Below are 56868 nucleotides of genomic sequence, written 5' to 3'. Positions count from 1 at the left end.
GCTGCTGGCACCAAGCTCGGGAACCAAGCCCAAGCGGCTTAACGCCGTCGCAGCCCAACTGCCCGGCGAAGTGTCCGTAGCCACGTTCGACCCCGCTACCGACGCGGTGCACCAGTTGCGGGGCCGCACCTGGGTGCAGGAAACAGCGGCCGGCCATGACTACCGGGTGACCGGCGCCGGGTTCTGGCAGATCCACCGCGACGCGCCCGGGGCGCTTGTGGGGGGCGTCACAAAATTCCTCCAGGACGGCGGCTTCCTGCACCCCGGCGCGGTGGTGGCCGACCTCTATGCGGGCGCCGGACTGTTTACTGCCGTCCTGGCCGACGCCGTGGGGGAGACGGGGTCTGTCCTGTCCGTGGAGGGGGCCCCCGGAACCAGCCGGGACGCCCGCAAGAACCTGCACGCAGCGCCGCAGGTGGAGATCGTCCAGGGCCGGGTGGAGCGGGTCCTCCGCCAGAAACCGCGGAACTTTGACGCCCTGGTCCTTGATCCGCCGCGGGCAGGCGCGGGAAAGGCCGTGGTGGAGCAGCTGCTTGAGGCGCAGCCCCGCGCCATTGCCTACGTATCCTGCGATCCGGCGTCGTTCGCCCGGGACGTAGGGTACTTCCGCCAGGCCGGGTGGGACCTGTCAGGCCTCCGGGCCTTCGACCTGTACCCGCATACCCACCACCTGGAGACAGTGGCCCTCTTGACGCCGCGCGCCTGAGGAACGGTCCATGATGCCACCGCTGTTTTCGACTACGATGGCCGTAGTAGTCCCACGTCGCGCTCCGTAATCACGGCCGGCCGTGTGCAATTTTCGGGCCCGGATCTAATTAGGGCTTCCTAACTAGCAGGCGGTCAACCGCGCGACAAAGATGAAACTGTTGCGAGAGGAGTCCTGCGATGAGCACTGTGGACAGCTTCGGTTCAAAAGGCAAACTTAATGTAGCCGGAACCGAATACGAAATTTTCCGGTTGAACTCCGTTGAAGGTGCAGAAAACCTTCCGTTCAGCCTCAAGGTATTGCTTGAAAACCTGTTGAGGACCGAGGACGGCGCGAACATCACTGCCGATCACGTCCGCGCCCTGGCAGGCTGGGATCCCAATGCCCAGCCCGATACAGAAATCCAGTTCACGCCTGCACGCGTGATCATGCAGGACTTCACCGGCGTGCCCTGCGTGGTTGACCTGGCGACGATGCGTGAAGCGGTCAAGGAACTGGGCGGCGACCCCAAGCGGGTCAACCCGCTGGCGCCTGCCGAGATGGTCATTGACCACTCGGTCCAGATCGACGCCTTCGGTAACTCCGGCGCACTGGAGCGCAACATGGAGATCGAATACCAGCGCAATGGGGAGCGTTACCAGTTCCTGCGCTGGGGCCAGACCGCGTTCGACGACTTCAAGGTTGTCCCGCCGGGAACCGGCATCGTGCACCAGGTCAACATTGAATACCTGGCCCGCACGGTCATGACCCGCGAAGTTGACGGCGCGCTCCGTGCGTATCCGGACACCTGCGTCGGTACCGACTCCCACACCACCATGGTTAACGGCATGGGTGTTCTCGGATGGGGCGTCGGCGGCATCGAAGCCGAGGCTGCCATGCTGGGCCAGCCCGTTTCCATGCTGATCCCGCGTGTTGTGGGCTTCAAGCTGACCGGCTCCATCCCGGCCGGCGCCACCGCCACCGACGTGGTGCTCACCATCACCGAGCAGCTCCGCAAGCACGGTGTTGTGGGCAAGTTCGTGGAGTTCTACGGCGAAGGCGTTGCCGCTGTGCCGCTGGCCAACCGCGCCACCATCGGCAACATGAGCCCGGAATTCGGTTCCACGGCTGCCATGTTCCCCATCGACGACGTCACCCTGGACTACCTGCGCCTCACCGGCCGTTCAGACCAGAACGTGGCACTCGTGGAGGCTTACGCCAAGGAACAGGGCCTCTGGCACGATCCTTCCCGCGAGATCAAGTTCTCCGAGTACCTGGAACTGGACCTGTCCACGGTTGTTCCGTCCATCGCTGGCCCCAAGCGCCCGCAGGACCGCATTGAACTGACCGAGGCCAAGGACGAATTCCGCCACGACCTGAAGAACTACGTCGCCCACGATGCCGACGCCGGCACCCTGGACGAGTCGCTCGAGGAGTCCTTCCCGGCCTCCGACGCGCCTTCCTTCACGGCGGGATCGACCCACATCTCCGACACCGACCGCGAACCACCGAAGTACTCGGCAGGCCACGGCGGAGCGGGACGCATCTCCCAGCCGGTTCCGGTCAAAATGGCCGATGGTCGCGAGTTCGAGCTGGACCACGGTGCGGTCACCATCGCCTCCATCACCTCCTGCACCAACACGTCCAACCCCTCGGTCATGCTGGCCGCGGCGGTCCTGGCACGCAACGCCGTGGACAAGGGCCTGACGTCCAAGCCGTGGGTCAAGACCTCTGTTGCACCCGGCTCGAAGGTTGTCACCGACTACTACGAGAAGTCCGGCCTGACCCCCTACCTGGAGAAGCTTGGCTTCTACATCGTGGGCTATGGCTGCGCCACCTGCATCGGCAACTCCGGCCCCCTGGAAGCCGAAGTTTCCGAAGCTATCCAGGCCAACGACCTCGCCGTTGCGGCAGTCCTCTCGGGCAACCGCAACTTCGAAGGCCGCATCAACCCGGACGTCAAGATGAACTACCTGGCCTCCCCGCCGCTGGTCATCGCCTACGCCCTGGCCGGTTCCATGGACTTCGACTTCGAGACCGACGCCCTCGGCCAGGACAAGGACGGGAACGACGTCTTCCTGAAGGACATCTGGCCCAACCCGGTTGAGGTCCAGCAGGTCATCGATTCCTCGATCGACAAGGAAATGTTCGCCAAGGGCTACGAAGGCGTCTTCGAGGGTGACGACCGCTGGAAGGCGCTCGACACTCCTGCCGGCGACACCTTCGCCTGGGATCCGAACTCCACCTACGTCCGTAAGCCCCCGTACTTCGAGGGCATGCAGGCCAAGCCGGAGCCGGTCAAGGACATCACGGGCGCCCGCGTGCTCCTGAAACTGGGCGATTCGGTTACCACCGACCACATCTCCCCGGCCGGTTCGTTCAAGTCCGACACCCCTGCCGGCCAGTACCTCCTGGCCAACGGCGTGGAGCGCAAGGACTTCAACTCCTACGGATCCCGCCGCGGCAACCACGAGGTGATGATCCGCGGAACGTTCGCGAACATCCGCATCAAGAACCAGATCCTGGACGGCGTCGAGGGTGGCTTCACCCGCGACTTCACCCAGGACGGTGGCCCGCAGGCCTACGTTTACGACGCGGCGCAGAACTACCAGGCAGCCGGCACCCCGCTGGTGGTCCTGGCCGGCAAGGAGTACGGTTCCGGTTCCTCCCGTGACTGGGCTGCCAAGGGTACCGCCCTGCTGGGCGTCAAGGCCGTTATCGCCGAGAGCTACGAGCGCATCCACCGCTCCAACCTCATCGGCATGGGCGTCCTGCCGCTGCAGTACCCGGCCGGAGAGTCCGCAGCCACCCTGGGCCTGTCCGGCACGGAGACGTTCTCGGTGGAGGGCGTCACCGCCCTGAACGAGGGCACCACGCCCAAGACCCTCAAGGTCACCGCTACTGCCGAGGACGGCAGCTCGACGACGTTCGACGCCGTCCTGCGCATCGACACCCCCGGTGAAGCGGATTACTACCGCAACGGCGGAATCCTGCAGTACGTCCTGCGCCAGATCTCCGCTAACTAGCGGTTCCTGGCAGCAGGCACCACCTCCCGAAGCCCCGGCCGGTCACCGACCAGCCGGGGCTTCGGCTGTGCAGGTGAGCCTTGTCCCGCGGGCCAAGGCGTTAGAGTTAAACGGCACGTCTACCACCTGAAGGAGGGGTCAGTGGGAATCTTGGAGACCATCCGGAATCCGCAGGACCTGAACGAGTTGTCCGAAGACCAGCTGAAGCAGCTGGCTTCGGAGGTCAGGGACTTCCTGATCACGAACGTCTCCCAGACGGGCGGGCACCTCGGACCAAACCTTGGCGTGGTGGAACTGACCCTTGCCGTGCACCGCATCTTCGACTCGCCCCGTGACAGCATCGTCTTCGACACCGGGCACCAGTCCTACGTCCACAAGTTGCTGACCGGTCGCCAGGACTTCAGCACGCTGCGCCAGGAGGGCGGAATCTCCGGATACCCTTCCCGGGCCGAATCCGAGCACGACATCGTCGAGAGCTCGCACGCTTCCTCCTCCCTGTCGTGGGCGGACGGCATCTCCCGCGCCCGCCAGCTCACCGGTGAAGGCGACCGGTACGTCGTGGCCGTGGTGGGGGACGGTGCGTTGACCGGAGGCATGGCCTGGGAGGCCATCAACAACATCGCCGCGGACAAGAAACGCCGCGTGGTGATAGTGGTCAATGACAACGGCAGGTCCTACGCCCCCACCGTCGGCGGCTTCGCGGCCTACCTCGCGTCCCTGCGCCCCACGATTGACTCTTTCCGGACGGCACCGGCCTACGAGGTGGCGCTGGAGTGGTGGAAGAAGAAACTCCAAAACGGGGGACCGGCGGGCCAGTTCACCTACAAGAGCCTGCACGCCATGAAAAAGGGCATCAAGGACTGGTGGGCCCCGCAAGGCATGTTCGAGGACCTCGGCATGAAGTACATCGGCCCCGTGGACGGCCACAACCTCCAGGCCATGGAGCATGCTCTGTCCACAGCCAGGCATTACGGCGGGCCGGTCATTGTGCATGCGATGACCGAAAAAGGCCACGGCTACGCACCCGCCCGCGCCCACGAGGCGGACCAGTTCCATGCCGTCGGCATCATCGACCCCGAAACCGGTGAGCCCACAGGCGCCGCCGGCGCCCAGTCCTGGACCTCGGTCTTCGCCGACGAAATAGCGGCCATCGCGGATGAGCGGAAGGACGTCGTCGGCATCACCGGAGCCATGCTCATTCCCGTGGGCCTGCACAAATTCGCGGCCCGGCACCCTGACCGCGTGATCGACGTCGGAATTGCCGAACAGCATGCCCTCACCTCCGCCGCCGGCATGGCCTTCGGCGGCCTGCACCCGGTGGTTGCCGTCTACGCCACCTTCCTGAACCGGGCCTTCGACCAGCTCCTGATGGACGTGGCCCTGCACAAGGCCGGCGTCACCATCGTCCTGGACCGCGCAGGCGTCACCGGGCCGGACGGCGCCAGCCACCACGGCATGTGGGACATGTCCATGGTCCAGATCGTCCCCGGACTCCACTTGGCAGCACCCCGCGACGCCAGCAGGCTGCGCGAGGAGCTCCGCGAAGCCGTGGCAATCGGCGACGCACCCACCGTGGTCCGCTTCTCGAAGGGATCCGTCGGGGCAGAAGTGGAAGCCCTTGAACGCCTCAGCGACGGCGTGGACGTGCTGGCCCGGCGGCCCAGCGGTTCCACAGAGAACGACGTCCTGATCGTCAGCGTGGGCGCCATGTCCGAACTGGCGCTGGACGTGTCCAACCGCCTTGGCGCGCAGGGCATCAGCACCACCGTGGTGGACCCGCGCTGGGTCCTGCCCGTCCCGCGTTCCATCATCGCGCTGGCATCGCACCACCGCCTGGTGATCTGCATCGAGGACGGTGTCCGTGCCGGCGGCGTCGGTTCGCGGATTCGCCAGGAAATGCGGGCGGCCGGCGTGGATACGGCCTTGAACGAGGTAGGCCTGCCGGTCGAATTCCTGGACCACGGCACCCGCGCCCAGATCCTGGACCGCGTCGGCCTGACCGCCCAGCAGATCACGCACGACGTCGTTGCGCAGGTCCTCGGCACAAAGGTCCCCTTTGCGCGTCCCCTGCCCGGCCAGCAGCACCCCACCACCGGCAGCCTTCCGATCCTGTGAGGGGAGAGGCTGAGCTGAAATACCCCGGCGTCCTGGGGGATCCCGCAGGGGAAAGCCAACCGGGATCAACGCGGGTACCGGAGAACCTGAAGCCCGGCCAGCTGGTGGTGGCACGGAACCGTAAATGGAACGGCAAAGCCCACTGGGTGGTACCCGGACGCTACCTCGGCGAGGACCGGCATGGCTGGTGGATCTTCCAGGGCACCAATGAATTCTGTTCCCGCCCGGGCGCGGCGTTTTACACCAAATCGGACGCCGTGCTCCTGGTGCCGCGCGAAGGCGACTGGGTGGCCACTTTCTACGATGACGCCCATCCGGGCGGCATGCGGGTCTACATCGACCTTGCGGTGGCCCACGAGTGGAGCTCCATCCGCCCCGCAGTCACCGAATTCCACGTCATCGACATGGACCTGGACGTCGTCCATACGGCCAGCAGGGGCGTGTTCATTGACGACGAGGACGAATTCGCGGAACACCGCGTTGCCATGGATTACCCCGCAGTCCTGGTGGAATCCCTCCAGGCATCGGCGGACCAGCTCTACCAGGCCGTGAAGGCGCAGCACGCACCGTTCGACGGCACGGACGCCGAGTGGTTTACGAAGGGACGGTCATGAGCGGAATTGTCAGGGTTTACAAGCGCGACGAAGAGGGCACCCTCCATTTCCGGGAGGCCTGGTACGACGAGGACTACGGCCAGTTCGTCATGAACTACGGCGTCGTGGGGCACCAGAGCAAAACCGAGGAAACGGATGTCGCCACGCCCGAGGCGGCGGAGAGCCTCCTGGACGCCTTCGCAGCCCAGTGCGCCGAGGACGGCTACGCCGAAATTCCGGAGCAGGAGCAATCCTGGGTGGTGGCCCAGTTCGCGCTGAAGACCCGGGAGGGCACCGACAGGGACCGCTACCTGGAGGAAAAGGCCACCGACGCCCTCATCAGCCACCTGGCCTGGCGCGGGCTGGGGACGGTGGAACGCTCCGAATTCACGGACTACAAGCTCAACATCTTCTGCCTGTGCCCGGACGTGAACAAGGCCGTCAACGCCGTCAAGGTCTGCATCCGCGGCGAGGACCTGGACTTCACCAAGCTGAGCATCGGTGCCGCCCCCTTCACCGAGCCCACCAACTTCAAGCTCAAGCACTCCGCCAAGCCCGCTGCCGGCTTCAGCCTCTAGGAGCACAATGCCCACGTACCGCCGCCTCGGCAAGTCAGGCCTGACCGTGTCCACGGTCGGCCTGGGCTGCAACAATCTCGGCCGCGCCAATACCGCCACCGAATCCCAGGAGGCTACGGACGGCGTGGTCCACGCAGCGATCGACGCCGGGATCACCCTGTTCGACGTCGCCGACACGTACGGGCGGGAACCAGGGCTCAGCGAGGCGATGCTCGGGAAGGCACTCGGCACCAGGCGTGGGGACATCGTCCTGGCCACGAAGTTCGGCATGGACATGAAGGGTGCCAGCGGCCCGGACTTCGGTGCCCGCGGCTCACGCCGCTACATCATCCAGGCCGTGGAGGCCTCGCTGCGGCGGCTGGGCACCGACTGGATCGACCTCTACCAGTTCCACACGCCGGACCCCTTGACCCCCATCGACGAGACCCTGTCCGCATTGGACACCCTCGTCAGCTGCGGCAAAGTCCGCTACATCGGGCACTCCAACCGTTCCGGCTGGCAAATCGCCCAGGCGGAGTACGTTGCGCGGGAACTGGGGTGCGCCCGCTTCATCTCCACGCAAAACCACTACAACCTCCTTGACCGGCGCGCCGAACTTGAGGTGACACCGGCAGCAGAGGAGTTCGGGCTGGGCGTCCTGCCCTACTTCCCGCTCGCCAACGGACTGCTGACCGGCAAGTACTCGCCCGGCCACGCCCCGGACGGATCGCGCCTCAGCCACACCCGCCAGCACCTGGTCCACGACGCCGACTGGGACCAACTGGGCAGGTTCAGCACTTTCGCGCGGGAACGCGGCCTGACCGAAATCCAGGTTGCGTTCTCCTGGCTGGCAGCCCAGCCCTCGGTTGGCAGCGTCATCGCAGGCGCCACCGGGCCAGAGCAGGTCCGCCAGAACGCTGAATCAGCCGGCTGGGTGCCCTCGGAGAAAGACCTCGCGGAGCTGGACAGCATCTTCCCTGCCGCTCCCAGGGTTGCCCTGTTCTAGGACCGGGATGACCGCCTTCCTGCTGGACGTGGACACGGGCATCGACGACGCCCTGGCCCTGGCCTACCTTTCCGCCCTGCCCGATACGGAATTCGTTTCCGTCACCGCAACCCCTGGGAACGTGGATGCGGACCAGGTGGCGCGCAACACCCTGGCCTTGCTCGAACTGTGCGGCAGGCCCGGAGTGGAAGTGGCCATTGGCGCACGCGAACCGCTGGCCATACCGCTGCTCACCACTCCCGAGACCCACGGACCTCAGGGAATTGGCTACGCGGTCCTGCCCCGGCCGGCCGGGGCCGTATCGGAGCGGAACGCCGTCGACCTCTGGGTTGAACACGCCCGCAACCGGCCCGGGGAGCTCACCGCCCTCATCACCGCGCCGCTGACCAACTTTGCGTTGGCCCTGCGGCAGGAACCGGAACTTCCCGAACTGCTCGCCAGGGTGGTGATCATGGGCGGCAGCTTCTACCACCAGGGCAACACCACGCCCACCGCGGAGTGGAACACCCACGTGGACCCGCACGCCGCCAAGGAAGTGTACGCCGCTTTCCGGGGCCGGTCACCGGAGAAACTTCCCATTGTCTGTTCCCTGGACACCACCGAGCGGATGGAAATGCACCCCCACCACGTGCGCCGGCTGGCGGAAGCGGCCGGTGCCCGCATCCCGGAACTGGTGCTGCCCGGACAACCGGAGGGACGCCGCAGCACCTCGGACAACACCCTCATCCGGCACCTGTCCGACGCCCTGCGCTTCTACTTCGAGTTCCACCGGCACTACGACCAGGGATACCTGGCCCACGTCCACGACTTCTTCGCCGCCGGCGTCGCAGCGGGCACTCTGGAGTTTGAGGCCCGTCCAGCCACAGTGGACGTCGAGACCGGGTCGCCGCTCCTGGTGGGCACCACGGTGGCAGACTTCCGCGGTCTGTGGGGCGCACCGCCGAACGCCCGCGTGGTCTCCGCCAACTATCCCGCAGCGGCCTTCACCGAGCTGGTCTCAGCTGTCGGCGGCCTTGCCGCCCGGCTTGCCTAAGGACCGCTTTCGACGGCGGAACTACAGCGGGGCGTCCTCCGGCAGGTCGACGTCCAGTGCCAGGAGGGCATTTTCCACCACCTCGGTCAGCGCCGGGTGGATCCAGTACGGGCCACGGGCCAGCTCATGGACGGGCACCGACCCGGCCATGGCCTGGACCAGGGGCTGGAGGAGGATAGACGCTTCATGGCCCAGGATGTGGGCGCCCAGCAGCCTGCCCGAGGCCCGTTCGGCCACAAGCTTCACCACCCCTTCCCCGTCCTCCATGGCCCAGCCGAAGGCGGTGGTGCCGTAGTCCTGGACCGCCGTCACCACGTCGGTTCCCGGGGCTGCCTGTGAGCGGGCCCCTGCTTCGGTGAGGCCAACCGATGCCACCTGCGGGTTGGAGAAGACTGCGGAGGGCACTGCGGTGTAGTCGATGCGGCGCAACCGGTCCGGGTGCTCCAGGTTGTGGGCCACCACGCGGGCTTCCCGGTTGGCCACGTGCTTGAGCTGGTACGGGTTGGCGACGTCGCCCAGGGCGTACACGCCGTCCAGGGGCGTGCCGTCGGAGAGGATCCGCAGGTTGGCATCGTGGGCGAGGGTGCCGTCGTCGTCCACGTCGAACCCGGCGGCCTCCACGCCCAGCCGGTCCGTGTTGGGAACCCTGCCGGTGGCCAGGAGCACAACATCCGCAGGGACGCGCAGGGGCCGGCCGTCGACATCGGCGAAGTTCACCATAACGGTGCCGTTGCCGTTGTCCTGGATGGACTGGAGCGAGAAGCCCAGTTCCAGCCTCCAGCGGCTTGCTGCCGCCTCGGCAAACCGCTCGGAGATGTCGGCGTCGTGCCCGCGCAAGAGGCGGCTCGTCCTGTTGACCTGGGTCACGCTGGAACCGAAACCGTGGAAGATCCCCGCGAACTCAGCAGCGATGTATCCGCCGCCAACCACCACAACCCTTTCCGGCAGCCCGTCGATCCGCATCACAGTGTCCGAGGTGTGCACCTGCGGCAAGTCGATTCCCGGCACGTGGGGCAGGACGGCCCTGGACCCGGCGGCAACCACAACCTGCTCAGCCGTGATATCCACACCGGATTCGGTCCGCAGCGCCCGCGGGCCGGTGAAGCTCACATGGTCCTGATAGAGGTCAACGTGGTTCAGCTCCGTTGCCCGGTAGTCCCGCCCGGCCGAGGAGATGGAATCGATCCGGCCAAAAATCCGGTCCCGGATGTCGTTCCAGTGCACTTTGTCCAGGCTGAGGTCCACCCCGAGCCGGGCTGCCTCATGGTGCGCCGCGGCCAGGCCGGCCGGATACACGAACATCTTGGTGGGAATGCACCCCACATTAAGGCAGGTGCCGCCGAACACGCCGCCGTCGATGAGGGCCACCCGCTTGTTGTCCCAGTACGGCGTGATCAGCGAATTGCCGGAGCCGGATCCGATGATGGCAAGGTCATAGTGGGGCATGGCAGGTCTTTCCACGGGCAACGGCAGGCGGATTTTGCCTGTCCGGGCAGTCTAGGGCAGTCCGGGACTGGATGCCCCGGCAGCGGTGCGCCGCCAGTAGAATAATCGCGGACGGAACAGGCGCAGCAGCCTGCCGCCAGCTGCCGAGGTGACATACGCAGCGTTCCACCGGCCCGGACTCCCGGGCCCCCACGAGCACCCTGAAGGAACTCCATGTCGCCCTCCCTGACGCTGCCCGCCCCGGCACCGGCCGCCGCCCGTAAACGCCGCCTGCTGGAAATCCTTGGCGCAGCGGCCATCGCCGCCACCTACATCTACCTTGTACTCAACCAGCCGGCCGATATCACCGGCGGGCCCGGCAGCGCATCCGCCCTCATTGCCCTTTCCGGCTTCCTGGTGGGTGCCATCCTGCTGGTCGTGGCCGTCCTCCCGACATTGCCGGCCTCCACCGTGGTGCTGATCCCCGTGGCACTGGTGCTGAACATCGTCCTCGGTCAGTTCGTGGGCAGCACCCTGGTCCCGTTCTACCTCGACGCGATCGGCACGGTTCTTATCGCCGTGCTGGCAGGACCGGCCGCAGGTGCAGCAACCGGAGCGCTCAGCAGCATTGTCTGGTCCTTCTTCAACCCCACGGTGCTGCCCTTCGCAGCCGGCGCCGCACTGATCGGCTGCCTGGCGGGACTCGCCGCGCGCCACGGCATGTTCCGCCGCTTCTACCTCGCCCCCGTTGCCGGTTTCGTCACCGGGATCATCACCGGCGTGGTGTCCGCGCCGGTGGCGGCCTTCGTCTTCGGCGGCACGTCCGGCGTGGCCACCGGAGCCATCGTCAGCGCCTTCCGGTCCATGGGGGACACCCTGCTGGCTGCCATCACCAAGCAGGCGCTCATCTCCGATCCCATGGACAAGGCGATCGTCTTCACCGTGGTGGCCATCCTGGCCTACGCCCTTCCACGCCGCACGCGCCTGCAGTTCCCGTTTGTCCGCCGGCACCGCGTGCTGGCCGGAACGACACCCGAACAGGGCTCCTGACCATACTGCCCATGCGCCTCCACCCGCTGACCTCCCTGGCCGCCGCCGGCAGCACGGCTGTGATCACGACGGCGGCAGCCAGCCTGCCGCTGTCCCTCGCCGTCATGGGCGCGGCCGTGGTCCTCTCGGCCAGGGGCGGCACGGCACGGAGGCTGCTGCCCGCGGCAGCTGCAGTGCTGCTCCCGCTGGGCTTGTCGCTGCTGGTCATGCACGGGCTGTTCTTCCCCGAGGGGCGGACAGTCCTGGCCCAGTGGGGAGTGGCCCGCGTTACCGCGGAGGGGCTTGCCTTCGCCATGGAACGGGCAGCGCAGCTGGGGGCGGTGGTCCTTGCGCTCCTGGTGTTCTCCTTCAGCGTCAGCGTGCCGGACCTGGTGGCGGTGCTGTCCTCCCGCGGTGTCCACGGACGGTTCGCGTTCGTGCTGGCCTCCACCCTGACCCTGCTGCCGGCCATCACTTCCCGCGTGGAACGTATCCGGCAGGCGCAGGAATCCCGTGGACTGGTGGTCCGCCGCGGACTGCTGCACCGCGCGGCCGCGTTCCGGCTCCAGGCGGTGCCGCTGGTCCTGTCGCTGATCGAGGACGCCGGCACCCGGACGGCGGCCCTCGAAGCGCGGGGCTTCAGCAATCCCGGGCCCCGGACCAGCTACCGGGACGTTCCGGATCCGCGGGGCCAGCGCATGCTCCGGGCCGCCCTGCTGGCGGCCGCCGCAGCCGCTGTCGCGGCGCGGCTGTTGCTGACACAGGCAGGAAGCTGAGCTATGTCCGCCGCGCACCACTCAACAGAAACCAAGCCGATACTCTCAGCCGGCATCCGGAGCTTCACGTACCACGGGGATGGGGTTCCCGTCCTGGAAGGAATTGATCTCGACCTCGCTCCCGGAACCTTGACTGCCGTCCTCGGAGCCTCAGGAAGCGGCAAGTCCACCCTGGGCCGGCTGCTGTCCGGATGGCTTCCGCCCGGAACCGGAGGCACCCTCCGCGGCTTCCTTGAACTCGCGGGCACGCGCCTGGACTTCGACGCTGGCGACGACCCGCGGATCAACCCCGCGGAATGGGGCCGCCACGTGGGCTTCGTTCCCCAGGACCCCGCCGCCACCCTGTCCACGGTGCGGGCAACCGTGGCGGAAGAACTCGCGTTCGGGCTGGAAAACGCGGCCATGGGGCGGCAGGCCATGAAAGCCGCGGTGGAGCACACTGCAGCCCTCCTCGGGCTGACGGAGCTCCTGGAACAGAACCCGGGCTCGCTTTCGGGCGGCCAGCTGCGCCGCCTCGCCATCGGCTGCGCCATCATCGCCGGGCCGCGGGTGCTGATCATGGATGAGCCCTTCGCATCGCTGGACAGTGCCGGAACTGCCGGACTTGCACGCCTGCTGCAGGACATCGGGAAGCTCGGCACCGCCGTCGTGGTTCTCAGCCAGGTGGTCGACGTGCCGCTCCTGGACGCCGGAACCTGGATTGTCCTGGACAACGGCAGGGTCACGGGGAGCGGCACCCCGGCCGGGCTGCAGGCCGGAGCCGCACTGCTGCCGCCCGGAATCCGGGCCTCCGGCGGCGCGCTTGCGCCAGCCCGGGAGCATATCGGGGCGGTGCACGCGGACACAATGCTGCCGCGCGGCGGGGCCGGTGTTCCTGCGCTGGAACTCCGCGGGGTCTGCTTCGGCTACGTCGGTGGGGGCAGGGCAGCAGAAGGCAGGACAATGCGACGACGGGCCCGGGGTGGGGCAGCCGACGCCTCCGCGCGGGTACTCAAGGACATCAACCTGAGCATCCAGCCCGGGGAGGTCGTGGCAGTGACCGGTCCCAACGGGGCAGGAAAATCAACGCTGCTGCGCCATCTCAACGGGCTCCTGCGGCCAACCGCCGGCCGCGTCCTGGTCCACGGCAGGGACATTGCGGCGGAACCGCCAGGCGAGGCGGCACGCTCCGTGGGCCTGCTGTTCCAGCAGCCCCGGGACCAGCTGTTCGAGCGGACCGCCCTCCGCGAGGTGCGCTTCGGCCTGGACTGCCTGTTCCACCAGGGCGAGGCCGCCGTCCGTGCCCTGGAGGCGCTGTCCGCCGTCGGCCTTTCGGGTGCAGCCGGCGCGCACCCCGCCGAACTTCCCGCATCCGGCCAGCGCCTCCTCGCCCTGGCGACGGTCCTTGCCCGCAAACCGTCAGTCCTGGCCCTGGACGAACCCACCGTGGCGCTGGACGGCGGCGGCCTCGCCCTGCTGGACGCTGCGGTGCGTTCCGCGGCAGGGGAGGGCGCCGCCGTCGTGCTGGTCACGCATGACCTTGACTACGCCAGGGCAGCGGCGCACCGCGTGGTGATGCTCGACGGCGGCCGGCTCGACGGCTGATCAGGCTGGGCGCGATGCCACTCCCGGCGGCAGGAAACGCTGTCCGTTGACGCGCTCGGAGGCACCCACCCTGTCGAGGTAGGGCGTGATGCCGCCCAGGAACATGGGCCAGCCCGCGCCCAGGATCATGCAGAGGTCGATGTCCTCGGGAGCGGCAACCACGCCCTCGGCGAGCATGAGGCCGATTTCCTCCGCCAGGGCATCCTGTGTGCGCCGCAGCACCTGCTCTGACGTTGAAGGCGTGGTGCCGAAGGACATCTGCGCCAGCGTGGACTCCGGGATTTCCTGCGAACCGTCCGGTCCGGTTGCCCACAGGCTCTTCACGCCGTTGTCGATGAGCTTCTGCAGGTTGGCAGACACGGCGAAGCGTTCGCCGAAGGCCGCGTGCAGCGACTCCTGGACGTGCTGGGCCACGGGGAGCCCCACCATGGCGCCGAGGGTGAAAGGCGTCATGGGCAGGCCCATGGGCCGCAGGGCGTTGTCCGCCACCTCAGCGGGGGTGCCCTCGTCAAAGGCTGCCGTCACCTCTCCCATCAGCCGGAGCAGGATGCGGTTGACCACGAACGCGGCGGCGTCCTTGACCAGCACAGCCGTCTTTTTCAGTCCCTTGGCCAACTCGAAGGCGGTTGCGAGCACGGCGTCGTCAGTCTTTGGGGCCCGGACGATTTCCAGCAGCGGCATCACGGCCACCGGGTTGAAGAAATGGAAGCCCACAACGCGGCCGGGGTGCTGCAGGTCCTCCGCCATGGCAGTGACGGACAGTGAAGAGGTGTTCGTGGCAAGGATGCAGTCCGGTGTGACGATTGCCTCGAGTTCCGCAAAGACCTGCTTCTTGACGTTCAGCTCTTCGAAGACGGCTTCAATCACAAAGTCGGCGTCGGCGAAAACGTCCTTGGACACCGACCCGGTCACCAGCGCCTTGGTCCGGTTGGCGGCGTCCTGGCTGATGCGCTTCTTGCCCAGCAGCTTGTCCACCTCGGCATGGACATAGCCCACGCCCTTGTCCACCCGGGCCTGGTCGATGTCCGTCATCACTACGGGGACCTTGAGCTGGCGGGCAAAGAGGAGTGCCAGCTGGCTGGCCATCAGCCCTGCGCCAACAACGCCCACCTTCGTGACAGGACGGGCGAGCTTGCGGTCCGGGGCGCCGGCAGGGCGCTTGGAGCGCTTCTGGACGAGGTCCAGGAACGCGTAGACGGTGGCACGGAACTCGTCGGTTTGCATGAGGTCGGCGAGGGTTTCGCATTCCAGGGCAGCGGATTCCCCCTGGGTCATGGTGCGGTTTGCCTCGAGGATGTCCAGGACCTTCCCCGGTGCCGGCGCCGCATTGGACGTCTTCGCCTCCACGATGGCCCGGCCGGCCTTGACGGCGGCATCCCACCGTTTAGCGGTTGCGGCGTCGGCGGGATCGACGGCGTTGGCCCGTCCCGGAACCACGTCGCCGGAAATGACCCCGGCCGTCCACGCAAGGGACTGCTCCAGGAAATCCGCAGGCTCGAACAGGGCGTCCGCGATGCCGAGGCCGAACGCCTGGGCCCCGGTCAGGGTCCGGTTGTTGCTGAGCGGGTTTTCAATCATCACCTTCACGGCGTTTTCGGGGCCGATGAGACGCGGCAGGATATACACGCCGCCCCAGCCCGGGACCAGGCCCAGGGCGGCCTCCGGCAGCGCAAGTGCGCCCGCACCGGTGGAGACCGTGCGGTAGGTGGACTGGAGGGCAATCTCCAGCCCTCCACCCAGTGCCGCGCCGTTGATGAAGGCGAAGCTGGGGACGCCCAGGCCGGCCAGCGTGCTGTACACGTCGTGGCCCAGCTGCGCCATCCACAGCCCGTGCTCGCGCTTGTCCAGGTTCTTGACGGCGGAAAGGTCGGCGCCCGCCACAAGGTAGTAGGGCTTGCCGGTTACTCCGACGCCGACGATCTCACCCCGGTCAGCGCGTTCCCGCAGGCCCTCCAGGACCTTGCCGAGCTCCACCAGCGTGTTGGGCCCCAGTGTTGTGGGCTTGGAATGGTCCAGGCCGTTGTCGAGGGTGATCAGGGCGAACGTGCCCGGGCTTGGCTTCCCGGCCGGTGCGGGCAGTTCGATGTCCTGAACGTAGGAATGCGTCACTGTTTCGTTGGGGAACAGGTCGGCAAGTCGGGTGAAATCTTCGGCGCTCATGCGGCTCCTTCGGAAACGGTGTGGGTGGCGGAGTTTGCCGTCCGGGCTCCGCTGTAGTCGGCGTGGTGGGGATTTTCCCAGACCATCGTGGCGCCCATGCCAAGGCCAACACACATGGTGGTGATGCCGTACCGGACGGAAGGGTCCTCCTCGAACTGCCGGGCCAGCTGGGTCATCAGCCGCACGCCGGAGGAGGCCAACGGGTGGCCCACTGCGATGGCGCCACCGTAGCGGTTGACCCGGGGGTCGTCGTCGGCAATGCCAAAGTGCTCCAGGAAGCTCAGTACCTGGACGGCGAAGGCTTCGTTGATCTCAAAGAGGCCGATGTCCCCGATGGCCAGACCCGCGTTCTTCAGGGCCTTCTCGGTGGCCGGCACCGGGCCGATGCCCATGACTTCCGGTTCAACGCCCGCGTAGGCGTAGCTGACCAGGCGCATCCTGACCGGCAGTCCAAGCTCCGCTGCGGCGTCGGAGGATGCCAGGACGGCGGCGGTTGCGCCGTCGTTCAGGCCAGCGGCGTTACCCGCAGTGACCCGCCCGTGCGCCCGGAACGGAGTGCGGAGGCCGGCAAGGTCAGCCAGGGTGGTCCCGGGCCGCGGCGGCTCGTCCACGGTGTGCAGCGTCCAGCCTTGGCCGGGCTTCATGGCTGCCACCGGCACCAGGTCCGGCTGGATGCGGCCGCTGCGGCGGGCGGCCTCATATTTGTCCTGGGACGCTAAGGCATACGCGTCCGTGCGGTCCTTGGTGATCGACGGGAAGCGGTCGTGCAGGTTCTCTGCGGTGTTCCCCATGTTGAGGGCGGCGGGGTCCACCAGCCGTTCGGACATGAAGCGCGGATTCGGATCGGCGCCTGAACCCATGGGGTGGTTGCCCATATGCTCGACGCCCCCTGCCACCGCCACGTCATAGGCTCCGAAACTGATTCCGCCGGCCACAGCCGTCACCGCAGTCATGGCCCCTGCGCACATCCGGTCGATGGCGAAGCCGGGGACCGTCCTGGGCAGGCCGGCCAGCAGCGCGGCGGTCCGGCCCAGGGTAAGGCCCTGGTCTCCGGTCTGGGTGGTGGCAGCGATCGCCACCTCATCAATCCGTTCCGGCGGCAACGAGGGGTTGCGGCGCAGCAGTTCGCGGATGCATTTCACCATCAGGTCATCAGCCCGGGTGCCCGCGTAGATGCCCTTTTCCCCGGCCCTGCCGAACGGTGTGCGGAGGCCGTCCACAAAGACGACGTCCCGGACAGTGCGCATGGATGCGCCGCTTTCCTGGTGGCTCACGTATAACTCCTCATCGAGACGTAGGCGCCGGTTGCATGCCGGGATGCGGCAGCCAGCCTGGCGGCAATACCTTCGATGTTACTCGTGAGTAACTTAGCCCGCAAGGCCCCCCGAATTGATGGGACGCTCTCTCACTTAATGAGCACTATTGACAAACGCTCTCTCACTTTGAACTTCAACTAAAGCGAGAGAGCGCCGCCAAAAGTCGCATGGAGTGAGAGAGCGTTGGGGTTGGACCGACATCGAGTGAGAGAGCGATTGGGTTGGGCCGGCATCGAGTGAGAGAGCGATTGGGTTGGGCCGACATCGAGTGAGAGAGCGTTGGGGGAGTTGTTGGCTGCGGCTAATGGCCGGCCGGGGCTGCGTCCGCTTTGGGTTCCTTGGCGGGCAGCGGCTGGGGGTGCAGGAACGCGTCGGAGATAAGGGGGGCCGCCAGTTCCACCTGCCAGTCCCGTGCACCCAGCGAGCGCAGTTCTGCGGCAATCGCGTCCTCGCTGACATCCGCCGGTGGCCGCCAGGCCACCCGCCGCAGGTAGTCGGGAGTCAGCAGGTTCTCCAGTGGCAGGTTCAACTCCTCGGCCCGTGCCTGCAGCAGCGGCCGGGCGGTGGAGAGCCGGGCAGCCGCTGCCGGATCGCGGTCGGCCCACACGCGCGGCGGGGGTGGTGCGTTGGTAGGCAGGTGCAGCGGCGGGAGCTCATTCAGGTCCCGGGCTGCCGCGATGCACCGCAGCCAGCGGGGAGCCTCCCGCTGGGCAGCCCGGCCGTGGAAGCCCTTGGTCCCCAGCAGCTGGGGCACCGTGGACGGCATCGCCTTGGCCGCTGCCACTAGGGCAGAGTCCGGGATTAGCCTGCCGGGCGCAACGTCCCGCTTTTGCGCCAGGGAGTCCCGTTCCAGCCACAGCTCCCGCACGGCAGCAAGCTGCCGGCGGTCCCGGATCTGGTGGAGCCCTGAGGTCTTCCGCCATGGATCGACGCGGGCCGGCGGCAGTCCTGCGGCCAGGATCGCCGCGAACTCCTGCTCGGCGTACTCCAGCTTGCCGTCGGCCTCCAGGAGTTCGATCAGCTCCTCCCGCAGTTCCGTCAGGACCTCAACGTCCAGTGCGGCGTACCGCAGCCAGGGTTCGGGCAGGGGACGGGTGGACCAGTCGGCGGCGGAATGCTCCTTGGCGAGCCCGAAGCCCAGAAGTTGTTCGATGACGGCGGCGAGTCCCACGCGGGGGAGCCCGGCGAGCCGTGCCGCGAGTTCGGTATCAAAGAGCTTGTCCGGCCACATGCCCAGTTCGGAGAGGCAGGGCAGGTCCTGGCTGGCGGCGTGCAGGATCCACTCGACGCCGCGCAGGGCGTCATTGATGATGTCCAGATTCCCGAAGGGTTCGGGGTCGATCAACCAGGTCCCGGCGCCTTCACGCCGGATCTGGACCAGGAAAGCGCGCTGCCCGTACCGGAAGCCGGAAGCACGCTCAGCGTCAACCCCAGCCGGCCCCGTTCCTGCCGCTATGGCCGCAGCGCAGCGCTCCAGGCCGGACTGCGTTTCGATCACCAGGGGAACGCCGTCCCGCGGTGCTGCAAGTTCGACGATTTCGGGGACGGGGCTGTCAAAGCCTTCCACCGTGATGTGGGGTGCGGTATCAGCAGCCGGGACGCCGGCCGTGGTGTTATCCGGAATGTTTGGGGTCATGATGCCTTCAGTTTACCGGCCGGCCGGTCCGCGCCTGCGTGCGGGCCATCGTGCGGGCCTGCGAAGTGCTGCTTTCCGTCCCGGCCGCCGTCTGTGCGCCACCGGCAAGGGACCTCAGTTCCGCCGCCGGTGCGTCAGCGGCGTGACGCCGTCGGGCAGGGGCGGGAGGCCGGCGAACGTGCAGACCATGTCTGACCACGCCTCGAGGTGGGCCCTGACATCGGATGTGGCAGGGGTCCAGGAGGCACGGAGTTCAATATCAATGGAGCCAGGACGCTCCGAGAGGGTGCCGAAGCTTTCGGAGAGGACGCGCGTGGCGGTACCGCCCGCTGCCCGGTACGGTGCCTTGTGGTTCTCCAGTGCCTCCACGAGCCAGGTCCAGGCGACTGTTCCGAGCATCTCATCGTTGCCCATCTCGGGCTCCAGTTCCGCGCGGATATAGGTGACGATGCGGAACTCCCCGCCCCAGACCTCCGACCCGTCCGGGTCATGCAGGAGGATGAAGCGGCCCGTTGCCAGTTCCGTGCCGCCGTCGTCTTCCGTTCCCGACGCGGCGGCCAGTGCCATGGCAGCCGGGCCGTGGAGCGGCGTTCCGGCCGTGCTGGCGCCGGGAGCATAAACCTCGGCACCGAGGGCCACGGCAAATGGCGCCAGGCGGGCAGGCGCCGGAATCTCCGCCAGGCGGAGCTCCCGGCGGCACTGGGCTTTCCTGAGGGTTCCCAAGGCGTGGAGAAACTCCGGGGGAACCTGGTCAAGTGCGTTCACCTTCGCAGGTTACGCAACGGGGCGGGGCAGGGCGGGTAGGCTCGCCGCCCGCCCCCTGCCCTGCTGCGGGAAGCGTCAGCCCTTACGCTGCTGGAGTTCCCGGCGGATGGCGGCGGCAAAGGTATCGACGTCCTCCTCGGTGGTGTCAAAGGAACACATCCAGCGGACCTCCCTGGCGGCCTCATTCCAGTCGTAAAAGCGGAAGGACGTGCGCAGCCTGTCAGCCACGCCTTCGGGGAGGATGGCGAACACACCGTTGGACTCGGTCTTCTGGGTGGGCTGGACGCCGTCGATGGTGTCGACGGCGGCGCGGAGCCGGGCGGCCATGGCGTTGGCGTGGGAGGCGGAGCGCAGCCACAGGTCGCCCTCCAGAAGTGCGATGAACTGCGCGGACATGAAGCGCATCTTGGACGCCAGCTGCATGTTCATCTTCCGCAGGTACACGAGCCCGTGCGCGGCTTCCGGGTTCAGCGCCACCACCACTTCGCCGAAGAGCAGGCCGTTCTTGGTTCCGCCGAAGGACAGGATGTCCACGCCGGCGTCGCGGGTGAAGGCACGCAATGGAACCTGGAGATGGGCTGCGGCGTTGGCCAGCCTGGCACCGTCCATGTGGAGCTTCATGCCCCTGGCGTGGACGTGGTCGGCGATGGCGCGGACTTCCTCCGGCGTGTAGCAGGTGCCAAGTTCGGTTGTCTGGGTGATGGAGACGGCGAGCGGCTGGGCACGGTGTTCGTCGCCCCAGCCCCAGGCCTCCCGGTCAATGAGTTCGGGCGTGAGCTTGCCGTCGGGCGTCGGAACGTGCAGCAGCTTGATGCCGCCGACGCGCTCGGGGGCGCCGTTTTCGTCCATGTTGATGTGGGCCGTGGAGGCACAGACCACCGCCCCCCAGCGGGGGAGCAGCGACTGCAGCGAGAGGACGTTCGCGCCGGTGCCATTGAAGACCGGAAAGCACTCAATCCCGGGCCCGAAGTGCTCCTCCATCAGTTCCTGCAGCCTGGCTGTGTAGTCGTCCTCGCCGTAGGAGACCTGGTGGCCGTCGTTCGCGGCAGCCAGCGCCGCGAGGACTTCCGGGTGGACCCCGGAATAGTTGTCCGAGGCGAAGCCCCGCACGTTCGGATCGTGGAGGCGGATCCCGGCGGCGGTTTCAGCAGTTGTTGTCATGGGTTTGCTCACGCTTTCAGTCTAGGTAGGTCAGGGCGCCAGCAGCATCCGGCTGCCGTTCAGTTCGGCGGCGGGGGCGTGGAAGAGGCCGACGACGGCGGGCGCCAGGTCCCCGACGTCCGTCGCCCCCGGGAATGAACGCTCCGGGTGGCTGCGGCGCAGCCCCTCATCCACCAGGGACTTGACCACCAGGACGACGGCGGCTGCCGCGGCGCCGTCGACCTTCCCGGAGTCCCGGCGGAAACCGTCCGCCACGGCCATGGTCCATGCCTCCGCGGCTGCCTTCGCTGCGGCATAGCTGGCCGCCGCCGCCGAGGGCTTGGCGACGGCGGTGGAGGACACCATGGCGAAGCGGCCGTCGGGGGAGGCGGCGACGTCGTCGTAAAAAACCCGCGAGACGTTGCGGAGCGTCGTGATGGCTCCCCGCTCCAGGAAGTCCCAGTCCTCGTCCGTCTGGTCCGTGATGCCGCGCGCGCCCCGCCAGCCGCCCACCAGGTGGATCACCGCATCCATCGGCCCGGCAGCAGCGGAGACCTCGGCCCGCAGCTGGCGCACCTCCTCCATCCGTGCGAGGTCGCACACGAAGGGGGCAACGCCGTCGCCCGCCTGTTCGGCCGCGGCACTGATCCTGGCCTGGTCCGACCCCACGGTGAAGACGCGGTGGCCCGCTTCCCGGAGGGCGCGGGCCACCGCAATGCCGGACGCTCCGCTGCCGCCGGTGACCAGTACGTTCAGCCGCCGTTGTGTCACAGGGCAGAGGCTCCGGTGATGCCGGCCGTGGACTCGATGACGGGGCGCATCTTCTTCTCCAGCGCTTCGTAGAACATGGACAGCGGGAATTCGTCGTCCAGCACCTGGTCGGTGAGGCCGCGGGGCGGGCCGGCCAGCGGCAGGGCCTCCGGGCCCTTCGCCCAGACGGACGCCGGGTGGGGCGTGACGGTCGCGGATATCAGCTGGTACGCGGCCAGCCAGTGGGCAGTCTTGGGCCGGTCGATGGAGCGCCAGTACAGCTCGTCGATGCTCGCGCCGAGGGCGATGACGGCGTTGGCCACTTCGTCCCAGTCGATGGTGAGCCGTGTGTCCGTCCAGTGCAGGACCCGCTGCTGGTGCAGCCAGGCGAACAGGAGCTGGCCGCCCAGGCCGTCGTAGTTCCGGACCCGGCTGCCGGTGATCGCGAACCGGAAGATGCGGTCAAAGAGGATGGCGTACTGCACCAGCTTGGCGTGGCGCCGGGCCTCGGGATCGGCGTCCTCGTCTTTTTCTATCCGTACGGATTCGCGGAACGCCGTCAGGTCGCAGCGCAGTTCTTCGAGTGAGTACAGGAAGAAGGGCATCCGCTGCTTGATCATGAACGGATCGAACGGCAGGTCCCCACGCATGTGCGTCCGGTCGTGGATCAGGTCCCACATGACGAAGGTGGCCTCGGTCAGGTCCTGGTCGGCGAGCATCTCCGTTGCGCCTTCGGGCAGTTCAAGGCAGGTGGTCTCGGCTGCGGCTTTGAGCACGCGGCGGAACCTGGCCGCTTCCCGGTCCGCGAAGATGGCCCCCCAGGTGAAGGTGGGGGTCTTGCTGACCGCAACGGTTTCCGGGAACAGCACAGCGGAATTGGTGTCATAGCCGGCGGTGAAGTCCACGAAGCGGATGGGAACGAACAGCTTGTTCGAGTAGTCTCCCGCCTCGAGGCCGGCAATGAACTCCGGCCAGATCACCTCGACCAGGACTGCCTCCACCAGGCGGCTGCTGCTGCCGTTCTGCGTGTACATGGGGAAGACGACCAGGTGCTGGAGGCCGTTCCGGCGCTGCTCCTGCGGCTGGAAGGCAAGGAGGGAGGACAGGAAGTCCGGTGTGGCAAACCCACTGCCGGCCCAGCCGGAGAAATCCGCGCACACAGCGTCCAGGTAGGCGGCGTCGTGCGGGAAGGCGGGAGCCAGGGCGCGGACGGCGCTGACGATGTCCTCCACCCGGGAGGCGGCGTCGGAGTGGTGCGCGGCGTCCGGGATGGAGCCGTCCTGGACCTGGAGGGCCTGCAGGGCAGTGGCGGCGGCCTTGAGCCGCTTCCAGTCCTGGTTCTCTGCGGAAATCCCGGTGACGGCGGTGGTCAGGGTTTCGGTCATCGTCGGCTGCCTTTCTGGTTGCTTGCTACCTGATGCCGAGCGTAGCAAGCAACCAGCAGGGCTAATGCCGAATGGGCTTGAGCCTAAGAAAGCGTTGGGCTTAGATGCCCAATCTGCCACGGGAGGAGGCCAGCAGCTGAGGGATCAGTTCTCCGGCTCCGTTCCGTTGACCTGCGCATCTTCCTGCGGGACCAGCCGGATGGAGATGGAGTTGATGCAGTAGCGCTGGTCCGTAGGGGTTCCGAAACCCTCGCCTTCGAACACATGGCCCAAATGGGAATCACACGATGCGCAGCGGACCTCCACCCGCTCCATCCCCAGGGTGCGGTCGTGGATGTAGCGGACGTTCCCCTCAGCAAGCGGGGCCCAGAAGGACGGCCAGCCGCAGTGGGAATCGAACTTTTCCTTGCTGGTGAAAAGCTCTGTTCCGCACGCGCGGCACTGGTAGACGCCGGCTGTGTGGGTGTCCCAGTATTCACCGGTGTACGGACGCTCGGTCCCCGCCTGGCGGAGCACATGGTATTCCTCCGGCGTGAGTTCCTCACGCCATTGGGCATCGGTCTTTTCAACGCCCTTGCCGCCCACGGCGGATGCCGCTCCCGGAGCTGTGTCTGGGGCCTTGTGTCCGAAGATGCTGTTTCCGAAGATGCTCATAGCCTTGTCAACGCTCACGAGTCGCCAATAAATCCCGAGCCCGCGTACAGATGGAGCACGGGAAGCCCCAGCTGGTCCTGTGCCTTATTGGCCCAGTCCGTGTGGAACGTGTCCGCCACGGCATGCGGCCGCGTAATCACCACTGCCTGCGCAGCGCCGGTCTCCCGTACCTTGGTGACCAGTCCACTGACGGCCCCGCCGTCCACGACTTCCCCCGTGACGCCTGAGCCCAGTCCTTCCAGGGCAGCCAGGGACACGGACAGGGTCTCCGCCGCCTGGGCTCGTTCCTGGGAGGGATCCGGTGCGTGGGAGGTCAGCTCCCGGAAGGCCTTGGCGATGTCCAGCAGCGAAAGGTTTTCGAGGAAGTCCACCAGCAGGTGCCGCTCGGTGTTTGCCGGCACCAGGACAACCAGGCGGGTATCCGCGCCGGCCACGAGGCGTTCGATGTTCAGGCGGTCGTCCGCCCCCAGGGGTTCTTCGGTCAGGATGACGATGGGTTCACTCATGGCCCTAGCCTAGCCCTGCAGCGCTGCCCTGCGCAGGGGCAGCCGCGCCGTCTGTTGGTGCCGGAAGGCGATGACCGCACGCGGCGGAATGCGGGCATCGGTCCCGGGCCGGTAAGAATAGTTTCATGGCATCTTTCCAGCGAACCCGCCCCGCCCCCGTCCAGAGCAGCCCCGATTCCGGGGGGATGTCGCTGCGGGCCAAATGGGCAATCGGCGGAGCGATCGGCGGAGGCGGCCTGGCAGGACTCCTGGCCACAGGGTCATCGGCCCTCGCCGTGTACTTCGCGCGGCGGGTCATCACACCGGCACGGCAGCGCGCAGCAGACCAGGAAATGCTCGCGCTCATCAGGGACGGCCAGCGGCAGCAGGCGATCTTCGCCGCCACGGACGACACCACGGTGGACGGTGTCTACGGATTCTTCTTCGACGGCGGCAAAGGGCACGCGCGGATCGGCCGCATCGTCTCCTATTCGCCCGCCGAGCGGACCGTCCTGCGGGACGTTGAAGCGGTGTACGCCGGGGACCTCTCCACGGCCCGCCGCGGCTGGTGGAGCGGGGCTGTCCATCCGGACCCCGCCGCCGTCGGACTTCCGTATGAGGAGGTCATGATCGACGTCGACCGGGGGCAGGCCCCGGCGTGGCTTGTCCGCGCCGGCGGTACGGCCCGGACCTGGGCGGTCATGGTGCACGGACGCGGAGCCACACGCCAGGAGGCGCTGCGCGCCGTAGGCCCCGCTTTGGAGCTGGGGCTGACCAGCCTCCTGGTGTCCTACCGCAACGACGGCCTTGCCCCCTCCGCAGACGACGGCCGGTACGGCCTGGGTTCCACGGAATGGCGCGACGTCGAGGCGGCGATCGAGTACGCGCTGGCCAACGGCGCAGAAGAAATAGTGCTGTTCGGGTGGTCGATGGGCGGCGCCATCTGCCTGCAGGCGGCCGACCTGTCCCGCTGCCGGCACCTGATCCGGGCGATGGTGCTTGATGCGCCCGTCACTGACTGGGTGAACGTCCTGGCCCACCATGCACAGCTGAACAGGATTCCCTCCCTGGTGGGCCGGTATGGCCAACTCATGCTGGGGCATCCCCTGGGGAGGCGCCTCACGGGATTGTCCGCCCCGGTGGACCTGAAGGCGATGGACTGGGTGTCGCGTGCAGTCGAACTCCGCACGCCCACGCTGGTGCTGCACAGCGTCGACGACGAATACGTGCCGTACGGGCCCTCGGCCCTGCTGGCCGAGCGAAACCCGGAGATGGTGACCTTCGAGCCCTTCCACCAGGCACGGCACACCAAGGAATGGAACGTCGATCCGGAGCGGTGGGAAAGCCTGGTCAAGGCGTGGCTGCGGCAGCAGCTGGCGCCCAGGCTGAATCCGGGCGCGCTGGCCCCGGCCAGTTCCTGAGCCGGGTCAGGCGGCCGGCGTACCGATCGGCGCCGTGACTGCCTGGGTGAGGCGGACCAGGTCAGCCGGTGCCAGTTCGATGTCCAGGCCGCGCTTTCCGCCGGAGACCAGCAGGGTCTCCAGGGCCAGGGCACTTGAGTCCAGGACGGTGGGGGAGGGCTGCCGCTGGCCGAGCGGGGAGATGCCTCCCAGTACGTAGCCCGTGCGCCGCTGGGCTGCCGCCGGATCTGCCATCGCCGCTTTCTTGGCTCCGAGGGCGGTGGCCAGCGCCTTGAGGTCCAGGGTTCCGCTGACGGGGACGATGCCTACCGCCAGCCGGCCCTCCACCTCAACCATCAGTGTCTTGAAAACCCGTGAGGGATCAATGCCGAGGGCCTCGGAAGCCTCCGCCCCATAGCTGGCGGCTGAGGGATCATGCGTGTAGGGGTGCAGCACGAAGGGAACCCCGGCCGCGGTCAGTGCCGCTGTTGCCGGGGTCCCCTGTGATGCGTTCCTGCGGGCCATGATGCTGGTCCGGGCTGCGGCTAGGAGCGAACGCCGGACGCAGCAGCGACCTTGCGCTTGATCCTTCCCAGCATGGCGGTCATGCCGCGCATGCGGAGCGGCGTGATGGCCCGGGTGAGTCCGAGAAGTTCCGGCATGTCGTCCGGGACCGAGAGGATCTCTTCAGCGGACAACCCGTCCAGCCCCTCGTGCAGCACACCGGCAAACCCCCGGGTTGTGGGGGCCTCTGCCGGAGCCTTGAAGAACAACCGCACGGCGCCGGCCGGGCCGCCGTCGTTCTCCGTCTCAATGGTGAGGAAGAGCGGCGACTGGCACTCCACCACCTGCTCCAGCAGCTCAGGGTGGTCCCTGAGCCGGTCCGGAAGTTCCGGCAGGCCCTCCGAGAATTCCAGCAGCAGCTGCAGCCGCTCGGGTTCGGACATGGCCTGGAAATCGTCCACGATGGCCGCGAGGGCGGAAGGCAGGGCTTGAGTAGTCATCGGTTCAAGTCTACGCAATTGCTGCGGCACAGGCTGCGTCAGGATCCTACTGCAACAGGAACAGAACCGCGTTCTGCACCCTTGGCGATCGGCACCCGCACGGCGTTGCCCCATTCGGTCCAGGAACCGTCGTAGTTGCGGACGGAATCGAAGCCCAGGAGGTACTTGAGGGCGAACCAGGTGTGGCTGGAACGCTCGCCGATGCGGCAGTACGCCACAACGTCGTCGCCTTCGGCCAGCCCGGCTTCGCCGAGGTAGAGGGCCTCAAGTTCCGCACGGCTGCGGTAGGTGCCGTCCTCTGCTGCGGCGCGGGCCCAGGGGATGGAGGCAGCCGTGGGAATGTGGCCGCCGCGGAGGGCGCCCTCCTCCGGGTACGCCGGCATGTGCGTGCGCTGGCCCGTGTATTCCTCGGGGGAGCGGACGTCGATGAGCGGCTTGCCAAGGTGGGCAAGGACGTCTTCCTTGAAGGCGCGGATGGGGGCGTCGTTGCGCTCGACGACCGGGTAATCACCCCTGGCCGGGGCCGGCTTCTCCCTGGTGACTTCCCGTCCTTCGGCAATCCACTTGTCCCGGCCGCCGTCCAGCAGGCGCACGTCCTGGTGGCCAAAAAGCGTGAAAACCCAGAGGGCGTAGGCAGCCCACCAGTTGGACTTGTCCCCGTAGATGACCACGGTGCTGTCACGGGAGATGCCCTTCGACGCCGCCAGCTCGGCGAACGCGGCTCCGTCCACGTAGTCGCGGGTGACGTCGTCATTCAGGTCGGTGTGCCAGTCGATCTTCACGGCGCCGGGGATGTGTCCGGTTTCGTAGAGCAACACGTCCTCATCGGATTCCACCACCACCAGCTCGCCGTTGGCGACGGCGCCGCGTTCGATGGCGGCAGCGAGCCACCCTGTGGAGACCAGCCGCTCCGGGTGGGCGTAGGCTGCGAACTTCTCGTTCTGTTCAACGGGGTAGGGCATGATCTTGGCCTTTCATTGAGGACACGGGGAGCCTGCTGGACCTGGCGGCGCCGGCATTGGGACCTGCTTCCACACTAGCCAGCACCCCGGCCGGTGTCCGTATTCCGTTAACAGGACGCAATGTTGCCTTCATCACGCTGCGCGGGCCGGAACCTGTGACGCAGTATGCGGGAGCAATGCGTGGCGCATCATGGGACGGAAACGCGGTGCCGCATTGCCGGTATTCTTTCTGGGGACCAACCACCAGCAGAACGGACCCCCTTGGTACAGATCGAACAGCTTGCCGCCCGCACTCCGGCAGTTTCGGTGGATGAGCTCCTCAAAGGTTTCTATCCATCGCCGCGGTTCGGCCAGGTTTCCTTTTCCAGCTACCGCCCCGACCCCAAGCAGCCCAGCCAGTCTGCGGCCGTCAGGGCACTGGAGGGCTTTGCCGACGGCGTGGGCTCCGCGGGCGGGGGAGGACTGTTCAAGAAGTTCTTCGCCAAGAAGGACGAAACCCGCGCCGGCATCTACCTCGACGGCGGGTTCGGCGTCGGCAAGACCCACCTGCTCGCCTCGCTGTGGCACGCCTCGCCCGGCCCCAAAGCCTTCGGGACCTTCGTGGAGTACACCAACCTGGTGGGTGCGCTGTCCTTCCGCAAGACGGTGGACGCGCTCAGCAGCTACAAGCTTGTGTGCATCGATGAGTTCGAGCTCGACGATCCGGGCGACACCGTCCTCATGTCCCGCCTCATGCGTGAACTCGCCGACGCAGGAGTGAAACTCGCAGCCACCTCCAACACCCTGCCCGGATCGCTGGGCGACGGCAGGTTCGCAGCCGTCGACTTCCAGCGTGAAATCCAGGTCCTCGCGGACCAGTTCGACGTCCTCCGGATCGACGGCGAAGACTTCCGGCACCGCGGACTGCCCGCAGCGCCGGCGCCCCTGAAGAACAGCGAACTGTCCTCGCACATGAAGGCGGAGTTCGACGGGAAGACGGTGGCCCAGGACGAGTTCAGCACGCTGATCCACCACCTGGCAGGCGTGCACCCCAGCCGCTACCGCCAGCTGATTGACGGCATTGACGGCGTGGTGTGGCGCAACGTCCACACCATCACCGAACAGGCCGTGGCGCTGAGGTTCGTGGTGCTTGCTGACCGGCTTTATGACAAGGATGTCCCCATCCTCGCCAGCGGTGTTCCGTTCGACCAGCTGTTCACGGAGGAAATGATGACGGGCGGCTACATGAAGAAGTACTTCCGCGCCGTTTCCAGGCTTACCGCACTGGCCCGCGAAGGCCAGAACCACGAGCCGTCCTAGCGGCGGTCCGGCCCGGTCAGCCTGCTGCTCCGGGACTGCGCGGCCTTAGCACCAGGCGGACCGCCAGCCCGGCAGCGAGTGCCCAAAACGCCGACCCGATACCGGCGAAGGCAAGGCCCGAGGCCGCCATGAGGAAGGTCACGGCCGGGGCTATCCTGTCCTCCGCATCGGCCAGCGCGGCTGACACGGCACCGGCCAGGGTCCCCAGGAGTGCGAGGCCGGCCACTGCTTCGAGCATGCCGGCCGGCGCGGCCGTCACCAGGGTCACCAGCGCAGCGGAGAACGCAGCCAGCACAAGATAGGCAAGCCCGGACGTGAAGCCGGCCACCCACCGCCGGCTCCGGTCCGGCCCCGCCTCCTCACCGGCTGCCAGGGCGGCGCTGAGCGCGGCGAGATTTACGGCGTGGGCGCCGAACGGCGCTGCTGCCGCTGTCCCTGCACCGGTCACCAGCATGGCGGGACGCCACGGGGTGTCGTAGCCGAAAGACCGGAGCACTGCCACGCCCGGGACGTTCTGGGACGCCATCGTCACCACAAACAGCGGAAGCGCAATACCCGCCATGGCCTGCAGGCTGAAGGCTGGCGTGGTCCAGGCAGGGACTGGAAGAATTTCGCCATCCCCCAGGGAGGTGCCCCCTGAGGCCAGGGAAATCCCGATCACGGCCAGGGCCACCAGCAGGGCTGCCGGGACGGACCAGCGGGGCGCCAGCCTCATCATCAGAAGCCAGCACAGGATGACCGGCGCAATGAACAGCGGTACTGTCCCTAACGCCTTGAACGGTGCCAGGCAAAGCTGCAGCAGGACGCCGGCGAGCATTGCCTGCGCAAGGGTTGCCGGGATCCTTGCCATCAGCCGCCCCAGGGCAGGGACCAGGCCGGTCATGGCAATCAGTACCCCGGTGGCAAGGAAGGCCCCGACGGCGGCCGGCCACCCGCCGTCGACCGTTCCGGACGTTGCCAGCAGGGCAGCGCCGGGCGTGGACCACGCGAGCGTCACCGGCACTTTGGAACGCCAGGAGAGCCAGAGCACCCCCAGGCCCACGGCCACGGTCAGTGCCAGCAGTCCGGACGCCGCCTGCGCGGGGCTGGCGCCAACCGCCCTGAGCCCGGCCAGGACCACGGCGAAGGAGGACGTAAATCCCACCAGCGCGGTGACGATACCTGCCACAACGGGCCGGGAATCGAGCTTGTGCCGCCCGGGTGACTGCTGTGCCGTGGGATATGCGGGGGACTTCGCCATAGGGGCAGGTTACCGGCCCTGTTTCATTAAGCCTCAATCGGCCTGGGCACCGGTTGGACGTGCCGCTTAAACGCCAAAGGTGCAGGTGCCGCCTCCCGGCGGGACCTGCACCCCCTTGACGTGCTAGGGCAAGACCCTGGCCAAATCCTGTTTACGGAGTCCTGTCAGCCGGCGGAACCGGGTTGACGGGAGTGACCGGCGGAACCTGCTCGGCGGCAGGTGCCTGTCCCGGGGTGCCGTTCTTGTCAATGAGCTTGGAAGCGCCATCCTGGACCTTGTTGACGTGGCCCGAGTACTTGCCTCCGGTCTTGGTGTCCACAAAATCACCGGCCTTGTTGATGCCGTTCTTGATGGCCTGCTCGTTGCCGCGGATGAGACCCTGAGCCTTGCCCTTTAGATCGTCAATCAGTCCCACGAGCACCTCCCTTCAATCGCGGAGCCAGGTCGCTCCTCCGCATTCGATCCTAGCGCCGCCGGGAAGGCCTGCCAAGGAAATCAGGGGTTCCGGGCGTTCGCCCGCAGCGGATGCGCAATTGCCTGCAGCGGGTGCGGTTCTGATGGAAACCGCGTGGGAACCGCAGGCGAGAGCGCGCACGGTGGCCGGGCAAGAAAAAAGCAGCTCCGGAGAGCTGCTGCCTGTGGGCGATACTGGGATCGAACCAGTGACCTCTTCCGTGTCAGGGAAGCGCGCTACCGCTGCGCCAATCGCCCGGAACCGGAAGACCGGCTGATGGGATCCTAAGAAACAAGAGAGCGGACGACGAGATTCGAACTCGCGACATCCACCTTGGCAAGGTGGTGCTCTACCAGCTGAGCTACGTCCGCAGATATGGAGTGCGTTCCGGCCGGGGCCGGTCGAACTGCATGAAGCAAGTCTCCTTGCTTGGTGGGCGATACTGGGATCGAACCAGTGACCTCTTCCGTGTCAGGGAAGCGCGCTACCGCTGCGCCAATCGCCCATGTCCATCCGGAGGTGATCCGGAAACCATGGTTTTCACCGAGGTGGGTACGGGATTCGAACCCGTGTATACGGCTTTGCAGGCCGCTGCCTCGCCTCTCGGCCAACCCACCGTGTAAGCGTTAGTTCCGAAGAACCTTTGCCGTGACAGTGTCCTGCGAGCGGACGACGAGATTCGAACTCGCGACATCCACCTTGGCAAGGTGGTGCTCTACCAGCTGAGCTACGTCCGCATTTTGGAGGCTGATTCCCTGCCGTTCCCGGCATTTCCTCGCGTTCCAACGAGTAAAAACAATATAGGAGGTTCAAGGATTCTCCAAATCGCCGGCGCCCCGATTCCCCTTTGTGTCCGTTCTTCCCAGCAATGGCGCGGTTCTGGCCTACTTACAGCTGTGTAATTTACGACGACGGGTGCGTGCCTTGGGTGCCCCCTCCGGCAGGGTGCCGGGCCGGCCGGCCCCCTTCCGGCTGCCTGGGGATGGGGCCGGACGTGCCGATTTTTGAATTGGGTGCGGCGTCGGCTAGCATTCAAGTGCATCAGGGCGATTGGCGCAGTGGTAGCGCGCTTCGTTCACACCGAAGAGGTCACTGGTTCGAACCCAGTATCGCCCACCGCACAAAGGTCCGTTTCCGCGCGCAGCGGAAGCGGACCTTTTTTGTATGCGGATTCGTGCCTGCAGATTTTGTCGGCCCCCTGTGAAAGAGTTTTTTCCATGACAGCTCCACTTCTCGCCCATGCCACCGAATACGGCCGGATGTACGCCCGCTCAACGTCAGAGCAGTTCTCGGTTCCGTCCATCACCACCGTCATCAGCCAGCAGCCGCACGGACTGGATGGCTGGTTCGGCTTCATGGGCGCGAGCAGCCTGGCAAACGATCCCCTGCTGGCGGACTGCCTGGGCAGCCCTGCCAAGATCAAACAGGCTGTAAGCCGGGCAGCCAGGGCGGCTGAGACGTACCGGGATGAAGCGGCCAAGCGCGGGGACCGGGTGCACAACTACTGCGAGCAGGTGGCGCTCCGCGCCCTGGGCCGCCCGCACGCCATGAAGGAAACCCGTGAGGCCCTGGCAGCCAACGGAGAAGAAGCCTTCGCGGTCCGCTTTGACGAGTGGTGGGAGCTGTTCCGGGTGGAGCCAGTCGCCCCGGAAATCACGGTCTGGAACAACGCAGTGGGATATGCGGGAACCCTGGACCTGGTGGCCCGCATCAACGGCCGCGTTTGCCTCATCGACTACAAGACCAAAGGCACCACCCGGGACGGCCTGGTCAAACCGCTCGATGACAAGGTGGTGATGCAGCTTGTCGCCGGGATGAAGGCGGAAGAGAGCCTTGTTGATCCCGAGGCCGGGACCTGGGAGCCGTGGAAGTACGGGGAGGACCCCGTCCTCCTGGCGGTGGCCATCGGTGAAACCGAAGTGCGTCCGGTGCGGGCCAATCCCGAGGTCCTCAAGCACCACTGGTGGAAGTTCTGTGCCTTGAGGCGGGTGTGGGAGCTCAACGCGGATACCATCAGCGCCGGTTCCGCGCTGCTTCCCGTCGCCCCGCCGCCGGTGGCGCAGGTGCGCACTGCCTAGCGCTTTGCCTGCATCTGGTATGTCTGCGGACCAGATGACTGCGCCTAAACTGGACAGGTTCCCTTTTCCGCCAACTGTAAGGAATTACTGCGCATGGCTATCCTGAATATCCGCATCATCGGCGATCCTGTGCTGCGCACAGTGGCCGATCCCGTGACGGATTTCGGGCCGGAGCTGGCCAAGCTGGTCGCGGACATGACCGACACCATGGAGGACGTGGACGGCGCAGGCCTGGCCGCGCCCCAGGTGGGCATCAGCCAGCGGGTTTTCACTTACCGGATTGACGGCGTGGAAGGACACATCATCAACCCCGTCCTGGAAAACAGCGAGGATTACCAGGACGACCAGGTGGAGGGCTGCCTGTCCATCCCCGGCCTCGGCTTTCCCGTCCGGCGCTTCCGCTCCACCCGTGTGACCGGTGTGGACATGCACGGCAACCCCGTCACGGTGGAAGGCGAAGGGATGCTGGCGCGGTGCTTCCAACACGAGAACGACCACCTGGACGGCATCCTCTACACCGACCGGCTGGAGGGGGAGGACCGCAAGGCCGCCCTGCGGTCCATCCGTAACGCCAACTACGGCTCGGTCACCGAGCGGACAGCCGCCAAGCGCGCCAAGACGGTCGGATCCAGCTTCGGCGGCTCCTTGCCCGGCTCCAGTTTTGGTCCCGGAGCGGCCGGTAACGCCGGGTGAGGGTCCTGTTCGCGGGAACCCCCGCCGTCGCCGTCCCGTCCTTGGATGCGCTGGTGGAGGCAGGCTTCGACGTCGCTGCCGTGCTGACCCGTCCCGATGCCCCTGTGGGCCGCAAGCGCGTCCTCACGCCGTCGCCCGTGGCTGCGCGCGCCGCCGAACTCGGAATCGAGGTCATCCGCGCCGCCCGCGTTGACGCTGAGGCAACCGCCAGGATCGCTGACGTAAACCCGGATGTGGCCGCCATCGTAGCCTACGGCGGGCTGGTTCCGCCTGCCGCCCTGGCCGTTCCCCGGCATGGCTGGATCAACCTGCACTTTTCCCTGCTGCCTGCGTGGCGCGGCGCCGCGCCCGTGCAGCGCGCCGTCATGGCCGGGGACGACGTCACCGGAGCTGTGACCTTCCTGCTGGAAGAGGGGCTGGACACCGGCCCCGTGTTCGGCACCCTGACCGAATCCGTCGGTCCGGAGGACACCGCGGGTGAACTCCTGGAAAGACTGTCCCGCAGCGGCGCGGTCCTCCTGGCCCAGACGCTGTCCGCCATTGGGGCAGGCAAAGCCTCGGCGCAGCCGCAGGCCGGCGAGGTGTCACTGGCACCCAAGCTGACCCTTGAGGATGGCCACCTTAAGTGGAGCCATCCCGCCCTTGCCATCAGCCGGCAGGCCCGCGGCGTCACTCCCGAACCGGGTGCGTGGACCGTGCTTGACGGGCAGCGGGTGAAGCTGGAACCGGTCCGGCTGCGTCCGGATGTCACGACGCTTGCTCCGGGAGCCTTGGCGCTGCACGGCAAGAGCGTGCTGGTGGGCACGGGTTCCCACGCGGTGGAACTGACCCGGATCCAGCCGGCGGGCAAAAAGATGATGGCCGCGGCTGATTGGGCACGCGGCATGGCTTCCCTTGAAAGCGTGGTGTTCGAATGAGCGGGTCCGGCGGCAATCCAGGCGGGCGTGGCAGCGGGCAGGGCAACTCCGGGCAGGGCCGCGGCAAAGGCGGACCCCGGGACAACAGCCGCCGTAACGCCCAGGGCCGTGAACGCAACCGCGGTCCGCAGCGGAGCTTCACGGACAGCGCCCCGTCCCAGCGCACCCGCCGGGCGGATCCCGCCCGTCTTGTCGCCTTCGAAGTCCTGCGCGCCGTGGCGGCGGAGGACGCCTACGCCAACCTTGTCCTGCCGGCACGGATCCGCCACCACGGGCTGGACAAGCGCGACGCCGGATTCGCCACCGAACTGACGTACGGCGCCCTGCGCGGCCAGGGCACCTACGACGCCATCCTGGCCCGCTGCGTGGACCGCCCCCTGGACCAGCTGGATCCCGCCATCCTGGATGCCCTGCGCATCGGGGCGCACCAGCTGCTGGCCATGCGCGTTCCGGCGCACGCCGCCCTGGACCAGACCGTCGGGCTGGCGCGCGCCGTGATCGGAGCAGGCCCGTCTGCGCTCATCAATGCCGTGCTGCGCAAAGTTGCCGCGCATACCCTGGAGGAGTGGCTGGACGAGCTCGTGGCCGGGGAGACCGACGCAACGAAGATCGCTGCGCTCCGCTACGCCCACCCCGAATGGATCGTCCGCGCAATGCGCCAGTCACTGGTTGCACACGGGCGATCCGCCGATGAAATCAACAACCTGCTGGAAGCGGACAACGCTGCCCCCGTGGTTAACCTGGTAGCCCTCCCGGGGCTCGGCAACCTGGACGAGGCCCTGGAACACGGCGCTACTCCGGGTGGGCTCGTCGAGGGTTCGGCTCTTTCCAGTGGTGGTGACCTTGGACGCTTCTCCTCAGTCCGGGAAGGAACCACCCGCGTCCAGGACGTTGGCTCGCAGCTGGTGGCCCGGGCCATGGCGGCCGTCGATCTTGGCGGGCCTGAGGGCGGGACAGGCGCCGGACACGCCGAGGCGTGGCTGGACCTCTGTGCCGGCCCCGGTGGAAAGGCAGCCCTGCTCGGCGCACTGGCAAAACAGCAGGGCGCCACGCTGCTGGCCAATGAGCCCGCTCCGCACCGGGCCAAGCTGGTGAGCCAGGCCCTCTCGGCCGTGCCGGCCGAAACGTGGCATGTCCGCACCGGTGACGGCCGCGACCTCGGCTCCGAAAAGCCCGGCTCCTTTGACCGCGTCCTGGTGGACGTGCCCTGCAGCGGGCTGGGAGCCTTGCGGCGCAGGCCCGAGTCGCGCTGGCGCCGGTCGCCCAAGGACCTGGCGGACCTCGGCCCGTTGCAGCGCGAGCTCCTCGCCTCGGCGCTGGCAGCCGTGCGGCCCGGGGGAGTGGTGGCCTACGTGACGTGTTCCCCGCACCCGGCGGAGACCACCGCCGTGGTTGCCGATGCCCTCCGCAAGCGTGACGACCTGGAGCTCCTGGACGCCGGGGCAGCACTGGACGCCGTCAGCCTTCCGGGGAAGCTGGACGCGGGCCACGAGTCCACGGCCCAGCTCTGGCCGCACATCCATGGGACGGATGCTATGTTCCTGGCACTCATCCATAAAAAGTCCTAGGCGAAAGCGAACAACAGACCCAGTGAAAGGCAACCCCGTGACGCAATGCTGCATCAACCCGAGCATCCTCTCCGCCGACTTCGTCAACCTGGAGGCCGAACTGCAGCGCATCAGCACCGCTGACGCCGTGCACGTGGATGTCATGGACAACCACTTCGTTCCCAACCTGACCATCGGACTGCCAGTGGTGCAGCGCATCCAGGCGGTCAGCCCCATTCCCCTCGACGCGCACCTCATGATCGCCGACGCCGACCGGTGGGCGCCGGGATTTGCCGACGCCGGCCTGGCTTCGGTCACCTTCCATGCCGAGGCCTCCCTCGCCCCGGTGAAGCTGGCACGCGAACTCCGCAGCAGGGGGTCGAAGGCGGGGATGGCGCTTCGTCCCGCCACCCCCGTGGAACCGTACCTGGACATGCTCACCGAGCTGGACATGCTGCTCATCATGACCGTTGAACCCGGGTTTGGGGGACAGGCCTTCCTGGACCTCACCCTGCCAAAAATCCGGCGGGCAAGGGCAGCCATTGACGGCTCCGGAGCGGACGTGGCCATCCAGGTGGACGGCGGCATCACGGAGGAAACGATCGTCAGGGCAGCCGAAGCCGGCGCCACCGTTTTTGTTGCCGGCTCCGCTGTCTATGGCGCTGACGATCCCGCCGCTGCCATCGAACGGCTCCGCGAGCAGGGCAGCGGTTCGTTACGTGCGGCTTCTGCGGAATAGGCGGGAGCCCGTGCCGGTTATGGCACAATAGCAACACACATACGTGCTCCGGGGTCGGTGTAAGTCCGAACCGGCGGTGACAGTCCGCGACCCGCGAGCCGGTGCCTTCCGCAAGGAAAGCCCGGCAGACGGTTGAACCGGTGAAATTCCGGTACCGACAGTTAAAGTCTGGATGAGAGAAGCACGTACAGCTGTACCTGTGGGGCCGTCCCGGTCCCGCAGCCTTCTGCTGTCGTATACCCCCGGAGCCATCGCGGTTCGAGAGGGAAGGAACGACACGGAATGAACCCCAAGCGATGGCTCTTAGATGCCGGACGTCCCGCCGCTTCAGCGGAGGACGCAGCCGTGGCGATGGTCGCGGCATGACGGCGGCCACACAATCTCTTGGTGCCGGAGCCGGCACCGCCCTGCATCCGGGCCACCCGCTCCAGCCCGCCGACGGCGTCGTTACCGCCTTCAGCGCAGGCGAGACCAGGGCCATGGAGGCTGCGCTGCAAGCAGCCCTGCGGGGCCCGCGCGGGGCGAACCCCCTGGTCGGCGCCGTCGTCGTCGATCCTGAGGGCAACCACCTGATCACCGGGTTCCACCGCGGCGCCGGCACCGCGCATGCGGAGGCCGATGCCATCGCCCAGGCGGCAGCAGCGGGCGTGGATCTCTCAGGCTGCACCATGGTGGTGACGCTGGAGCCCTGCAACCACCTTGGGCGCACCGGCCCGTGCGCGCAGGCCATCATTGCCGCCGGAATAACGGACGTGGTGTACGCCGTGGACGATCCGCACGACCCTGCGGCGGGTGGAGCAGCAACGCTGCGGGCCGCCGGCGTCCGCGTCCGCAGCGGCCTGGGAGCCGCTGAATCCCTGGACCTGAACCGGCAGTGGTTCGAGGCGGTGACCGCAAAGCGCCCCTTCGTCACCCTCCACATCGCCCAGACGCTGGACAGCCGCATCGCTGCCCAGGACGGCACCAGCCAGTGGATATCCAGCCCGGAATCCCTCGCGGACAACCACGCCATCCGCGGGCGGATCGATGCCATCCTGGTGGGCACCCAGACCGTGCTGGTGGACAACCCCCGGCTCACCGCCCGCGACCCGCAGGGAACACCGGCGCCGAACCAGCCGGTCCGGGCTGTCATGGGCCTGCGGGACGTCCCCGGCGGCGCCGCCGTACGCGGAACTGACGGGCGCGTCACGCACCTCCGCACCCGCGACCCGCACGAGGCGTTGTCCCTGCTCTACGCGTCCGGGACCCGCCACCTCATGGTGGAGGGAGGCTCGCGCATCCTGAGCGCGTTCCTTGCCGCCGGACTCGTGGATGAGCTCATTGTGTACCTGGCGCCCACCCTGCTCGGCTCCGGCACCCCTGCCCTGGACGGCCTCGGAATCAGCACCCTCGCCGACGCCCAGCAGTGGGAATGGGACGAGTCCGACGGCGGTGCCGTGCGCAGGCTGGGCCGCGACCTGAGACTCCACCTGAGACCGCAACGAACCGTTGCCCTAGACCCCCAACCATCCCGCGCAACCGCGGAGCAAGCCCAGGAAGGCCACTGATGTTTACCGGAATTATTGCCGAGCAAGGGCACGTTTTGTCCGTCGAGCGGGACGGGGACGCCAGCGCCACCCTGCGGCTGCACGCGCCCGGCAGCACTGAAGGCCTGGCCCTGGGCGGCTCCGTGGCCGTGAACGGGGTCTGCTTGACGGCCACCGGGATCAACGGCGCGGACTTCAGCGTCGACGTGATGGGGGAGACCCTGGTCCGCAGCACCATCGGCGAACTGGCGCCGGGCGACTCCGTCAACCTTGAGCGCTGCGTTCCCGCGGGCGGCCGGCTGGACGGGCATGTGGTGCAGGGGCATGTTGACGGCGTCGGCGTGCTGCTGGAACGGGAAGCACTCGGCAACTGGGAGCGGCTCCGGTTCGGCGTGCCCGCCAACCTGGCCCGCTACATCGCGGAAAAGGGCTCGATCGCCATCGACGGCGTCTCCCTCACCGTCACCGCCGTCAGCGAGGCCGCCGAGCCCGAGCCCTGGTTCGAAGTGGGCCTGATCCCCACCACCCTTGCCGAAACCGGGCTGGGTTCCAAGACCACGGGCAGCCGGGTCAACCTCGAGGTGGACGTCCTGGCCAAGTACACGGAACGCCTCCTTGCGTTCAGGACTTCGGCGCCGGCAGCTGCTGACGGAGGTGCACTGTGAACGCCGTGCTCCGGCTCGAACCAGAGGCAGCGCCGGCAGGCGTCGTTCCTGCCCCCGATGCCCGCGGGCTCGACTCGATTGAAGTGGCAGTGCAGGCCATGGCCGCCGGCAGGCCGGTCCTTGTGGTGGACAATGAGGACCGCGAAAACGAGGGCGACATTATCTTCGCGGCACAGCATGCCACCCCCGCGCTGATGGGATGGACCATCCGCTACAGCTCGGGCGTCATCTGCGTTCCGCTGTCCGGCGACCGGGCGGATGCCCTTGCGCTGCCTCCCATGGTGGCGGTCAACGAGGACGCCAAGGGAACCGCCTACACCGTTTCCTGCGACGCCGCACTGGGTGTCAGCACAGGGATCTCCGCCACGGACCGGGCCCTTACCGCCAGGGTCCTGGCCGACCCCCACGCCGTGCCGGCATCCCTGACCAGGCCCGGGCATATATTTCCGCTCCGTGCAGTTGACGGTGGTGTGCGGGAACGCCCCGGCCACACCGAGGCTGCGGTGGACCTGTGCCGCCTGGCCGGCCTCGAACCGGTGGGCGTGATAGCAGAAGTTGTGTACGACGACGGCGAGATGATGCGCCTGGACGGGCTCCGGACCTTCGCGGGAGAGCATGGCTGCCCCCTGATCTCCATTGAGGATCTGGCAGCCTACCTCGCAACGGGGGAAGGTCAGCCCACGGAGGCCGCCCGCGAGGTTGCGGGCGGCAAGAAGGAGACACAATGACCTCTTCGACAGCCCGCGACAGCGGTTCGCCGAACGGCCACGGAAATTCCCGGGACGGTTTGGGGACTTCCCCGAAAAGCCACGGATCCTCCGCCAACGGTCAGGAACGCAGCGGCAGCGGCGTTGCCCCGCACCCCGTGAGCGGCGGCCCGATAGTGCAACTGCCCACCGCCTTCGGTGATTTCGTGGCGCAGGCCTGGACCGACCTGGTCACCGGCGTGGAGCACCTGGCCGTCAGTTCCCCCAACCCGCCCAAGGACGGCAAGGCCCCCCTCGTCCGGCTGCACTCGGAATGCCTCACCGGCGACATTTTTGGGTCCTACCGCTGCGATTGCGGGGAGCAGCTTGCCTTCGCCCTGGAAATGATCCAGCAAAACGGCGGCACGCTGCTTTACCTGCGGGGGCAGGAAGGCCGGGGCATCGGCCTGGCCAACAAGATCAAGGCTTACGCGCTGCAGGAGGCGGGTTTTGACACGGTGGAGGCCAACGAGCAGCTGGGACTCCCTGTGGACGCCCGCTCCTACAACGCCGCGGCGCAGGTCCTTGCGGAAATGGGCCTTCATGAGGTGCGGCTCCTGAGCAACAACCCGGACAAGCAGAACAGGCTGGCACGGGCGGGCGTGAAGGTTGTGGAGATGGTTCCCACAGAGGTGCCGTCCCGCGATGAGAATATCCGCTACCTGCGGACCAAGAAGGACCGCATGGAGCACCGGCTGCTGCTGGACACCCATGTGGTGGCGGTTCCCGTCACCACCCCGGAAACCTTCGACCACGAACAAGACTGACCGGCCGCGGCCTGCCCACGGCCGCGGCACTGACAACACACACCACCACTGAACGGAACAGACTGACCCATGAGCGGACACGGCGCCCCCGATATCGACCTCAGCACCCTCAACCCCGCAGAAACGTCCCAGCTGCGGCTGGCGATTGTGGCGGCCAGCTGGCACACCCAGATCATGGACGGGCTCCTGGACGGAGCGCTCCGGGCAGCGAAGGACGCCGGTATCGCCGAGCCCACCGTCCTGCGCGTACCAGGCAGCTTTGAGCTGCCGGTCGCTGCCGCCCGGCTCACACCGCACTTCGACGCCGTTGTTGCCCTCGGCGTCGTGATCCGCGGCGGAACCCCGCACTTTGACTACGTGTGCCAGGCAGCGACGTCGGGACTCACCGACGTCAGCGTGCGCACCGGCGTCCCGGTGGGCTTCGGCGTCCTGACCTGCGACACCGAACAGCAGGGCCTGGACCGTGCCGGCCTTCCCGGCTCCAAGGAAGACAAAGGCCACGAGGCCGTCACCGCGGCGCTGGCCACCGCCGTCGTGCTCAAGCAGTACGGCAAGTAACGGAGCCCGCAGGACGGGCGCGCTTGTGTATTCGCTCACATCGCGCCCGTCATGCAACGGCCCGGGAAGCGCCCTGCGGGCTGCAGCAAGTAGGCTGGAGGGCGTGAAGAATTTCGAGACGCTGTTCGCTGAGCTCAGCGAGAAGGCAGCCACCCGCCCGGAAGGCTCCCGCACCGTCGCTGAATTGGACTCCGGTGTCCACGGCATCGGCAAGAAAGTCGTTGAGGAAGCAGCCGAAGTATGGATGGCTGCCGAATATGAATCCGATGAAGCCGCGGCAGAGGAAATCTCCCAGCTGCTGTACCACCTGCAGGTTCTGATGCTCGCCAAAGGCCTGACCCTGGAAGACGTCTACAAGCATCTGTAGCCACCGGTCCGGCGCGCTCCACGCCGCCGGCGCCCGCCGTGGCCTGCATTGCCTGAACACCTAGACCTCCCCACACCAGAAAGACCTCCCATGCTGCGAGTAGCCGTCCCCAACAAGGGCTCCCTGTCCGAAGCCGCCTCTGCCATGCTCTCCGAAGCGGGCTACCGCCAACGGCGGGATACCCGTGAACTCGTCATGGTGGACCCGGACAACGACATCGAGTTCTTCTTCCTCCGCCCGCGGGACATCGCGGTGTACGTTGGCCAGGGAACGCTCGACGTCGGTATCACCGGACGCGACCTTCTCCTGGATGCCGAGGTGGAGGCAGAAGAGCTCCTTCCGCTGGGCTTCGCGGCGTCCACGTTCCGTTTTGCAGGTCCCGTTGGGGACTTCGCCAAGGTGGAGGAGCTTGAGGGCAAGCGGCTGGCCACCAGCTACGACGGCCTGCTCCGCGGCTACCTCGCCGGGAAGGGCATCAACGCCAAGGTGGTCCGCCTTGACGGCGCCGTTGAATCATCGGTCAGGCTGGGCGTGGCAGACGCCATCGCCGACGTCGTGGAAACCGGCAACACCCTCAAGGCCGCCGGAATGGAAATCTTCGGCGATCCCATCCTGAAGTCCGAGGCCGTGCTGATCCGCCGCACCGGCAAAGGCGGCGCTGCGAACGGCACCGCCAAGGAGATCGAGGTCCTGATCCGCCGCCTCCAGGGCGTGCTGGTGGCCCGCCAGTATGTGCTGATGGACTACGACATCCGCAAGGAACTGGTGGAAAGTGCCGCCGCCCTGACCCCCGGCCTGGAATCGCCCACCGTCTCCCCGCTGCGGGATTCCGACTGGGTGGCCGTCCGCTCCATGGTCCCGAAGAAGGAAACCAACCGGATCATGGACGAGCTGTACGACCTCGGTGCACGCGCCATCCTGGTCAGCAGCATCCACGCCTGCCGCATCTGAGCCGGCCCCCGCAGCACCAACCCGCGCTTTAACAACCCAGCGCAGCACAAGACAGAATTTCCAGGAGCTCCCATGGCAGTAGCAGTACGCGTCATTCCCTGCCTCGACGTGGACGCCGGGCGCGTCGTCAAAGGCGTTAACTTCGAGGGCCTGCGGGATGCCGGCGATCCCGTGGAGCTGGCGCACCGCTACGACAACGCCGGCGCGGACGAGCTGACCTTCCTGGACGTCACGGCGTCCTCGGGCAACCGGGAAACAACGTTCGACGTCGTCCGCCGCACCGCGGAGGAAGTCTTCATCCCGCTCACGGTGGGCGGCGGGGTCCGCGGTGTTGCCGAGGTGGACAAGCTGCTGCGCTACGGAGCGGACAAGGCGTCCATCAACACCGCAGCCGTCGCCCGGCCCGATGTCATCGATGAGATCACCCGGCACTTCGGTTCCCAGGTGCTCGTCCTGTCCCTCGATGCCCGCCGCACCCGCCCCGGTTCCCAGCCCACGCCGTCGGGATTTGAAGTGACCACCCACGGCGGACGGACCGGTACCGGGATCGACGCGATTGCCTGGGCCAGGGAAGCCGCGGACCGCGGCGTGGGCGAGATCCTGCTCAACTCCATTGACGCCGACGGCACCAAAGACGGCTTCGACCTCGAGCTCATCAGGCTGGTCCGGGCTGCGGTCAAGGTGCCCATCATTGCCTCCGGCGGAGCAGGGGAGCCTGCCCACTTCCCCCCGGCCGTCGCCGCGGGTGCAGACGCCGTGCTGGCAGCATCGATCTTCCACTGGGGACCGGACAACATGATGTCCCAGGTCAAGGACGCCATCCGGAACGCAGGCTTCGAAGTCCGCTAAAGCGCGTCCCAACCCAACTAAGTAGCGCTAAGTGTCGTTTTGAGGGCTCATAACGACACTTAGCGCTACTTAGTTGGGGGTTAAAGGCCTACTTCGGCTGACTGGAGGAGGGCGACGGCGTCGGGCTGGCCTTCGAACGTCACCAGGGCGTGGCGGGTGCGGCCGTGGGCGTGCATCAGCAGCTCGCCCGGCTCGCCCACGATGGCCACCGAAACAGGTGCGCGCTTGGCGACGTGGCGGGGCCCGGACGGGCGAACCAGGACGATTCCCAGGTCAACGCCGCGGTATAGGATCGCGGCGCGCTTGACGAGTTCGTCCCAGAGAGCCTCCGAGTACGCCTCGTCCAGTGCCCGCGGCGCCCACCGGTCAACGGCGCGGCGGATATCCTCCGTGTGCACGAAGTATTCGATGAGGTTGGAGCTCTCGTCGAGGGCCTTGATGTTCATAGGGGACAGCGCAGGCGGTCCTGCCCGGAACGTGTTGACCAGCTTTGCGTACGCTTCGGCCGTGGTCAGTTTCGCGGCGAGCCTGGCAGTGGCCTGGTCCGAGGCTTTGGCCAGCCGTTTGATAATCAGGCCCAGCCCTACGGCTGCTTTGCGTTCGCGCAGGTACAGGTGCGCGGCAAGGTCCCTGGTGCGCCAGCCCTTGCACAGCGTGGGCGCATCAGGACCGGCCGCAAGCAGGGTCTCGGCCAGGACTTCTCGGGACGGTTCGACGAAATGCATCACTTGTGAAACTAGCATGACCGGCGCGGAGTTGGGCAGCGCGGCCGCCCCTGGTGGCGTGCCGTTGTTCACACACGTTAGGGGTCGCGGTGCAGGCACTAGACTTGACCTGATGTCTGAGTACCCCGCCCCCGTCCCGAACCCCGGCTCCGCCGTGCCTGTGGCTGCCACGCCCGGCCCGGCCGCCGCATCATCCCCAAGCCCGCTCCCGGGGGAACTGGCCGCCGCGCTCAAGCGTGACAGTGCCGGCCTGGTGGCCGCGGTGGTGCAGCAATACGACACCAACGAGGTCCTGATGCTGGGCTGGATGGACGACGAAGCCCTGCACCGCACCATGACTACCGGGCGGGTCACCTTCTACTCGCGTTCCCGCCAGGAGTACTGGCGCAAGGGGGACACCTCCGGGCACGTGCAGTGGGTCAAGTCCGTGGCGATGGACTGCGACGGCGACGCGCTGCTCGTGCGGGTGGACCAGGTGGGCGCAGCGTGCCACACCGGCACCCGCACCTGCTTCGACGGCCGGGACCTGGCTGTCACCACCGGCCAGGCGGGCTGAACATCTTCAGGAACCGCAGCTAGTTGCGGTCACGCGGGGGAGGGCCGGCCACCTCCGCAAGCACACCCACAGGCGCCGGCGCAGACGGCCCAACGAGAACAGGCGGAACAGCATAGCCATGCAGGACCTTGGAATCATCAGCCCGGGCCTCGAGGAATTCCGGGAGCTGGCCGGGCACAGCCGCGTCATCCCCGTCCGGCTTAAGGTACTCGCGGACGCCGAGACCCCCATCGGCCTGTACCGGAAGCTCGCCAACGGCCAGCCCGGCACCTTCCTGATGGAATCCGCGGCAGTAGGCGGGGCGTGGTCCCGCTACTCGTTCATCGGCGCGAGGTCCAGGGCCACCCTGACCACCAAGGACGGGAACGCACACTGGCTGGGCCAGCCTCCCGCCGGCGTCCCCGTGGACGGCAGCCCGGTGGACGCCATCCGCGACACCATTGAAGCCCTCCGCACCGACAGGTTCGACGGATTGCCGCCTTTTACCTCCGGACTGGTGGGATTCCTGGGCTGGGAAACGGTCCGGCACTGGGAACGCCTGGTCAGCCCGCCCGAGGACGACCTGCAGCTTCCGGAAATGGCGCTGAACCTGGTTACGGACATGGCGGTCCACGACAATGTGGACGGCACGGTGCTGCTCATCGCCAACGCCATCAATTTCGATGACAGCTCCGAGCGCGTGGATGAGGCCTGGCACGACGCCGTGGCCCGGGTCAAGGCGCTGCTTGCCAAGGTCAGCACTCCCGTGGCTCAGCCCGTCTCGGTCCTGGCTCCCGCGGCACTGGACTTTGCCTCCAGCGTCCAGGAACGCTGGGACGAGGCCGAGTACCTGGCTGCCCTGGACCGCGGCAAGGAGGCCATCGTGGACGGCGAGGTGTTCCAGGTGGTCATCTCCCGCCGCTTCGAAATGGAGTGCCAGGCATCGGCCCTGGACGTCTACCGGGTCCTGCGGAACACCAACCCCAGCCCCTACATGTACATCTTCAGCCTCGAGGACGCTGAGGGCCGGGAGTACTCCATTGTTGGCTCCTCGCCCGAGGCGCTGGTGACGGTGACCGGTGAGGAAGTCATCACCCACCCCATTGCCGGATCCCGGCCGCGGGGCCGGACGGTGGAGGCGGACAAGGCACTCGCCGAGGAACTCCTGGCGGACCAGAAGGAACGTGCCGAACACCTGATGCTGGTGGACCTCTCACGGAACGATCTGTCCAAGGTCTGCGTGGCGGGGACGGTGGACGTCACCCAGTTCATGGAGGTGGAGCGCTTCAGCCACATCATGCACCTGGTGTCCACCGTGGTGGGACAGCTTTCGCCCCAGGCCAAGGCCTACGACGTGCTGAAGGCAACCTTCCCGGCCGGCACGTTGTCCGGCGCCCCCAAACCCCGTGCGCTGCGCCTCCTGGATGAACTCGAACCACACCGCCGGGGCATCTACGGCGGAGTGGTGGGCTACCTCGATTTCGCGGGCGACATGGACATGGCCATCGCCATCCGCTCCGCGCTGATCCGGGACGGGCGCGCCTACGTCCAGGCCGGCGGCGGCATCGTGGCTGATTCGGTCAACGACACCGAGGCCCTGGAAACCGTCAACAAGGCCGCAGCGCCCCTCCGCGCCGTCCACACCGCGGGCACCTTGCAGAACATCTCCGCGGACTCGCTTCCCGGCGGGTCGGACTCCTGATGCCCCGTCCGGAAGCCTCACAGGAACCCGCAGCAGCACGGGAACCCGTATCAGGACAGGCAGGCGCAGGACAGGCGGCAGCTGCGGCCAAGGGTCCCGCGGCGCCGGCCTGGGCCCGCCGGTCCACGCTGGTGCTGCTCATTGCCGTGCTGGCGCTGGCGGTCTTCGGCACCACCACCCAGACCTGGATCAGTGTCATCCTCGATCCCAACCAGCTTGGCCAGGGCGGAGCGGCCCAGGAACCGCTCCCGGTGCAGGGCAGCAAGGCGGCCACCGCCGTCACGGCCCTGGCTCTGGTGGCCCTCGCCGGCGGCCTGGCAGCCGCCATTGCCGGCCGGATTGCCCGGTGGATCATCACCGCCATCATCGTCCTGGCCGCCGCCGGAATTGTCGCTGCGGCCGCAACGGTCCTCACCAGCCCGCTGGCGGCCGCCCAGGGATCCATCGCGGAAGCGACCGGTGTCACCGGATCCCAGGCCCAGGTGGCTGTCACAGCATTCCCGGTCCTCGCCGTCGTGGCCGGATGCCTGCTGGCACTGGCTGCCCTGGTGATGGTCCCCGCCGGACGGCACTGGAAAGCCCGGACGAAATATGACGCACCGGCGGCGGGCAGCCCCGCGGCCGCGGGTCCCGTCGACGAGATCGACAGCTGGGACCGGCTCTCCCGCGGCGACGATCCCACCTGACCCGCCCCGCGCGGACACCGGGTACCGGCAGCGCGCCGCCCGATAAACGGTTGCGGGCCAAAAAATGGCAGAATGTAAGCAGTATTCACCCTGAGGAGATTTCCATGAGCAAAGCACCTGCGTCCGTTTCCAAGTCCGGCACCCGCACTGTAGCCCCGGGCGTCATCGACCACAGCCAGGAACTTGGCCACGGCAACAGCCCCGCAGCCTGGACCTGCGTCATCGTGATGCTGGTCGGCGCCCTGATCATGTCAATCGCGTTCGTCATTGCCAACACCCCCATCTTCATTGCCGGCGGCTGCGTCATGGTGCTCGGCCTGATCCTGGGCTACATCATGCGCAAGGCAGGCTACGGCGTTGAAGGCAGCAAGCTGAAGAACTCCGGCCACTGATGTCCACTGTTCTCGATGACATCAACGCCGGTGTCAGGGAGGATATGGAGGCCCGGAAACAGCTTGTTTCGCTGGCTGAACTGAAGGACCTGGCGCAGGCCGCGGCACCTGCCCGCGACGCCTGGGCAGCGCTCGGCGGCCCTTCGCCCTCCCGGGCTGAGCTCAAAGTCATCGCGGAAATCAAACGCCGCAGCCCCTCCAAGGGAGACCTTGCCGCTATCGGCGATCCCGCGTCCCTCGCCAGGCAGTATGCCGACGGCGGTGCCTCCGTCATCAGTGTCCTCACCGAGCAGCGCCGCTTCAGCGGGTCCCTCGCGGACCTCGACGCCGTGCGGGCCGCCGTCGACGTTCCGCTCCTGCGGAAGGACTTCACGCTTGACGAGTACCAGATCTGGGAAGCCCGCGCCCACGGCGCGGACCTGATCCTCCTCATCGTTGCCGCGCTCTCCGACGCCCAGCTCGCCGAGTTCAGCGCCCTCAGCCGCGAACTTGGCATGAACGTGCTGGTGGAAACGCACACCGAAGAGGAAATCGAGCGGGCCGTTGCCGCGCAGGCGCGCATCATCGGCGTCAACGTACGGAACCTGAAGACGCTCGACGTCGACCGTTCCGTTTTCGCCTCGCTGGCCGGACAGATCCCGGCCGGGGCAGTGGTGGTTGCCGAGTCCGGCGTGCGGGACGCCGACGACGTCACGCACTACGCCGCCAGCGGCGCCAACGCCGTCCTCGTCGGCGAGGCCCTGGTGAGCCACTCGACACCGCAGGAGCGGATCGCCGAGTTCAAGGCGGCAGGCGCCGCCGCCATTGCCGCCCGCGGCTGACGCACGCACGGTGCAGGACCAGAAGGCGGGGCTGGGCCCCGCCGGCTGGTCCTGCCCGGCCGGCCGCGGGGACCACACTTTGAGAAACATCCAACTGGAACAGGACGGGACCGATGGCTGAAGCACCCTCCGGCAACGCCGACAACGATACTGACAACACTGCCGCCGAAGCATTCCTGCAGGGCGGCTCCCTCAAGCACGCCCCGGGACCCTACTTCGGAAGCTACGGCGGACGCTGGATGCCGGAATCCCTGATCGCCGCGCTGGACGAACTCGAGGAAACCTTCAACAAGGCCAAGGAAGATCCTGAATTCCGGGCCCAGATCGCCGACCTGAACAAGAACTACTCCGGCCGGCCGTCACTCCTGACCGAAGCCAAGCGCTTCTCCCAGCACGCCGGGGGAGTGCGCATCTTCCTCAAGCGCGAGGACCTCAACCACACCGGATCGCACAAGATCAACAACGTCCTCGGCCAGGCGCTGCTCGCCAAGCGGATGGGCAAGACGCGCGTCATCGCCGAGACCGGCGCAGGCCAGCACGGCGTCGCCAGTGCCACCGCCGCTGCCCTCATGGGGCTCGAATGCGTCGTGTACATGGGTGCCGAGGACTGCCGCCGCCAGGCGCTGAACGTTGCCCGCATGGAACTCCTTGGCGCCACTGTCATCCCCGTAACCAGCGGATCGCAGACCCTCAAGGACGCCATCAACGACGCCCTGCGCGACTGGGTGGCCAACGTGGACAACACCCACTACCTCCTGGGCACCGCGGCAGGGGCCCACCCCTTCCCGGCCATGGTCCGGTACTTCCACGAAGTCATCGGCGAGGAAGCCCGCGCCCAGATCCTGGAGCAGGAAGGCCGGCTCCCGGACGCCGTCTGCGCGTGCATCGGCGGCGGCTCCAACGCCATCGGCATCTTCCACGGCTTCCTTGACGATCCGTCCGTGAAGATCTACGGCTTCGAAGCCGGCGGCGACGGCGTGGACACCGGACGCCACGCGGCCACCATCACGCTGGGCAAGCCCGGCGTGCTGCACGGCGCCCGTTCCTACCTCATGCAGGACGATGACGGCCAGACCATCGAGTCGCACTCGATTTCCGCAGGCCTCGACTACCCCGGTGTGGGCCCCGAGCACTCCTACCTGGCGGACATCGGACGGGTGAGCTATGAGCCCATCACGGACAGCGAGGCCATGGAATCCTTCCGGCTGCTGTGCCGCACGGAAGGCATCATTCCGGCCATCGAGTCCTCCCATGCGCTGGCCGGGGCCATCAAGGTGGGCCAGCGCCTCGCCGCCGAAGCCGCGGCCAGCGGCGGGACGGCGCAGGACAAGATCGTCATTGTGAACCTTTCAGGCCGCGGGGACAAGGATGTGGCCACTGCAGCCGAATGGTTCAACCTGTTGGACAAGGATTCCGCCGAGTCGGAAATCGGCAAAGAGGGGGAACAGCTGTGACCACTGCACAGACAACCAGCAAATCAGCGGCCGCCATCGACAAGGCCCGTGCCGAGGGCCGCGCAGCCCTCATCGGCTACCTTCCCGCCGGCTACCCCAGCGTCGAGGAGACCATCGCCGCCGGCATCGCCCTGGCTGAGAACGGTGCCGACCTCATCGAGATCGGCATTCCCTACTCCGACCCCGTGATGGACGGCCAGGTCATCCAGGCCGCCACCACCGAGGCGCTGGCCAAGGGGTTCTCCGTCAGCCAGGTGTTCGACGTCGTGCAGGGCATCACCAGCAGGACCGATGCCGCTGTCCTGGTCATGACCTACTGGAACCCTGTGGTCCGGATGGGCGTGGACGAGTTTTCCCGCCGCCTGGCCGAGGCCGGGGGAGCAGGGCTCATCACCCCTGACCTCATTCCGGATGAGGCTGCTGAATGGATGGAAGCCTCCGACAAGTACGGCCTGGACCGCGTGTTCCTGGTTGCGCCGTCCTCCACCACCGAGCGCATGCAGCGGACAGTGGACGCCAGCCGGGGCTTCGTCTACGCCGTGTCCATCATGGGCGTCACCGGCGCCCGGACCTCCGTCAGCACCGCGGCCAAGGACGTGGTGGCCGCAGCACACGCCGCCGGCGCCGAGCGGGTGTGCGTGGGCCTCGGCGTCTCCAACGCCGGACAGGTCCGGGAGATCGCCGCCTACGCCGAAGGGGTCATCGTGGGCACCGCCCTGGTGGCAGCAATCCGCGACGGCGGTGTGGACGCCGTCGCTGCCCTCACCAAGGACCTCAGCACCGGACTGAGCCGCTCCGGACTGACAGAGGAAGAAGCCTAAACCCATGCAGACCCTCCTTCAGGCAGCCGCCATGGTGCCGGCCAGCATTCCGAGCCCGGACTGGTCCGGGTTCGATATTCCCCTTCCCTGGGGAACGCTGCGCATCCACGCCTACGCACTGTGCATCCTGGCAGGCATCGTGGCGGGCCTCTGGCTGACCTCCGTCCGCTGGGCACGCCGTGGCGCGCCTGAAGGCAGCGTCTGGGACATCGTGGTTTGGGCCATTCCCTTCGGCATCATCGGCGGACGCCTCTACCACGTGGTGTCCTCACCTGACGCCTACTTCGGCCCCGGCTTCGACGGCACCGGCGACCTGTCCCTCATTCCCCAGATCCAGCGCGGCGGACTCGGCATCTGGGGCGCCGTTGTGCTGGGTGTCGTGGGCGCCTGGATCGGCTGCCGCCGCAGCGGCGTCAAGCTCAGCGCCTTCCTGGACGCCGCCGCGCCCGGGCTGCTGCTGGCCCAGGCCATTGGCCGCTGGGGCAACTACTTCAACCAGGAACTCTTCGGCGGCCCCACCACCCTGCCGTGGGGCCTGCAGATCGACGCCGACAACCCCAACTTTCCGGCCGGAACTCCGGCGGACACGCTGTTCCACCCCACGTTCCTGTACGAATCGCTGTGGAACCTGGCCGGCGTCGTCCTCCTGCTCGCACTGGACCGGAAGTTCAACTTCCGCCGCAGCAGGCTGTTCTGGCTCTACGCCATGTACTACACGCTGGGCCGGGTCTGGATCGAGGCGATGCGGATCGATGACGCCGAGCAGATTGAACTGTTTGGCATCACCACCCGCCTGAACGTCTGGACCAGCATCTTCGTGTTCCTGGCAGCCCTGGCGGCCTTCATCCTGCTGGGACGGAAGAAGCGCACCGGGCGGGACACCGTGTATTTGGCGGGCCGTGAGCCGGAGAAGGTTGACGGTCCGAAGGCCGCAGCAGTCGCTGGCGACGAGGTCCGTGATCCGGACACTGTTGTCTCAGATAGTGAATCGCGTGATAATCTCCCTGATAACCAAAACGGTTCCCGGCGTGCTTCCGTGCCAACGGAAGAGGCCGCGGCTGCGCCGGCGGGCACCACGCCCGGACCGGATGCAACGGCCGCCGGAAAGTCCGGCAGCACTGCCACAGGAACCGCGCCGGAAGCCGGCGCTACCAAGTAGCGCGCGGGCCAGGCAGGGCAGCAGAGCCACCGCTCGAAGCGCCCAATCACCACAGCGTCGTGGCAGCGGGGCCACCCTGGACAGCATAGAGCTGCTGTCCGGTGTTGCCCGGGGCAGGGGCCTGCGTAACTGTTAGTTCAGCAGGCCATGCTGACCTACAATTTCCAGTAAATAACACTTTGTTGTGCCCATCAGAGCGGCGCCGACGAGTGGGGCCAACGTTGTCCCTTCCATACGCACGATCAGGAGGAAGGACGTCTCCCATGACCCAAACTCTTCACACTCCCAGCTGGTCAGAACCGGACCAGCCTGAGACTGCCATGTCGCCGTTCAAGCGCTTCGCAGCCCTGCCGGAGGCGGCCGGGCTCTACAACCCGGAGCAGGAGAAGGACGCCTGCGGTCTTGCGATCATCGCCACCCTCCGCGGCGAGCCCGGCTATGACATCGTGGATGCCGCCCTCACCGCCCTTCGCAACCTTGAGCACCGCGGTGCCGTGGGCGCGGACGAGGGCACCGGTGACGGCGCAGGCCTCCTCATGCAGATCCCGGACGAGTTCTTCCGCGCGGTCACGGAGTTCGAACTTCCCGCTCCCGGCCAGTACGTGGCCGGCACCGCCTTCCTCCCGGCCGAACAGCGCGAGGCCGACGCCGCCAAGGCCGGCATCGAGGGCCTGGCAGCCGACGAGGGCCTGACGGTCCTCGGGTGGCGCGAAGTGCCCATCGTCGCGGACCTGGTCGGTGCCATGGCCCGCGCCTGCATGCCCTACTTCTCCCAGCCCTTCCTGGCATCCGCCACCGGCGAGGAACTGGACCGCAATGAACTGGATTCCCGCGCCTGGCGGATCCGCAAGCGCGCCCAGAACAAGTTCGGCGTCTACTTCCCGTCGCTGTCCTCGCGCACCATCGTCTACAAGGGCATGCTCACCACCGCCCAGCTGGAGCCGTTCTACCCGGACCTCTCGGACAAGCGCTTCAAGACCAAGCTGGCAATCGTCCACTCGCGCTTCTCCACCAACACCTTCCCGTCCTGGCCGCTGGCCCAGCCGTTCCGCACCATCGCGCACAACGGCGAAATCAACACGGTCAAGGGAAACCGGAACTGGATGCGAGCCCGCCAGTCGCAGCTGGCCAACCCGCTGCTGGGCGACACCCCGGAAGAGCTGTACCCCATCTGCACCCCGGGTGCCTCGGACTCCGCGTCCTTCGACGAGGTGGCCGAGCTGCTGTGGCTGTCCGGCCGCCCCATCACGCACTCGATCATGATGATGATCCCCGAGGCCTGGGAAAACCACGCCACCATGGATCCGGCCCGGCGCGCGTTCTACGAGTACCACTCCCTGCTGATGGAACCGTGGGACGGCCCCGCCGCCGTCTCGTTCACCGACGGCAGCCTGGTGGGCGCCACCCTGGACCGCAACGGCCTGCGTCCCGGACGGTTCTGGATTACCGAGGACGGCCTGATTGTCTTTGCCTCCGAAGTGGGCGTCATCGACGTCGAAGCCTCCAAGGTGGTCAAGAAGGGCCGTGTGTCCCCGGGCAAGATGTTCCTGGTGGACACCGAAGCCGGCCGCGTCATCGACGATGAAGAGGTCAAGGCCGAGGTCGCCGCCGCCAACCCGTGGGCGGAGTGGGTCAAGGACAACCTGATCGACCTCAACGAGCTCCCCGAGCGCGAGCACGTGGTCCACACGGCCGCGTCGGTGAACATCCGCCAGCGCACCTTCGGCTACACCACCGAGGAACTGAAGATCCTGCTGGGCCCGATGGCCCGCACCGGCGCCGAACCGCTGGGCGCCATGGGCTCCGATACCCCGGTGGCCGTGCTGTCCAAGCGCCCCCGCCTGCTCTTCGACTACTTCGTGCAGTCCTTCGCGCAGGTGACCAACCCGCCGCTGGACGCCATCCGCGAGGAACTGGTCACCTCCCTGACCTGTGCCATCGGCCCCAACGGCAACCTCCTGGACACCAAGCAGGTCCGCCAGCCGCAGGTCCAGCTGCCCTTCCCGGTGATCAACAACGACCAGCTCGCCAAGATCGCCAACATTGAAAACGCCGACGGCGACAAGGTGGCCATGAAGGTCCGCGGGCTTTACCGCCCCGAGGGCGGCGAGAACGCGCTCCGCGCACGGCTCACCGAGATCTGCGAACAGGTGTCCGGTGCTATCAACCGCGGCGTCCAGTACGTGGTGCTCTCCGACCGTGACTCCAACGCCCAGTGGGCGCCCATCCCGTCGCTGCTGCTGGTCAGCGCCGTGCACCACCACCTGCTGCGCAGCGCCAACCGCACCAAGACTGCCCTGGTGGTGGAAGCCGGCGACGTCCGCGAGACGCACCATGTGGCCGTGCTGATCGGCTACGGCGCCTCCGCCGTCAACCCGTACCTGGCCATGGAATCGGTGGAGCAGCTGATTGCCGCCGGCGACGTCACCGGGGTCACCCCGCAGGACGGCGTGTACAACCTGATCAAGGGCCTCGGCAAGGGCGTCCTGAAGATCATGTCCAAGATGGGCATCTCCACGGTGGCGTCCTACACCGGCGCCCAGACGTTCGAGGCGCTCGGCCTGGGCCAGGAACTGGTGGACGAATTCTTCGCCGGCACCCACTCGCAGCTTGGCGGCGTGGGGCTGGACGTCATCGCCGCGGAGGTTTCCGCGCGCCACCAGATGGCCTACCCCGAGGGCGGCATCGAGCAGCCCCACCGCCCGCTGCTGGGCGGCGGCGAGTACCAGTGGCGCCGTGACGGCGAGCCCCACCTGTTCAACCCGGAGACGGTGTTCCGGCTGCAGCACGCCACGCGTGAGCGCCGCTACGACATCTTCAAGGCGTACACCAGGGGAGTGGACGACCAGTCCGAGAACCTGATGACCCTCCGTGGCCTCCTCAAGTTCAAGAACGAGCGCCCGCCCGTTCCGCTGGAGGAAGTGGAGCCTGTCTCCAGCATCGTCAAGCGGTTCTCCACGGGTGCCATGAGCTACGGCTCCATCTCCCAGGAGGCCCACGAGACGCTGGCGATCGCCATGAACCAGCTGGGCGGCAAGTCCAACACCGGTGAAGGCGGCGAGGACGTTGACCGCCTGCTCGACCCCAAGCGCCGCTCGGCCGTCAAGCAGATCGCGTCCGGCCGGTTCGGCGTGACCAGCCTGTACCTGACCAACGCGGACGACATCCAGATCAAGATGGCCCAGGGTGCCAAGCCCGGCGAGGGCGGCCAGCTCATGGCGCAGAAGGTCTACCCGTGGGTGGCCCGGACGCGGCACTCGACGCCCGGCGTGGGGCTCATTTCCCCGCCCCCGCACCACGACATCTACTCCATCGAGGACCTCGCGCAACTGATCTACGATGCCAAGCGCGCCAACCCCTCGGCCCGGGTGCACGTCAAGCTCGTCTCCGAGGTGGGCATCGGCACGGTTGCCGCCGGTGTCACCAAGGCGAAGGCCGACGTCGTACTGGTCTCCGGCCATGACGGCGGAACCGGCGCCTCGCCGCTGAACTCGCTCAAGCACGCAGGTGTTCCGTGGGAGCTCGGCCTGGCCGAGACACAGCAGACCCTGATGCTCAACGGCCTGCGCGACCGTGTGGTGGTGCAGGTTGACGGCCAGCTCAAGACCGGCCGCGACGTGGTGATCGCCGCGCTGCTCGGCGGCGAGGAATTCGGCTTCGCCACCGCCCCGCTGGTGGTGGAAGGCTGCATCATGATGCGCGTCTGCCACCTGGACACCTGCCCGGTGGGCGTGGCAACGCAGAACCCGGAACTCCGCGCACGCTTCAGCGGCAAGCCCGAATTCGTGGTCAACTTCTTCGAGTTCCTTGCCGAGGAAGTCCGCGAAATCCTGGCCGAGCTTGGCTTCCGCAGCCTGGAGGAGGCAATCGGCCACGCCGAGGTCCTCGACGCCCGGGAGGCCGTCAACCACTGGAAGGCCGACGGCCTGGACTTGGACCCGATCCTGCACGGGCTGGAGTTCGACGACGACGCCCCGCTGCGGAACATGACCGGCCAGAACCACGAGCTAGACAAGCACTTCGACCAGCGCCTGATCACCATGTCCACCGAGGCGCTGACGGACCGCAGCCCGGTCAAGATTGCCGTGGACGTCATCAACACGGACCGTTCGGTGGGCACCATGCTGGGGCACGTCGTCACCAAGACGTTCGGCACCGATGTCCTGGCCACGGACACCATCGACATCACCCTGAGCGGCACCGCCGGCCAGTCCCTGGGCGCGTTCCTGCCCGCGGGCATCACCCTGCGGCTGTTCGGCGACTCCAATGACTACGTGGGCAAGGGCCTCTCCGGCGGCCGCATCATCGTCCGCCCGGACCGCACCAACGTGTTCAAGGCGGAGACCAACGTCATCGCCGGCAACGTGATCGGCTACGGGGCGACCAGCGGCGAGATGTTCCTGCGCGGCCAGGTGGGCGAACGCTTCCTGGTCCGCAACTCGGGCGCCACCGCCGTGGTCGAAGGTATCGGCGACCACGGCTGTGAGTACATGACGGGTGGCCAGACGCTGATCATCGGCCGCACCGGACGCAACTTCGGCGCCGGCATGTCCGGCGGTACCGCGTACGTCCTTGACCTGGACGCTGCCCGCGTCAACAAGGACGCCCTGCAGTCCGGCGAACTCCAGCTCCGCGAGCTGGACGCCGAGGACCGCGACATCGTGCACGGCCTGCTGGTCAAGCACGTTGAAGAAACTGATTCCCAGCTGGCGGCGCGCCTCCTCGAGAACTTCGATGACACCGCCGCCCGCATTACCAAGGTGCTGCCGCGCGACTATGCTGCCGTACTGCAGACCCGTCTCGACGCCATCGAAGAGGGCCTGGACCCCGACGGCGAAGAAGTGTGGTCCCGAATCCTGGAGGTAACCGGTGGCTGATCCACGCGGATTTTTGAAAGTACGCCAGCGTGAAACCCAGCCGCGCCGTCCCGTTCCCGTCCGCATCATGGACTGGAAGGAAGTGTATGAGGCGCAGGAGAAGGGCACCCTGAAGGCCCAGGCCGGCCGCTGCATGGACTGCGGCGTGCCGTTCTGCCACCAGGGCTGCCCGCTGGGCAACCTCATTCCCGAGTGGAACGACCTCACGTGGCGGGACAAGGGCGAGGAAGCCATCGAGCGGCTGCACGCCACGAACAACTTCCCGGAGTTCACCGGCCGGCTCTGCCCGGCACCGTGTGAAGCCTCCTGCGTCCTGGGGATCAACCAGCCTGCGGTGACCATCAAGCAGGTGGAAGTCTCCATCATTGACGAGGCCTGGGACAACGGCTGGGTGGAGCCCCTGCCTCCCGCACGCCTGACCGGCAAGACGGTTGCCGTCGTTGGCTCCGGCCCCGCAGGGCTGGCAGCGGCGCAGCAGCTGACCCGCGTGGGCCACACCGTGGCGGTGTACGAGCGCGACGACAAGATCGGCGGCCTGCTCCGCTACGGCATCCCCGACTTCAAGATGGAAAAGGAGCAGGTGGACCGCCGCGTTGAGCAGATGAAGGCGGAAGGCACCCGCTTCCGTACCGGCGTCGCCGTGGGCACCGACGTGACCTGGGAGCAGCTGCGGCGGCGTTACGACGCTGTTGTTGTCTGCACCGGCGCCACCGTCCCGAGGGACCTGCCCATCCCGGGCCGCGACCTGGACGGCGTCCACTTCGCCATGGACTATCTGGTCCCGGCCAACCGTGCCGTGGCAGGGGAGGCAATC

The 56868-nt window shown here is 67.3% G+C and carries 51 protein-coding genes, 6 tRNA genes and 1 riboswitch (2 of these 58 running past the window's edge); of the genes, 36 read left to right on the top strand and 21 right to left on the bottom strand.

Annotated elements, in window-relative coordinates; translation table 11 throughout:
• The 7 genes from IEX33_RS11010 to IEX33_RS10980 form a co-directional block, all read left to right on the top strand.
• A protein-coding gene (locus tag IEX33_RS11010; protein ID WP_188730064.1) for a class I SAM-dependent RNA methyltransferase crosses the window boundary here: on the top strand, nucleotides 1–706 show its 3' portion. The gene continues 680 nt to the left of window position 1, outside the view; the window shows 706 of its 1386 coding nt (coding positions 681–1386); its start codon lies off the left edge, out of view; the stop codon is at nucleotides 704–706.
• Nucleotides 707–885: 179 nt separating this feature from the next.
• On the top strand, nucleotides 886–3711 hold the full coding sequence (locus tag IEX33_RS11005) for an aconitate hydratase (protein WP_188730062.1): 2826 nt from the start codon (nucleotides 886–888) through the stop codon (nucleotides 3709–3711).
• Between the two features lie 141 nt (nucleotides 3712–3852).
• A complete protein-coding gene (gene dxs, locus IEX33_RS11000; RefSeq protein WP_188730060.1) occupies nucleotides 3853–5826 on the top strand; it encodes a 1-deoxy-D-xylulose-5-phosphate synthase in 1974 nt (657 codons plus the stop codon).
• Complete coding sequence (locus tag IEX33_RS10995) at nucleotides 5823–6440, top strand: DUF402 domain-containing protein (RefSeq protein WP_188730058.1); 618 nt, start codon at nucleotides 5823–5825, stop codon at nucleotides 6438–6440. The genes dxs and IEX33_RS10995 overlap by 4 nt, the downstream gene beginning before the upstream one ends.
• Nucleotides 6437–6997 (top strand): hypothetical protein, encoded by a 561-nt coding sequence (locus IEX33_RS10990; protein WP_188730055.1) that lies wholly within the window; start codon nucleotides 6437–6439, stop codon nucleotides 6995–6997. Before IEX33_RS10995 ends, IEX33_RS10990 begins: the two co-directional genes overlap by 4 nt.
• Nucleotides 6998–7004: 7 nt before the next feature.
• Entirely contained in the window at nucleotides 7005–7982 is a 978-nt protein-coding gene (locus tag IEX33_RS10985) for an aldo/keto reductase (RefSeq protein WP_188730053.1), read from the top strand.
• A gap of 7 nt (nucleotides 7983–7989) precedes the next feature.
• The gene (locus IEX33_RS10980) at nucleotides 7990–9015 is read left to right on the top strand and encodes a nucleoside hydrolase (protein ID WP_188730051.1); all 1026 of its coding nucleotides are present in this window, start codon (nucleotides 7990–7992) and stop codon (nucleotides 9013–9015) included.
• A 21-nt stretch (nucleotides 9016–9036) separates the two neighbouring features.
• Here the strand turns inward: IEX33_RS10980 and IEX33_RS10975 are convergent, their stop codons facing one another.
• The gene (locus IEX33_RS10975) at nucleotides 9037–10461 is read right to left on the bottom strand and encodes a mycothione reductase (RefSeq protein WP_188730049.1); all 1425 of its coding nucleotides are present in this window, start codon (nucleotides 10459–10461) and stop codon (nucleotides 9037–9039) included.
• A gap of 213 nt (nucleotides 10462–10674) precedes the next feature.
• Between IEX33_RS10975 and IEX33_RS10970 the strand changes: the two genes are divergently transcribed.
• The 3 genes from IEX33_RS10970 to IEX33_RS10960 are packed head-to-tail and all read left to right on the top strand — an operon-like array spanning nucleotide 10675 to nucleotide 13829.
• The gene (locus tag IEX33_RS10970; protein ID WP_188730047.1) at nucleotides 10675–11490 is read left to right on the top strand and encodes an ECF transporter S component; all 816 of its coding nucleotides are present in this window, start codon (nucleotides 10675–10677) and stop codon (nucleotides 11488–11490) included.
• A gap of 11 nt (nucleotides 11491–11501) precedes the next feature.
• The gene (locus IEX33_RS10965) at nucleotides 11502–12245 is read left to right on the top strand and encodes an energy-coupling factor transporter transmembrane component T (protein WP_188730045.1); all 744 of its coding nucleotides are present in this window, start codon (nucleotides 11502–11504) and stop codon (nucleotides 12243–12245) included.
• Between the two features lie 3 nt (nucleotides 12246–12248).
• Nucleotides 12249–13829, top strand: coding sequence for an ABC transporter ATP-binding protein (locus IEX33_RS10960; RefSeq protein ID WP_188730043.1), 1581 nt, complete (start codon nucleotides 12249–12251; stop codon nucleotides 13827–13829).
• Here the strand turns inward: IEX33_RS10960 and IEX33_RS10955 are convergent, their stop codons facing one another.
• The 9 genes from IEX33_RS10955 to IEX33_RS10915 form a co-directional block, all read right to left on the bottom strand.
• Nucleotides 13830–15989, bottom strand: a complete 2160-nt coding sequence (locus IEX33_RS10955) for a 3-hydroxyacyl-CoA dehydrogenase NAD-binding domain-containing protein (RefSeq protein ID WP_188730041.1) — start codon at nucleotides 15987–15989, stop codon at nucleotides 13830–13832.
• Entirely contained in the window at nucleotides 15986–17263 is a 1278-nt protein-coding gene (locus tag IEX33_RS10950) for a thiolase family protein (RefSeq protein WP_229675329.1), read from the bottom strand. Before IEX33_RS10950 ends, IEX33_RS10955 begins: the two co-directional genes overlap by 4 nt.
• 343 nt (nucleotides 17264–17606) lie before the next feature.
• On the bottom strand, nucleotides 17607–18941 hold the full coding sequence (locus tag IEX33_RS10945; protein ID WP_188730039.1) for an HRDC domain-containing protein: 1335 nt from the start codon (nucleotides 18939–18941) through the stop codon (nucleotides 17607–17609).
• A gap of 114 nt (nucleotides 18942–19055) precedes the next feature.
• Complete coding sequence (locus IEX33_RS10940) at nucleotides 19056–19706, bottom strand: DUF3000 domain-containing protein (protein WP_188730037.1); 651 nt, start codon at nucleotides 19704–19706, stop codon at nucleotides 19056–19058.
• 75 nt (nucleotides 19707–19781) lie between these two features.
• On the bottom strand, nucleotides 19782–20867 hold the full coding sequence (locus IEX33_RS10935) for a threonine aldolase family protein (RefSeq protein WP_188730162.1): 1086 nt from the start codon (nucleotides 20865–20867) through the stop codon (nucleotides 19782–19784).
• Nucleotides 20868–20897: 30 nt separating this feature from the next.
• Nucleotides 20898–21617, bottom strand: a complete 720-nt coding sequence (locus tag IEX33_RS10930; RefSeq protein WP_188730035.1) for an SDR family oxidoreductase — start codon at nucleotides 21615–21617, stop codon at nucleotides 20898–20900.
• Entirely contained in the window at nucleotides 21614–22981 is a 1368-nt protein-coding gene (locus tag IEX33_RS10925) for a DUF6421 family protein (protein ID WP_188730033.1), read from the bottom strand. The genes IEX33_RS10930 and IEX33_RS10925 overlap by 4 nt, the downstream gene beginning before the upstream one ends.
• 144 nt (nucleotides 22982–23125) lie before the next feature.
• Nucleotides 23126–23635: a peptide-methionine (R)-S-oxide reductase MsrB gene (gene msrB, locus IEX33_RS10920; RefSeq protein WP_188730031.1), complete on the bottom strand. Its 510-nt coding sequence runs from the start codon at nucleotides 23633–23635 to the stop codon at nucleotides 23126–23128.
• Between the two features lie 14 nt (nucleotides 23636–23649).
• Nucleotides 23650–24141, bottom strand: coding sequence for a hypothetical protein (locus IEX33_RS10915; protein ID WP_104187670.1), 492 nt, complete (start codon nucleotides 24139–24141; stop codon nucleotides 23650–23652).
• A 125-nt stretch (nucleotides 24142–24266) separates the two neighbouring features.
• Here IEX33_RS10915 and IEX33_RS10910 point away from each other — a divergent pair, with 125 nt between their 5' ends.
• Nucleotides 24267–25541, top strand: a complete 1275-nt coding sequence (locus IEX33_RS10910; RefSeq protein WP_188730029.1) for an alpha/beta hydrolase family protein — start codon at nucleotides 24267–24269, stop codon at nucleotides 25539–25541.
• Nucleotides 25542–25547: 6 nt separating this feature from the next.
• On the opposite strand, the gene ybaK is transcribed toward IEX33_RS10910, so the two are convergent.
• The 3 genes from ybaK to IEX33_RS10895 are packed head-to-tail and all read right to left on the bottom strand — an operon-like array spanning nucleotide 25548 to nucleotide 27486.
• Nucleotides 25548–26045, bottom strand: a complete 498-nt coding sequence (ybaK, locus tag IEX33_RS10905) for a Cys-tRNA(Pro) deacylase (protein WP_188730027.1) — start codon at nucleotides 26043–26045, stop codon at nucleotides 25548–25550.
• A 20-nt stretch (nucleotides 26046–26065) separates the two neighbouring features.
• Nucleotides 26066–26524, bottom strand: coding sequence for a SufE family protein (locus IEX33_RS10900; protein WP_188730025.1), 459 nt, complete (start codon nucleotides 26522–26524; stop codon nucleotides 26066–26068).
• A gap of 38 nt (nucleotides 26525–26562) precedes the next feature.
• Nucleotides 26563–27486: a sulfurtransferase gene (locus IEX33_RS10895; protein ID WP_188730023.1), complete on the bottom strand. Its 924-nt coding sequence runs from the start codon at nucleotides 27484–27486 to the stop codon at nucleotides 26563–26565.
• A 261-nt stretch (nucleotides 27487–27747) separates the two neighbouring features.
• On the opposite strand from IEX33_RS10895, the gene zapE reads away from it, so the two are divergent.
• On the top strand, nucleotides 27748–28785 hold the full coding sequence (zapE, locus tag IEX33_RS10890; RefSeq protein WP_188730021.1) for a cell division protein ZapE: 1038 nt from the start codon (nucleotides 27748–27750) through the stop codon (nucleotides 28783–28785).
• A 16-nt stretch (nucleotides 28786–28801) separates the two neighbouring features.
• Here the strand turns inward: zapE and IEX33_RS10885 are convergent, their stop codons facing one another.
• The 7 genes from IEX33_RS10885 to IEX33_RS10855 form a co-directional block, all read right to left on the bottom strand.
• Nucleotides 28802–30025, bottom strand: coding sequence for a benzoate/H(+) symporter BenE family transporter (locus IEX33_RS10885; RefSeq protein WP_188730019.1), 1224 nt, complete (start codon nucleotides 30023–30025; stop codon nucleotides 28802–28804).
• Nucleotides 30026–30176: 151 nt separating this feature from the next.
• Entirely contained in the window at nucleotides 30177–30440 is a 264-nt protein-coding gene (locus IEX33_RS10880; protein ID WP_174179273.1) for an antitoxin, read from the bottom strand.
• A gap of 224 nt (nucleotides 30441–30664) precedes the next feature.
• A tRNA-Val gene (locus IEX33_RS10875) sits at nucleotides 30665–30736 on the bottom strand.
• Between the two features lie 41 nt (nucleotides 30737–30777).
• Nucleotides 30778–30850: transfer RNA gene (locus IEX33_RS10870), tRNA-Gly, on the bottom strand.
• Nucleotides 30851–30909: 59 nt separating this feature from the next.
• Nucleotides 30910–30984: transfer RNA gene (locus IEX33_RS10865), tRNA-Val, on the bottom strand.
• Nucleotides 30985–31025: 41 nt separating this feature from the next.
• Nucleotides 31026–31096: transfer RNA gene (locus IEX33_RS10860), tRNA-Cys, on the bottom strand.
• A 47-nt stretch (nucleotides 31097–31143) separates the two neighbouring features.
• Nucleotides 31144–31216 (bottom strand) — tRNA-Gly (locus IEX33_RS10855).
• Between the two features lie 307 nt (nucleotides 31217–31523).
• On the opposite strand from IEX33_RS10855, the gene IEX33_RS10850 reads away from it, so the two are divergent.
• The 14 genes from IEX33_RS10850 (at nucleotide 31524) to hisF (ending at nucleotide 42882) form a co-directional block, all read left to right on the top strand.
• A tRNA-Val gene (locus IEX33_RS10850) sits at nucleotides 31524–31595 on the top strand.
• A 101-nt stretch (nucleotides 31596–31696) separates the two neighbouring features.
• Nucleotides 31697–32557: a cytochrome gene (locus tag IEX33_RS10845; RefSeq protein ID WP_188730017.1), complete on the top strand. Its 861-nt coding sequence runs from the start codon at nucleotides 31697–31699 to the stop codon at nucleotides 32555–32557.
• Nucleotides 32558–32650: 93 nt separating this feature from the next.
• The gene (gene def, locus IEX33_RS10840; protein WP_188730015.1) at nucleotides 32651–33250 is read left to right on the top strand and encodes a peptide deformylase; all 600 of its coding nucleotides are present in this window, start codon (nucleotides 32651–32653) and stop codon (nucleotides 33248–33250) included.
• A complete protein-coding gene (gene fmt / locus IEX33_RS10835; protein ID WP_188730013.1) occupies nucleotides 33247–34167 on the top strand; it encodes a methionyl-tRNA formyltransferase in 921 nt (306 codons plus the stop codon). The genes def and fmt overlap by 4 nt, the downstream gene beginning before the upstream one ends.
• Nucleotides 34164–35735: an RsmB/NOP family class I SAM-dependent RNA methyltransferase gene (locus tag IEX33_RS10830; RefSeq protein WP_188730011.1), complete on the top strand. Its 1572-nt coding sequence runs from the start codon at nucleotides 34164–34166 to the stop codon at nucleotides 35733–35735. Before fmt ends, IEX33_RS10830 begins: the two co-directional genes overlap by 4 nt.
• 37 nt (nucleotides 35736–35772) lie before the next feature.
• Nucleotides 35773–36453 (top strand): ribulose-phosphate 3-epimerase, encoded by a 681-nt coding sequence (gene rpe, locus IEX33_RS10825; RefSeq protein WP_188730161.1) that lies wholly within the window; start codon nucleotides 35773–35775, stop codon nucleotides 36451–36453.
• A gap of 39 nt (nucleotides 36454–36492) precedes the next feature.
• A riboswitch (FMN riboswitch) is annotated at nucleotides 36493–36642 on the top strand.
• A gap of 290 nt (nucleotides 36643–36932) precedes the next feature.
• A complete protein-coding gene (gene ribD / locus IEX33_RS10820; RefSeq protein WP_229675344.1) occupies nucleotides 36933–38000 on the top strand; it encodes a bifunctional diaminohydroxyphosphoribosylaminopyrimidine deaminase/5-amino-6-(5-phosphoribosylamino)uracil reductase RibD in 1068 nt (355 codons plus the stop codon).
• Nucleotides 38000–38644 (top strand): riboflavin synthase, encoded by a 645-nt coding sequence (locus IEX33_RS10815; protein ID WP_174179259.1) that lies wholly within the window; start codon nucleotides 38000–38002, stop codon nucleotides 38642–38644. The genes ribD and IEX33_RS10815 overlap by 1 nt, the downstream gene beginning before the upstream one ends.
• The gene (ribB, locus tag IEX33_RS10810; RefSeq protein WP_188730007.1) at nucleotides 38641–39372 is read left to right on the top strand and encodes a 3,4-dihydroxy-2-butanone-4-phosphate synthase; all 732 of its coding nucleotides are present in this window, start codon (nucleotides 38641–38643) and stop codon (nucleotides 39370–39372) included. The genes IEX33_RS10815 and ribB overlap by 4 nt, the downstream gene beginning before the upstream one ends.
• Nucleotides 39369–40157 carry a GTP cyclohydrolase II gene (gene ribA, locus IEX33_RS10805; RefSeq protein ID WP_229675328.1) on the top strand — a complete coding sequence of 263 codons (789 nt, stop codon included), beginning with the start codon at nucleotides 39369–39371 and terminating at the stop codon, nucleotides 40155–40157. Before ribB ends, ribA begins: the two co-directional genes overlap by 4 nt.
• A 69-nt stretch (nucleotides 40158–40226) precedes the next feature.
• Nucleotides 40227–40715, top strand: coding sequence for a 6,7-dimethyl-8-ribityllumazine synthase (gene ribH, locus IEX33_RS10800; protein ID WP_188730004.1), 489 nt, complete (start codon nucleotides 40227–40229; stop codon nucleotides 40713–40715).
• A gap of 103 nt (nucleotides 40716–40818) precedes the next feature.
• Entirely contained in the window at nucleotides 40819–41082 is a 264-nt protein-coding gene (locus IEX33_RS10795) for a phosphoribosyl-ATP diphosphatase (protein ID WP_015936881.1), read from the top strand.
• A 90-nt stretch (nucleotides 41083–41172) separates the two neighbouring features.
• Nucleotides 41173–42033, top strand: a complete 861-nt coding sequence (gene hisG, locus IEX33_RS10790; RefSeq protein ID WP_188730002.1) for an ATP phosphoribosyltransferase — start codon at nucleotides 41173–41175, stop codon at nucleotides 42031–42033.
• 72 nt (nucleotides 42034–42105) lie between these two features.
• Complete coding sequence (gene hisF, locus IEX33_RS10785) at nucleotides 42106–42882, top strand: imidazole glycerol phosphate synthase subunit HisF (RefSeq protein WP_188730001.1); 777 nt, start codon at nucleotides 42106–42108, stop codon at nucleotides 42880–42882.
• A gap of 80 nt (nucleotides 42883–42962) precedes the next feature.
• Here hisF and IEX33_RS10780 read toward each other — a convergent pair whose 3' ends face one another.
• Nucleotides 42963–43607: a TIGR03085 family metal-binding protein gene (locus tag IEX33_RS10780; protein WP_066280589.1), complete on the bottom strand. Its 645-nt coding sequence runs from the start codon at nucleotides 43605–43607 to the stop codon at nucleotides 42963–42965.
• Between the two features lie 112 nt (nucleotides 43608–43719).
• Here IEX33_RS10780 and hisI point away from each other — a divergent pair, with 112 nt between their 5' ends.
• From hisI to IEX33_RS10730, 10 genes are all read left to right on the top strand, one after another.
• Entirely contained in the window at nucleotides 43720–44163 is a 444-nt protein-coding gene (hisI, locus tag IEX33_RS10775) for a phosphoribosyl-AMP cyclohydrolase (protein WP_188729999.1), read from the top strand.
• 118 nt (nucleotides 44164–44281) lie between these two features.
• Nucleotides 44282–45844: an anthranilate synthase component I gene (locus tag IEX33_RS10770; RefSeq protein WP_188729997.1), complete on the top strand. Its 1563-nt coding sequence runs from the start codon at nucleotides 44282–44284 to the stop codon at nucleotides 45842–45844.
• Nucleotides 45844–46530, top strand: a complete 687-nt coding sequence (locus IEX33_RS10765; protein WP_188729995.1) for a Trp biosynthesis-associated membrane protein — start codon at nucleotides 45844–45846, stop codon at nucleotides 46528–46530. Before IEX33_RS10770 ends, IEX33_RS10765 begins: the two co-directional genes overlap by 1 nt.
• A gap of 104 nt (nucleotides 46531–46634) precedes the next feature.
• The gene (locus IEX33_RS10760; RefSeq protein ID WP_188729993.1) at nucleotides 46635–46922 is read left to right on the top strand and encodes an HGxxPAAW family protein; all 288 of its coding nucleotides are present in this window, start codon (nucleotides 46635–46637) and stop codon (nucleotides 46920–46922) included.
• The gene (gene trpC / locus IEX33_RS10755) at nucleotides 46922–47743 is read left to right on the top strand and encodes an indole-3-glycerol phosphate synthase TrpC (RefSeq protein WP_174179244.1); all 822 of its coding nucleotides are present in this window, start codon (nucleotides 46922–46924) and stop codon (nucleotides 47741–47743) included. The genes IEX33_RS10760 and trpC overlap by 1 nt, the downstream gene beginning before the upstream one ends.
• Nucleotides 47744–47856: 113 nt before the next feature.
• Nucleotides 47857–49197 carry a tryptophan synthase subunit beta gene (gene trpB / locus IEX33_RS10750; RefSeq protein WP_188729991.1) on the top strand — a complete coding sequence of 447 codons (1341 nt, stop codon included), beginning with the start codon at nucleotides 47857–47859 and terminating at the stop codon, nucleotides 49195–49197.
• Nucleotides 49194–50018 carry a tryptophan synthase subunit alpha gene (gene trpA, locus IEX33_RS10745; protein ID WP_188729988.1) on the top strand — a complete coding sequence of 275 codons (825 nt, stop codon included), beginning with the start codon at nucleotides 49194–49196 and terminating at the stop codon, nucleotides 50016–50018. Before trpB ends, trpA begins: the two co-directional genes overlap by 4 nt.
• 4 nt (nucleotides 50019–50022) lie before the next feature.
• Nucleotides 50023–51177, top strand: a complete 1155-nt coding sequence (lgt, locus tag IEX33_RS10740) for a prolipoprotein diacylglyceryl transferase (RefSeq protein ID WP_188729987.1) — start codon at nucleotides 50023–50025, stop codon at nucleotides 51175–51177.
• 263 nt (nucleotides 51178–51440) lie between these two features.
• The gene (gene gltB / locus IEX33_RS10735; RefSeq protein ID WP_188729985.1) at nucleotides 51441–56054 is read left to right on the top strand and encodes a glutamate synthase large subunit; all 4614 of its coding nucleotides are present in this window, start codon (nucleotides 51441–51443) and stop codon (nucleotides 56052–56054) included.
• Nucleotides 56047–56868: the 5' portion of a glutamate synthase subunit beta gene (locus IEX33_RS10730; RefSeq protein WP_188729983.1), read on the top strand. It continues 636 nt past the right edge of the window; only the first 822 of its 1458 coding nucleotides appear in the window; its start codon is at nucleotides 56047–56049; its stop codon lies off the right edge, out of view. The genes gltB and IEX33_RS10730 overlap by 8 nt, the downstream gene beginning before the upstream one ends.

The sequence above is a fragment of the Pseudarthrobacter scleromae genome (genome assembly GCF_014644515.1).
Lineage (GTDB): Bacteria > Actinomycetota > Actinomycetes > Actinomycetales > Micrococcaceae > Arthrobacter > Arthrobacter scleromae.
Note: the sequence above shows the minus strand (reverse complement) of the source record. Positions and strands in the feature narration are given on the sequence as shown.

Excerpts from the sequence above, each read along its gene's own strand:
- IEX33_RS11005 (WP_188730062.1), top strand. The coding sequence starts at position 886 with ATGAGCACTGTGGACAGCTTCGGTTCAAAAGGCAAACTTAATGTAGCC.
- IEX33_RS10990 (WP_188730055.1), top strand. The coding sequence starts at position 6,437 with ATGAGCGGAATTGTCAGGGTTTACAAGCGCGACGAAGAGGGCACCCTC.
- IEX33_RS10985 (WP_188730053.1), top strand. The coding sequence starts at position 7,005 with ATGCCCACGTACCGCCGCCTCGGCAAGTCAGGCCTGACCGTGTCCACG.
- IEX33_RS10980 (WP_188730051.1), top strand. The coding sequence starts at position 7,990 with ATGACCGCCTTCCTGCTGGACGTGGACACGGGCATCGACGACGCCCTG.
- IEX33_RS10975 (WP_188730049.1), bottom strand. The coding sequence starts at position 10,461 with ATGCCCCACTATGACCTTGCCATCATCGGATCCGGCTCCGGCAATTCG.
- IEX33_RS10970 (WP_188730047.1), top strand. The coding sequence starts at position 10,675 with ATGTCGCCCTCCCTGACGCTGCCCGCCCCGGCACCGGCCGCCGCCCGT.
- IEX33_RS10965 (WP_188730045.1), top strand. The coding sequence starts at position 11,502 with ATGCGCCTCCACCCGCTGACCTCCCTGGCCGCCGCCGGCAGCACGGCT.
- IEX33_RS10960 (WP_188730043.1), top strand. The coding sequence starts at position 12,249 with ATGTCCGCCGCGCACCACTCAACAGAAACCAAGCCGATACTCTCAGCC.
- IEX33_RS10955 (WP_188730041.1), bottom strand. The coding sequence starts at position 15,989 with ATGAGCGCCGAAGATTTCACCCGACTTGCCGACCTGTTCCCCAACGAA.
- IEX33_RS10945 (WP_188730039.1), bottom strand. The coding sequence starts at position 18,941 with ATGACCCCAAACATTCCGGATAACACCACGGCCGGCGTCCCGGCTGCT.
- IEX33_RS10935 (WP_188730162.1), bottom strand. The coding sequence starts at position 20,867 with ATGACAACAACTGCTGAAACCGCCGCCGGGATCCGCCTCCACGATCCG.
- IEX33_RS10925 (WP_188730033.1), bottom strand. The coding sequence starts at position 22,981 with ATGACCGAAACCCTGACCACCGCCGTCACCGGGATTTCCGCAGAGAAC.
- msrB (WP_188730031.1), bottom strand. The coding sequence starts at position 23,635 with ATGAGCATCTTCGGAAACAGCATCTTCGGACACAAGGCCCCAGACACA.
- IEX33_RS10915 (WP_104187670.1), bottom strand. The coding sequence starts at position 24,141 with ATGAGTGAACCCATCGTCATCCTGACCGAAGAACCCCTGGGGGCGGAC.
- IEX33_RS10910 (WP_188730029.1), top strand. The coding sequence starts at position 24,267 with ATGGCATCTTTCCAGCGAACCCGCCCCGCCCCCGTCCAGAGCAGCCCC.
- ybaK (WP_188730027.1), bottom strand. The coding sequence starts at position 26,045 with ATGGCCCGCAGGAACGCATCACAGGGGACCCCGGCAACAGCGGCACTG.
- IEX33_RS10900 (WP_188730025.1), bottom strand. The coding sequence starts at position 26,524 with ATGACTACTCAAGCCCTGCCTTCCGCCCTCGCGGCCATCGTGGACGAT.
- IEX33_RS10895 (WP_188730023.1), bottom strand. The coding sequence starts at position 27,486 with ATGCCCTACCCCGTTGAACAGAACGAGAAGTTCGCAGCCTACGCCCAC.
- IEX33_RS10885 (WP_188730019.1), bottom strand. The coding sequence starts at position 30,025 with ATGGCGAAGTCCCCCGCATATCCCACGGCACAGCAGTCACCCGGGCGG.
- IEX33_RS10845 (WP_188730017.1), top strand. The coding sequence starts at position 31,697 with ATGACAGCTCCACTTCTCGCCCATGCCACCGAATACGGCCGGATGTAC.
- def (WP_188730015.1), top strand. The coding sequence starts at position 32,651 with ATGGCTATCCTGAATATCCGCATCATCGGCGATCCTGTGCTGCGCACA.
- IEX33_RS10830 (WP_188730011.1), top strand. The coding sequence starts at position 34,164 with ATGAGCGGGTCCGGCGGCAATCCAGGCGGGCGTGGCAGCGGGCAGGGC.
- ribD (WP_229675344.1), top strand. The coding sequence starts at position 36,933 with ATGGAGGCTGCGCTGCAAGCAGCCCTGCGGGGCCCGCGCGGGGCGAAC.
- IEX33_RS10815 (WP_174179259.1), top strand. The coding sequence starts at position 38,000 with ATGTTTACCGGAATTATTGCCGAGCAAGGGCACGTTTTGTCCGTCGAG.
- ribA (WP_229675328.1), top strand. The coding sequence starts at position 39,369 with ATGACCTCTTCGACAGCCCGCGACAGCGGTTCGCCGAACGGCCACGGA.
- ribH (WP_188730004.1), top strand. The coding sequence starts at position 40,227 with ATGAGCGGACACGGCGCCCCCGATATCGACCTCAGCACCCTCAACCCC.
- hisG (WP_188730002.1), top strand. The coding sequence starts at position 41,173 with ATGCTGCGAGTAGCCGTCCCCAACAAGGGCTCCCTGTCCGAAGCCGCC.
- hisF (WP_188730001.1), top strand. The coding sequence starts at position 42,106 with ATGGCAGTAGCAGTACGCGTCATTCCCTGCCTCGACGTGGACGCCGGG.
- IEX33_RS10780 (WP_066280589.1), bottom strand. The coding sequence starts at position 43,607 with ATGCATTTCGTCGAACCGTCCCGAGAAGTCCTGGCCGAGACCCTGCTT.
- hisI (WP_188729999.1), top strand. The coding sequence starts at position 43,720 with ATGTCTGAGTACCCCGCCCCCGTCCCGAACCCCGGCTCCGCCGTGCCT.
- IEX33_RS10770 (WP_188729997.1), top strand. The coding sequence starts at position 44,282 with ATGCAGGACCTTGGAATCATCAGCCCGGGCCTCGAGGAATTCCGGGAG.
- IEX33_RS10765 (WP_188729995.1), top strand. The coding sequence starts at position 45,844 with ATGCCCCGTCCGGAAGCCTCACAGGAACCCGCAGCAGCACGGGAACCC.
- IEX33_RS10760 (WP_188729993.1), top strand. The coding sequence starts at position 46,635 with ATGAGCAAAGCACCTGCGTCCGTTTCCAAGTCCGGCACCCGCACTGTA.
- trpC (WP_174179244.1), top strand. The coding sequence starts at position 46,922 with ATGTCCACTGTTCTCGATGACATCAACGCCGGTGTCAGGGAGGATATG.
- trpB (WP_188729991.1), top strand. The coding sequence starts at position 47,857 with ATGGCTGAAGCACCCTCCGGCAACGCCGACAACGATACTGACAACACT.
- lgt (WP_188729987.1), top strand. The coding sequence starts at position 50,023 with ATGCAGACCCTCCTTCAGGCAGCCGCCATGGTGCCGGCCAGCATTCCG.
- gltB (WP_188729985.1), top strand. The coding sequence starts at position 51,441 with ATGACCCAAACTCTTCACACTCCCAGCTGGTCAGAACCGGACCAGCCT.